This window comes from Paenibacillus sp. FSL E2-0151, assembly GCF_037993015.1.
Classification (GTDB): domain Bacteria; phylum Bacillota; class Bacilli; order Paenibacillales; family Paenibacillaceae; genus Paenibacillus; species Paenibacillus amylolyticus.
On sequence record NZ_CP150308.1, the window covers coordinates 3685986 to 3743656 of the forward strand.

The following is a 57671-nucleotide window of genomic DNA, read 5'->3' on the forward strand; positions in this document are numbered from 1 at the left end:
ATCTTTCCAGAGAACCCAGACGTGTTTGCATATACCCGAACGCTGAACGGTACGACAATTCTTGTGGTATGCAATTTCCAGGGATATACGACTGAACTTCCCCTTCAGGAGCAATTGACAGGGTCCCATCGGCTTTTGATAACTAACTATACAGGTGAACTCTCGGAGAGCGAATTACGTCCATATGAAGCCAAGATGTACCTTATCCATGATTAAAGCATAATACGTTATATAATGTTCAGTTCTCAAGAAAGAAGGATTGTATTCAATGAAAAGAGTATGGTGGAAAGAAGCAGTAGCTTATCAAATCTATCCGAGAAGTTTTATGGATTCCAACGGAGATGGGGTTGGTGACATCCAGGGGATCATATCTAAACTGGATTATATTCAAGATCTCGGTATTGATCTGATATGGATCTGTCCGATGTATAAGTCACCTAACGACGATAATGTTTATGACATCAGCGATTACTGTTCCATTATGGATGAATTCGGCACGATGGCGGAATTTGATCAATTACTGTATGAAGTTCATCTTCGCGGCATGAAACTCATTATGGACTTGGTGATCAATCATACAAGTGACGAACACCCGTGGTTTATTGAATCCAGAGCTTCGCTGGATAACCCCAAACGGGATTGGTACATCTGGAGAGATGGGAAGAATGGGGACGAACCGAACAACTGGGAGAGCATCTTTGGCGGTTCTGCTTGGGAATATGATGAAGTCTCCGGACAGTACTATCTCCATCTGTTCTCCAAAAAACAACCGGATTTGAATTGGGCAAATAAAGAAGTTCGGAAATCCATATATGAAATGATGAATTGGTGGCTGGATAAAGGGATTGATGGTTTCCGTGTGGATGCAATCAGCCATATTCACAAAGAAGAGGGCCTCTTGGATATGCCAATCCGAGAAGGCGTCAAATACATCTCCTCTTTTGAAAAGCATATGAATGTGAAGGGAATCCAGAGTTATCTGCAAGAAATGAAAGAGAACACATTATCCAGATATGACGTCGTGACTGTTGGGGAAGCAAATGGAGTTAAGGTAGAGGACCAAGAAGATCTGCTGGATTGGATCTGTGAAGTCAGAGGGAAATTTAATATGGTCTTTCAATTCGAACACCTGGACCTTTGGAAAAACAGTACAGACAGGCAACTGGATGTTCCCAAACTGAAAAACGTCTTGACCAAGTGGCAAAAATCACTGGAAGGCGTCGGCTGGAATGCTTTATTTATTGAAAATCACGATCAGCCTCGCAAAGTTTCATCTTGGGGAAATGATACGGAGTATTGGTATGAAAGTGCCACAGCACTTGGAGCCATGTACTTTTTCATGCAAGGCACACCTTTCATATATCAGGGGCAAGAGATAGGCATGACAAACGTGGCTTACCCATCCATAGCGGATTATAACGACATAGCCGATCGGAATTTATATCAGATCAAACGCGAAGAGGGGATGTCGCATGAGGAGATCATGAACATCATCTGGGCTTCGAGTCGCGATAACTCCAGAACACCGATGCAGTGGTCTTCGGCCAAAGAGGCCGGGTTTACCAGTGGAACACCATGGCTGAAGGTGAATGACAATTACATTAATATTAATGTAGAGAAACAACTCCAGGAACCACGTTCTATTCTTCAATTTTATAAAGAAATGATTCAGCTGCGAAAAGAGCACGATACGCTGACTTATGGGATCTATGAGCTTCATATGCCGGATCATCCGAGTGTATATGCATATACACGTACACTGGCAGATCAACAGGTGCTGGTAGTAATCAATCTTTCTGAACACATGGTGGAGCTTGAGGAAGATGAGCTTGGCCTCAACTTCTCAGAGATCTGGCTTACCAACTATGAGAATGGCTTGCTGCCACTGGTGTTGCGACCGTTTGAAACTATTGTTGGATTAAGCGATATAGTAAAGTAAAGTAGGATACGTAAAAAGAAAAAGGCGCCTATATCATTCAGAAAATGATATAGACGCCTTTTATTGTTGTATAACCACATGAAAATTAGCTGCGAATATTCGTTTTATTGATGGAGAACATCCGCGTATTCGGAAATACGTTCGAAACGTCCCTTGGCAAACGGACATAGAGGTAAAATCTTAATACCGTTTTCCCGCGCGTATTCCACCATAGCTTTGATAAGTTCATCGCCAAGCCCTTGTCCTCGGTAAGCATTTTCTACCAAAGTGTGATCAATTATGTATAGCTCTGGACTCGAGATTACATAGGTCATCACCGCAGCAATGTCACCGTTATCTTGAATAAGGAATCTTTTATTGGCAGGTTCATGTTCTACGTTATGCATGTTCATCCTCTTTCTTTGTTGAATATTCACCGTCCAGAAGCTTATACGTCAATGCTCCGCTTGGACATGTGTCAATATGCCGGGCAATGGCCTCCGAAGTGTCACCATCAGGATCAACCCAAGGACGCTTGCTTAAATCAAAAACAGCAGGAAGGCCCTTTACACAAATACCGGAATGAATGCAAACATCCGAGTTAAACATAACCTCGATATCTTTACCGTAATATAATTTCTCTTTAACCATAATGCATTCACATCTTTCACTGTTGAGTTTGAGTTTGTTTACAGATCGATATCCCAGGCATCCATGGTAAGTCATGTCTGGCAGGCTCTTAATGTTCGAATTATAAATGAGGAATCATTATTAAGTCAACGTGACGAATCTCCTAATTCGTTGGTGGAAGCTGCTGATCAGAACCCTGAGTCCTCCGAAAAATTAACGCTCCAAGAAAGTTACGTTTCCGGCGGCGATTCTAAATTGTCATCTAACAACACCCTTAATGAGATTGGGAAATTATTTAGTGACTTCGATCTGAAATTGATCGGAATATGATTTGAGGTTGCCTGCAAGACCAGCGAGTTCCCCGGAGATGTTCGACAGTTCGTTTGCCGATCGCTGCTGCTCCACAGCACTAGCCGTGACTTCTTCGGCCATGGCTGAAGTTTCCTCGGTTGCGGAAGCAATATAACTGAGATTCTGTTCCAACTCCTGACGAATAGAGTGCATGTCCATCGTCCGGCTGTCTAAACTCTGAGCCAACTCATGCACTTCGGTCGATAAGCGGCTAACCTGTCCAAATGCCTGGAGACAATCAGCGATCTGTTTCTCCTGTTCTTTAACAGCTACCATATTTGCATCAAAATGACTGCCCATCCGATGTATCTCTTGAACAAATGAACCCAGGATCTCATCAATCTCCTGGATCGAACGTTCGGATTGTTGAGCGAGCTGTCCCATTTCCCCAGCAACGACTGCAAAGCCTTTACCCGCTTCTCCAGCTCGGGCAGCTTCAATTGAAGCATTCAGGGATAGAATTTGAGTTTGTTTTAAAATGTTGTGAATTTGACCGCTAATAGAGGAAGCGAGTTCGGATTGAGTCGTCAGAGACCTGGAAATATCCTGTTGATGCTCAACACGCTTGGCATTCTCTCTGCCCTTCTCAAGTAGAACCTCATGTTCACGTGTAACTTGTACTTGAACAGAAGATAGCTGCTCTGAAGTATAAGTAAACTGTTTCACATATGAACCTACTTCATCCATTATTTTGCCCAGATTCTCTGAATGCTGGACGGAGTGTTCTGTCTCTTCAGCCTGTTTCATTGAACCTATGGCAATCTCCTCAATCGCTCTGGAAAGTTCTTCGCTCTGACGCTGGTTTGTCTGAGCGGTTTCCGAAATATCTTTTGATGACTGCTGTAATGTATTTGATCCTTGCTGTATTCCCATCAGAATGTTCGTCAATTGGGCAACCATGATGTTAATCAAATCACTAATGTCACCGAGTTGATCATTGGACATATGTGTGGATACGACTGTAAGATTCCCATCAGCAACCTGCTCGAGACTTGACTTAATATCGCGTACTTGTCTAAGAATACCTCGTACTACGAATAACATCATGACCAAAGAAAGAATCAGTACAACCACAAAAATCGGGATTATGGTCCGATAAGCATTATTCACAGATGTCGCGGAGACTTGACTCACTGCTTCAGCAGAAATATCAATGCCCAGATAGCCAATGACAGTACCTTGCGAATCCTTGATTGGTGTAAAGGAGGACAATAGCTGTCCCCAGGTTGGATCATCTACAATGCCTGTTGTGACGACTTCACCACGTAACAAGCGTTCTTGAATCTGGGGATTGAATTCCATTGCAGTGCCGTAAGGACTATACTCTGTATCATTCCAATCCGCTCCATCCACGGTGTAAATCCACCCGTCCGAAGTTTTGTTATACATATAAACATACAAGGCTCCCGATTGAAGCCTAACTTTAACGAGTTCGTCCCTAAGACTTTTATATTCGTTGCTCTCCTCTGAAGCAGTAGAAGATAATGTCTTAATTAATTCCGACTCCTGACCTAGTTGAGAGGCGGTATTCACAGCCAGCTGCTGATTGTTATGCTGCATGGTCATTAATGATGCATTTTCACTGGAGTCGATGGTGGCCCATATGATTAGACCGCCCATGGCCAGTAGCGGAACCAGAATAATCAAATACAGTTTGAACCTTAAATCCATCTTTTTTTTGCGAGTCTGTCTCACGTACGGTTCCCCCTTGGATGTAATAAAGTAAATATGGTTATTCGTATAACCCCATACTATTTATCGTAATATTGAAGGGGGAAATGAAGACTAACACTAAATTTGTATATACATATACGTAGGAGAATATGATCATTTGTAGTACCAGTGCACTCAACCCGAATGTAGAAGTTACGTCTTGCATCAAGAAACGTTGTCATTAACCAAAAAAAGCTCCACCAGCTTTATGCCAGTGGAACGCTTAATTTTTCTCTAAGACATTCTGTTCAATATACAAATATACTCATGGATGCTCATTGCAGAAACGGTCGATATAATCGGAACATTGCCCAGGTTCATCTTCCATAACGAAATGACCTGCTTTGGGAATGACATGCAGGCAGGCATGGGGAATATCCTGGACAAGCCTCTTTGCATAAGCGAGGGGCTGCCATTCATCTTCTTCCCCCCATAAAATTTGAACGGGAACCTTCAGCTTGGGTAAATCTGTTCCATAGGATTCAGTATATTTTGCATTATAGTGAGCTACCTGATGGGAGAAAAAAGAGGCTTTGCCCAATGAACCTGCATGAGGTTCCAGATATGCATCCAGTGTATCGCCAGTCATAAGCTCTTTATTATACACTGCCATGGGTAATTGTTTCTTTAGCATGGTATCAAAATCAGCACGGGGCATTTGTTCAACCTGTTCAAGCTGTTCTTCAATAATTTTCTTCCAGGTTGGTGAGGGCCACGAATCATAGCTGGGCATGTTGAGTAACGTAAGCGATTGTACACGCTCAGGTTGTTCCTGAGCCAGTTGGAGGCCAACAATTCCACCTAGATCGTGGGCTGCGACATGTAAACGATCCATTCCAAGTTCGTCTAAAAGCTGACTGAACAGCGTATATTGTGCTGCCACAGAAGTATCTGCTTCGAGTGGTCTTTCGGATGCTCCATATCCCAGAAGGTCATGAACGTAGACTTTGTATCCTTTTTGAACCAGAGCGGGTATTACTTTTCTCCATTCATAGCTATAAGAGGGTGTTCCGTGAAGGAGCCATATGGGAGAGCCTTCTCCGTATTGCTCATAAGCGATTCGATATCCATTAATCAAGATGGATGACGTTGCTGCTGTTTGCATAGTGATTACTCCCTTCCATAAACGATTGAGATTAAAAATGAAATGGGCTCTTAATGAGCTACATTGAATATAAACGATTGCTTTCCATTAGTTAAATTGATAGTTTATATGTAAACGATCAGTTTTAATGATGTTAAAAAGAAGGGAGCCAATGATGGAAATACGTCATTTGGTCACATTTATTACAATTGTGGAACACGAGGGATTTACCAAAGCTGCTGAACATCTTGGATACGCGCAATCTACAATTACATTGCATATTAAGGCGTTAGAAGAGGAGATTAACTACCCTTTATTTGATCGAATTGGTAAGCGGGTTATTTTAACGGAGACTGGGAAAAAATTGTTGCCACATGCCCAAAAAATGCTTGACCTGTATCACATGATTAAGGAAGTGACTGCTGCACAAGGGGAATTAACGGGTAATATCGTGATCAGTATTGGGGAAACGTTGTTGATTTATCGTTTTCCACCTATTATTGAGGAATTCAAAAAATTGCATCCTCATGTCAATATCGAGTGGCACCAATTAGATTCCGTATATTATAAAGAGAATTTGATGCAAGGTAAAAGTGATATTTCCTTCATGCTGGGGACAGAGGTGCATGACCCCAATCTGTACAGTGAGAAATTGGCTGAGGAGCCCATGATGCTGCTGTACCCCAATTCATTTGAGCTACAACGGGACATTGTACGAAGCAATTTACTTTTTACCGAAAGAGGTTGCGGTTATCGCACATTGTTTGAACAATGCATTGAAGAGTATCAGATTGGGATTACTTCCAATATTGAATTCTGGAGTATTGAAGCTGTGAAACAGTCGATATTGAGCGGCATGGGCATATCCTTGTTACCTCGAATTACGGTAGAGAAGGAGCTGAAGGAGGAAAAACTTTCAGGTCAGCAGTACAAACAAAATCTAGCTACACAGTTGCTGTATCCCAAAAACAAGTGGATCTCTCCCCAAGTAGAAGCATTTATTGAGATCGTTAGAAAGCATGCCTCCCTCTGGTGAGCTCATTTCAACTGTCCTTTATAGCCTACCACTGAACCGTTGGATTGCTTCCTCGGTCACCGGCGTGAAGAGATTAACCAGATTACCGTCAGGATCGCGAAACAGCACAGCACGATTCCCCCACGGCATTGTGGTAGGTTCCTTTACCCACTCATCGACAAACGGCTTCAAGCGCTCGTATTCGGCATCAACATCGTGGACGTGGAACTCAATAATGACAGTACGATTGTTGGCTGCCACAGCGGAACCAGCGCCAAATAGTTGCACCGTCTGGGAGTGGCCGATCGCTAGAGTGCACGATGGCATAACGAGTTCGGCAAAGACAGGTGCAGGGCGTTCCGCCGAAACACCCGTGATTTTCTCATAGAACTCGACGAGACGATCCACGTCATCAGTAATGATACGCAAAGAAGCAAAATTCACGAGATATCATCCTTCCTATAATAAGTAATACATTTTGGACCAAAAACACTTCGCATTTACTTCTACTCCTTTACAATTGCTTACTCCAACTATACAAATACACTACTGACAACAGTATGTCAGTAGTGTTTTACGAAGAAACCACCGTCCACTAGCCATCATTCTATAGAACGTATTAGAGTTTCAAAGTGAGGGTAAGTGCTAAAAATCGATTGTACTTGGTGGTAAACAGTGTTACTCTAAAAGTCTGTGTTCGACAATATATTTAATATTAGCCACCAATTTAGTTGTAAAGAAAGGTAACACTATGATAAAAGTTGAAAACCTATCCTTCTCATTTCCACAAAAGGAACTATATAAAAACATTTCATTTACGTTTGAAGAGGCACAACATTGTGCTTTTATCGGAACAAGCGGCAGTGGAAAAAGTACATTGATCGATATCCTGATGGATCCGGAACGATATTTGTTCGAGGGCAAGTTAGAGATAGACCCCGATTGCAGAATCGGGTATGTGAGTCAGTTTTTGCAAGTAGATAAAACAAAAGAAATGACCGTTTTTGAATATATCGCAGAAGAATTCATCAAGATACAAGATGAAATTACAGCAATTTATGCGGAGATGGCCACCACATCGGATATGGATTCCCTGATGGAAAAGCTTCAATTGGCTTTGGATGCCTTCGAAGCGATGGATGGGGATAATTTCGAAAAAAACATCAATAAACAATTAAACCTTGCCAACCTCATGAAGCTCAAAGATCTTAGTATATCAGCCGTAAGCGGCGGGGAATTCAAACTTATTCAAGTGATGAAGGAAATGCTGAATCGTCCCGACTTCATGATTATGGACGAACCCGATGTATTTTTAGACTTTGAAAACCTGAACGCGCTAAAAAAATTGATTAACACCCACAAGGGAATGCTGCTGGTCGTTACGCACAACCGGTATCTGTTGAACCATTGTTTCAACAAAATCATACACCTTGAAAACACAGAGCTCCAAGAGTTTGACGGGCGATATATCGATTATAACTTCTCACTGCTTCAGTCTAAGATCGAACTGCAAGAAATCGCAGTTGCTGAAGCTGAGGAGATTGAGAGATACGATCACATCATCGACAATCTTAGAGAGATCGCCACGTATAATTCGGAAGCCTCCAGAGGAAGAGCGTTAAAAGCCAGAGTCAAGTTTCAAGAGAGATTGGAAGCACGTCGAATAAAAGAACCCTTTGTCGATATCAAACAGCCGAATATCCGTTTTGGGATTGATAAGGAAATGGAAGATACCGTTGTGGTTAACGTCAATAACTATAACGTTTCCTTTGACGAGTTGCTTTTGGAAAATGTGAACTTTGAGATCAAATCAACAGATAAAGTAGCCCTGATCGGTCCTAACGGTACCGGGAAAACGACATTACTTCGAGAAATCTTTAAAAACAATCAGGATTCCATTGAAATAAATACCGATGTTAAAGTGGCCTATTTATCTCAGGTTCAAGGCGAAATGTTAAAAGATTCGAATACCATACTAAATGAATTCATTGATTCCGGCTTTCAAACGTATGATGAAATTAGATCATATCTTCCAAACTATGGCTTTGAAGGAGAAATCCTTGATCAAAAGATTGAATCTTTATCTGGTGGAGAAAAAAACATGCTTCAATTGGCTAAAGTTTCTGCCAGTCAAGCCAACGTATTGCTCCTAGATGAACCGACAAGCCATCTGGACATCTATACACAAATCGCATTGGAGAAAGCCATTGAAGACTACAAAGGTGCGATTATCATGATTTCTCATGATTTCTATTCGGTTGTAAATGGTATGGATTATGTTTTGATTATCGAGGACAAAACGATTAGTAAAATGAGTATAGAAGAATTCAGACAGATGATTTATACGAGTCATTTTAATGAAAACTATCTAGAAAATGAACAAAAGAAAAAGTCTGTTGAAATGAAAATTGAATTGGCTTTAAAAGATACTAATTTTGAACTTGCAAAGAGTTTGGTTGATGAGCTAGAAAAGCTGATTAAGTTGCTTTAGACAAGGTGAATATTCCATAAATCTAAATCCCCCTGTATGTGGATTAATCCGCATACAGGGGGATTTACTTCTAGAAACAGCTAAACGAGCTGATTCGCTGCAGATCAATGCCGGTGTATAGCCAGAAGAAGCCATTCCAACGGAAGCCAGCCACCGAATTTCTACCTACAAATACCGGGTACATCCAGAAGCCGGGACCACGATCCGGCCAAATATATGTGTAACGAAACAGGCAGCCGGATATGGCTCTTGGATCTACCGCATATAACGAAGCGGGTTGCTGTGGAATGAATGATGGTGGCGGCCCTGTAGGTGCCTGCACGCCTTGTGGTCCGCCGCCTCCACCCCCGGGGAACGATGGCGGACCAGGAAATCCGCCGGGTCCTCCTGGTCCTCCGGGACCCCCAGGTCCGCCAAACCCTCCACCAGGTCCAAAAGGAGGTAAAAATGTCATATCACATCACTCCTGTTCATTAGTCTAATGTATTGTATGTAGGCAATTGAGCAGGGGAATGGGTGAAAGCCTATAAAAGGCCGCTAATTTGGTCATAAGCTTGTCAGCTAGATAGTAAAAAAGACAACAGAATTTGCCCAAAAGATATTATGTTTTATTAAATCCAACAAGGAAAAGCAAGCGTACCACGTCCTGATTGTACATTGGATACATTTTCACCGTTTATAAATTGGATAAAGACAGAAAGAGACCGCACTATAATAGTTACGGTCTCTTTCTACTTATTTTAAGTATGTTTTTTTATGAAGTGAAGTAATGTTTGTCCTAATGTAGTTAGAATTACGCCCTTACCTTCACATTTTGGACAAGGCACCATTTGGTCCTCCTCATTAACTTGCTTTTCGCCATTACAATGAGGACAAGAAAGTTCTAAATCATCTGTTGATATAACGACCGACACCTTTTAGCACCATCCTGTCATTTAGATTTAATGTGGTGTAAATTCAATTCGCTTTTTTTATAGTAGCTAATGTAGGATTTTTTTCAATATGTGCTGATATAACATGGGTGTAAATATGTTGCAGAAAAATGTCGAATAAAGTGATTGCTAACTAATTTATTGTGTGATATTATGATCCAGTAAACGTTTACATCGATAACGAATTGAATATTAGCAGTGTTTGGCTGTTACTGGTAAAGCAGGCATGACCAAAATGATTTTGCATTTTCCTTATGTGAGTAGGGGAAGGCATATCGTTTTGGTCTTTTTTATATCCAAATTCAGAAATGAGGCATTGGTATGGATTATCGCAAGCTGGGACAAGAGATAACGGAATTGGTTGGGAAGAAGGATAATATCGCTCGGCTTACGCACTGCGCAACTCGACTTCGGTTCGAACTGCACGACATCTCCAAAGCGGAGACAGAAAAACTCAAAGCACTTCCAGGTGTCATTACTGTTGTGAACAATGGTGGACAATACCAGGTCGTTGTGGGCAATGAGGTGCAGCAGGTCTACCGAGTTATCACTCAGCAGATGGGTTCAGCTACCCGAAGTGCGGAATCCAAATCGGATTCTGGCAAAAATAACGGACCAAAACAAAAACAGAGCTGGATCTCCAGATTCATCAGCGTGATCTCAACAACATTTACTCCGGTAATTCCGGCAATCATTGGCGCGGGTATGATCAAAGCCATATTAGCCGTACTTGTGCTGACAGGCCTCGTAACGACGGAAAGCCAAAACTACTATATCCTTAATACCATTGCGGACGCGGCTTTTTATTTCATGCCTATTCTGCTGGCTTATGGAGCTTCCATTAAATTTGAAACTAGTCCCATTCTGGCGATGACAGTTGCCGGCGTGTTGTTACACCCGGGATGGAGCGCCCTGATGGCGGAAGGAAAAGACGTGTTTTTCATCGGTGTGCCAGTTCGACTAACCGATTACGCGGGCTCCGTGTTGCCGATTATTATCGTCGTTTGGCTCATGTCTTATATTGAACGTTTCGCGGATCGGGTATCGCCCTCAATGATCAAATTTTTCACGAAACCAATGATTGTACTATTGATTACAGCACCACTTGCATTGGTGGCGATTGGGCCTTTCGGAACGTACCTGAATGATCTGGTTGCGATGGGTGCAGAAGCGATTAATGCCAGAGCCAGTTGGCTGATCCCTTTGTTAATGGGAACTTTGCAACCATTCCTGATCGTAACAGGTACCGCATGGGCCATGACGCCGATTGCAACTAGCCAACTGACCAAAAATGGATATGAAATGATCAACGGTCCCGGAATGCTCGCGTCCAATATTGCTCAAGGTGGGGCCACCCTTGCTGTAGCATTGAAAACAAAAAACAAAAAACTGAAACAGCTCGCTGCTTCATCCGGTTTCACCGCTGTGCTGGGTATCACGGAACCATCCTTGTACGGTGTAACGCTGAAACTGAAGAAACCCTTAATTGCCGCAATGATCGGTGGTGGTGTAGCAGGGATATACGCTGGTCTGACCGGATTAGTACGTTATGCCTTCGTGTCTCCAGGGCTTGCCGCGTTACCTGCATTCATTGGCAGCAATCCGATGAACATCGTTCATGCCATTGTGACTTGTCTGATCGCTTTTATCGTTACCTTTGCTCTGACATGGATCATTGGTTTTGAAGATCCAGTGGACGATGAAGAAGAAGGAAATACCAACGTTAACGATGACAAGACACTTTCCGGGCAGCCTGTTCAAGACAACAGCCCAAGCACACAGTCTTCTACAATAACAAATGTTAATGTACCGAGCCAAAATGAATTACGCCCACTTACGATCGCCAGCCCGATGCAAGGGGAATTAGTCCATCTAGACCGTGTACCAGACGATGTCTTCTCTTTGGGATTACTGGGTAAGGGTGCTGCCATTATTCCTTCCAAAGGAGAACTGTATGCACCAATCGCAGGTGAAGTTACGGCTTTCATGGACTCCAAACATGCGGTCAAATTAAACGGTTATGATGGAGAAGAGGTGCTCATTCATATTGGAGTGGATACCGTCAACCTAAAGGGGAGACATTTTGACTCTTCCATTAAAGTAGGGGATCGCGTACAACGGGGGGACTTGTTGATCCGCTTTGATATCGATGCCATCAAGGCAGAAGGGTATGAAGTCATAACCCCGATCATTATCGCCAATTCGGAGCGTTTCTCGGATATTAAGCTGGAGAAGCAGAATCCTGTGGAGGTTGGAGCAACCATTATCCACCTTTCGTAACAACCGTAATATGGTCCCGTCATATATCATGATCAACTTTTAAAATGAAGGAGTGCTTGAGATGTTATATCAACAGATCAAACCATTCCCCAATGAATTTCTGTGGGGAGGGTCTACCTCGGCCTATCAAGTGGAGGGAGCCTGGAACAAAGATGGCAAAGGCCTGTCCGTCATCGATATGTGTGATCATCCGGCTGGAACCGCCGATTTCACGGTTGCGAGCGATCACTATCACCGATTCAGAGAAGACGTGAAGCTTTTTGCAGAGCTGGGCCTCAAAGCATATCGTTTTTCAATTGCATGGACTCGAATCTTGCCTTCAGGCACAGGGGCTGTTAATGAGAAGGGACTCGATTTTTATCACCAATTAATTGACGAATTGCTGCTCCATGGTATTGAACCCATTGTGACCATGTACCATTTCGACTTACCCTACGAGCTTGAGAAAACCGGAGGGTGGAACAACCGGGGGACGATCGATGCCTTCGTCGAGTATGGGCGTATCTTGTTTGAACATTACGGGCATAAAGTGAAATATTGGTTGACCATTAATGAGCAAAATACGATGATTCTCCATCCAGGTGCTATTGGTACACCAAAAGGCGGACGTCTGCCTTCCAGTAAGGAACTGTATCAGCAAAATCATCACATGTTTGTAGCTCAAGGCAGAACGATGCGACTATTTCATGATATGCTCCCGCAAGGCAAGATTGGTCCTGCATTAAACATGACTTCCATGTACCAGGCAACTTCCAAACCAGCAGATGCAATCGCTGCACATAACTGGGAGACGATTCGTGGATGGGGTTTTCTCGACTTATCGGTGTGGGGACAGTATAATCCATTATTCTGGAGTTATTTACAGGAACGCGGCATCGAGCCGGTTATTGAGCAGGGTGACATGGAAGATATCCGGTCTGGCCGCCCCGATCTGGTAGCAATCAACTACTACTCGACGGCAACCATTGCCGCCAGTATGGGCGATGCGTCGGATGTTACAGCTCGTGCAGGGGATCAGCAAATTATGCTTGGTGAGCAGGGAGTATACCGGGCGGCGGAGAATCCTTATACCGAAAAAACAAAATATGGTTGGGTCATCGACCCGGTTGGCCTAAGGCTGACATTGCGTAAGGTATGTGAACGGTATGGTCTCCCTATTCTAATTACGGAAAATGGCATTGGAGCCCCGGATGTACTTGAGGCAGATAACACCATTAACGATACGTACCGGATTGATTTTATCGAGAAACATCTGGAACAGATCAGACTGGCTCTAACAGATGGAGTAGATGTGATTGGTTATTGCCCTTGGTCCGTTATTGACGTGGTAAGCACACATCAGGGGTATGGGAAACGTTATGGAATGATCTATGTAAACCGCGGTGAACAGGATCTGAAAGACTTGAAGCGTTTGAAGAAGAAAAGCTTCTCGTGGTATCAAGAGGTCATTAAACAGAATGGCAGATGTATCGGAAATTCGGATCAGACGGTCACGAAAGAATAAAGGATCGTGATGAATGCATGAGAGTAATCAAAATATTAAATAACAGCTTGCTTCTGACCAAAGATGAACAGGGACAAGAGATGATTGTCATGGGAAAAGGGTTGGCATTCAAAGGCAAAGTCGGCGAGCGACTCGATGAAGAGCATATCCAGAAACGATTCATTCTGCAAAATAATCCGTCTGCCCAGGCTTACGTACGAACCATCGAAAACATGCCAGAAAAACATGTGAATGTCATAAACAAACTGATTACCAATGCAAAAGAAAAGCTGTCTCTTGACGATCAAATCTTCTTTACGCTTATGGATCACTTGTCATTTGCCATTGAACGATGGAAAAAAGGTGTAGCATTACAGAATCGCATGTTATGGGAGATCCAGAGGTTTCATCCTGTCGAGTTCGAACTGGGGGTTGAAGCTGTTCATATGTTGAATCTAGAATTGGATATTGAACTACCGGAAGAAGAAGCAGGGAATATCGCTTTTCATTTCGTGAATGCCCAAACACATGAGCAGAATATGGAGCGCACGATGCAATCCGTTAAGATGTTAAAAGATATTTTTAACCTGATACAATACACCTTTGATATGCAATTGAACAAAAACTCCATCCATTATGTGAGACTTGTCACACATTTGCAATTCTTCATCCAGCGTTTACAAGAAGGACGTCTGGGCAATTCGGCGAAAGATTTTATATTTCAGCACATGGTGAAGGAGCATCCGCTTGAATACAAATGCGCGGAGATGATTAAAACCTACGTGCAGAATATGCTGGATATCTCCATATCAAACGAGGAATTATTATATTTGATGATTCACATAGCTCGAATTGTGCAGGAGGATCAGGGTCACGAGGGACGATTATAAAACAAAGTTTATATGCCTGTTAGTGAACAGAAAAAAGATACTTTCTAACGATGACCGTTTTCTCGTATTTTATCGGGAAACGGTCTTTTATTTTTGCAAATATGTAGCGGTTTTTTGATATCCCTTGCGAACGAACTCCAGCTTCCTAAACCCACATAAGATTACCAAGTGATAACATTTTATTGTAATTATTGTAAATTTGTTATATGTAAGCGCTGTCTAAAGAGCTATAATCTATTTATCTGGATGTTAATCCGTTCAGAAATACTTAGACCAAATTAAGAGGAGGAATTGTATGAAACGGTTAGGCCAATGGAATATAACGGCCTTGGTTCTTGTGCTGGTACTCGCCATGCTTCCATTTACGAATGTCTCACATGCAGCCAAAGCAGTTACGGAAGTGGAGGGAGGTCATTTGAGCACAAACTTTGAAGACGGTACACTTCAGGGATGGACTCCACGTGTCGGTAGCGAAAGGCTGACAGTGACACAGCAGGAAGCACACGAAGGTCAGTCCAGCATGCTGGTCGCCAACCGTGAGCGTTCCTATCATGGACCGATGTTATCCATGAAGGATCTGCTTAAGCGTAACCAAGAGTACGAAATTGCGGCATATGTAAGACTTACTCAGGAGCCCACCACGGATCAAACACTACAGCTCACCACATATAAAAAAACAACTTCCGAAAGCTGGAACCCAATCGGTAGCGTGAAAATTGCCAAAACAGAATGGAATACATGGCACAAGATCACCGGAAAATTTCAGTATAGCGATGATCCCACTGAATTGAATTTGTTCATCGAAACACCCTACATCTCTGAAGATAGCGTAGATACGTTATCGTTCTATGTGGATGATGTATCATTTACTCTGGCCGAGCAACTGGAGATTGAAGAAGGTATTCTGTCTCTGAAGGACCTGTATCAAGATGATTTCCCCATTGGTGCAGCGGTGTATCGCTGGCAGTTGGAAGGCGCATACGGACAACTGCTCACAAAGCACTTTAACAGCTTGACCGCAACCTATGAGATGAAACCGAAGTACATGTCTCCTTCCGAAGGTGTTTATGAGTTCGAGGCAGCCGATCAATATGTTCAGTTCGCCGAGGAGCATGGTATGGGCGTACGCGCACATGCGTTGTTGTGGCATATTGATGCAGCAGAGTGGATGTTCAAGGATCCTCAGGGTAACCCTGCGAGTCGAGAATTACTACTTGCCCGGATTCAGGATTACGTTGAAACCGTCATGACCCGATACAAAGGTAAGATCTATGCCTGGGATGTGGTAAACGAGGCGATTGCGGATAGCAATGGTGATGCCAACGGTTTACGTAAAAGTCCCTTTTATGAACTAATTGGTCCGGATTATATTGAGAAAACCTATGAATTCGCTCGTGCAGCCGATCCGAATGCCAAATTATATTACAACGAATACTTCACGGAAATCCCTGAGAAAAGAGAGCATATGTATCAGTTGGTCAAACGACTGAAAGAGAAAGGGCTCATCGATGGTGTGGGTTTGCAATCCCACTATAACCTGGAATCCCCGCCCATCAAGGAAATTGAAAAAACGATCAGCATGTTCGCCGAACTTGGATTGGATATTCAGATCACGGAACTGGATGTGGATAGCGGAATTCCATTTGGTGAAGAGATGTCCGATGAAGTTGCAGTAAAGCAGGCGTATCGATATAAGGAACTGTTGGATTTGTACAAAAAACACAAAGACCACATTTCTTCAGTTACCTTATGGGGACTCCAAGATGAGAAGTCTTACAACAACCAGGCTATGCTGTTTGATTCAGCCCTTAAGGCCAAAAAAGCATACTGGGGACTTGTGGATGAATCCAGCTTGCCTGTGTTGACACAGAGAGCCGTCTCACTTTCGGGTAAACCGGATATCAAAAAACAGTCACAAGATCCGCTCTGGAACAAAGCGGTGTCTACTCCACTGAAGGGTGACTCTGCGGGATCAGCCAGTTTCCGCACCTTATGGGATCATAGTAACCTGTATATCCTCGTGGATGTTCAGGATGCGAAGGCAGATGTGAATGACAAAGTAGATATCTTTGTTGATCTCAATAATGGCAAGACCACTTCATATGAAGTAGATGACCGACATGTAATCATTAAGCGGTCGGGCAAAGCTGAGGGCGTGGAGAAGCGTTCATATCGTGTACGCGAGACCAAAGCCGGATATCAGGTTGAATTGTCCATTCCGTGGGGTGGTATCCAAGTCGGATCAGAATATGAAGCCGGATTGGATATCCGTGTGACTGATGGCGGTTCAAGTGGGACACAACCTTATAATCCACTGTACTGGAATGATCGAACACAATCTCAGGAACAGGATACAAGCAAATACGGCGTGATTCAGCTTGCCCCTATGCCCAAATCTGCACAAGCTGTACAAGGGATTGTTCAGATTGATGGGAAGAAAGACACATCATGGAATAAGGCTGCACCGATTGAAGTAAACCGGTTGAACCAAAGCGAAGGTGCAGAGGCAGTGGCTCGCGCAATGTGGTCAGGTGAATATCTATACCTGCTGATCGACGTCACTGATCCAAACATCATCACAGATAGCATCAACCCATGGGATCAGGATTCGGTTGAGATTTTCCTGGACGAGAATCACCAGCGCACACCGTATTTTCAATATGATGATGCCCAGTTCAGAATCAGTGCAGACAATGTAGGAACCTTTGCAGGGGGTGCCTCACCTGGACGCCTTGTAAGTGCTGTGAAGAAAACAAATAAAGGATATCTCGTAGAAGCCCGAATCCAGTTACATTCACTGACGCCCAAAACAGGAAATGTTCTCGGTTTCGAGCTTCAAATTAACGACAACCAGGGCGGAGGTAAGCAGAGCGTAGCCAAGTGGAATGATACGACCAATGAGAGCTGGAGAAACACTTCCCAGTACGGAATACTCACTTTTGTCGGAAAGAACAAACTCGGACATTAAACCATCGGCAGTAGTTGCAAGAATAGAAAACATCATAACAGTGGCTAAAACTCAACCATTGTTGTGATGGTTTTCATCGTTTACATACGTCACCAAAGGTGATGAGGGGCGATACAATCTGCCTTGACTATATTTAACAGCCCTTGATATACTAAATGGATGTTATTTTTTCTTTTATGGGAATAAGAAAGTAATCAACTACATACAACCGTTTGCGAGGGAGCCTTAACCGGCTGAGAGGGTGTTAAACCGACCTTACCTGACTTGGATAATGCCAACGTAGGGATGCAACGATGAAACACTGTACTTGGGTAGCTCATGCGAACCCCCTTGTTTTAGTGTATTTGTCTGCGAAACATCCTATGGATGTTTCGTTTTTTTGTTTTTAATACGTACATTATGAATTGGAGGAACACATGTTGACTATTTCAGAGAGACTATATCAGGCAGCACAGCCCGTGTGGAAGGAATGTCTCGAGCATCCCTTTGTTAAAGGAATCGGAGATGGTTCCTTACCGGTTGAACAATTTCGTTATTATTTGCTGCAAGACTACTTGTACCTGTTCGATTATGCCCGTGTATTTGCACTAGGTATCGTCAAGTCGCACGACCCCAAATTGATGCAGTTTTTTAGTAAAAACGTAGATAACATCCTGAATGGTGAAATGAAAATTCATCGTTCTTATATGGAGCGATTAGGAATTACAGAGGATCATGTGTTCCAGGTAAAACCTGCACTGAAAAATGCAGCCTATACTAACTATATGCTCTCTATTTCCCATGCGGGTGGCATAGCAGAAGTACTTGTATCCATTCTGGCCTGCTCATGGAGCTATGCGGAGATTGGTCAAGTCCTTGCTCAAAAGCCAGGTGCAGCTGATCATCCTTTTTATGGAGAGTGGATCACAGGATATGCTTCCTCTGAATACAACAGCAACAATCAATCCCTAGTGACGTTAACGGATAAGCTATTAGAAGGCTGTAGCGAGGGAACGTACCAACGGATGGAAGATATTTTCGTGATGTGCAGTCGCTTTGAGCTTGATTTTTGGGAGATGTCATGGAGGTTGGAGCCTTGAGTTCACTAATAGTTAATTCAATTAGCGAGCAGCGTCCATAAACAGTCTCAGGATGAAAAATAAGTAGATTTAAGTAAAGGAACGCTTGTATATGCGTGTTTCGTGACGATGCCAAAAAAAGGGCGGAGTGTATCCGCCTTTTTTATTGTTGAAATTCTTGACACAGGAACATTTTGTTCACTGAAGTCTCTAGCTAAAATCAAAAAGGGTGTCAGGACGGAATGTTCATAGCAGTCTGAATATTTTTCAGATCGAGCTGAATTTGCTCTGCAATATGGTAAGGGTGGTATAAGCCATGCTGCACCATGTAATTTGATATCTTTTCATGAGAGTCTATGGCTTCATCGAGCTGTTTCATCAAAATTTGTTTGATTTCGGGGGTGGCACATTCGGTCACAGCCATGGCGTAGTTTCTGACACCGCTCTTGGCGTTCATCAAAAAATCCATTGCGATCACGTCATCGGTCAGCGTATTAAGACCAGTCATGTGTTCTAATATTGGGTTCATTTTTTTATCTCCTATACAGTCGCTTTAGACAGCACTCCACCGAGCTCCTGAAGCTGCTGTTGTGATAATGTCGCATCTTGTTGCAAAATTTGCTTGAGCTCCGGGTCGGTTACCAGAGCTTGCATGGTCTTGGATTTTGTCATGCAAACCGTCTTGAACGCAGCTATTTCATGCACCTCGAGCATCTCATGCAAAGCGTATGTGGAATCCATTCAGATTGTCCTCCCATGTATCAATTCATATTTAAGGCTTTAAGATGACTTTAATGCAATCGTCCGTTTTTGTATCGAACACTTCATAGCCCCGCTTGGCCTCGCTGAGCGGAATGACGTGCGTAACAATGTCCCCAGGGTCCACTTTGCCAGACGTAACCAACTCGTACATGTATGGCATGTAGTGAATGACCGGAGCTTGTCCGGAACGGATATTCACGTTTCGCTGCATGATGTCACCGAGCGGGAATCCGTTATAACGTCCGCCGTATACACCAGTGACTTGAATGGTGCCACCTTTGCGGACAGCCTGAGATGCAATGATAAATGCACTCATGGTGCCGCCTTGCAGTTTCATACCGCTGGCTAGAAATTCAAGATCGCTCATCTTGCCGTCCATTCCTACCGCATCAATCACGACATCGGCGCCGCCTTTGGTCATTTCCTTGAGAGTGTTCCCAATATTCTTATCCTGTTCGAAGTTTACGATTTCCACATTGTTTGTTCGCTTTGCATGCTTTAAGCGGTAATCGACATAGTCGACGGCTATGACCCGCTTAGCTCCTTTCAGCCAGCAGAACTTCTGGGCCAGGAGTCCGACCGGACCGCAGCCGAGCACGATGACTGTATCACCATTCTTAACGCCGGCGTTATCTACGCTCCAGAATGCCGTCGTCATGGCATCGGCGATCAAGCTTAGCTTTTCGTCCGGTTGTTCGCAGTTTTCAGGGATCTTAAAGTGGGTAAAATTGGCAAATGGGACCCGTAAATATTCGGCTTGCCCGCCGGGATATCCGCCGGTCGTTCCGGAGTAGCCGAAATATGCGCCCATATCCCCGTGTTCGTTTGAATTGTCACATTGGCTTTCCAGCTGATTTTTGCAAAAAAAGCATTCTCCGCATGCGATGTTAAACGGAATGATCACACGGTCACCTTTTTTTACCTTGGTCACGCCAGGACCTACTTCTTCTACGATCCCCATCGGCTCATGCCCGATGACATAGTTTTCCTGAAGGTTAGGGATCATCCCGTGAATAAGATGAAGGTCAGAACCGCAAATGGCGGTACTGGTGATCTTTACGATCATATCGTCCGGTTTCACAATCTTCGCATCCGGCACCTCTTTGACCACGACATTTTTAACCCCTTGATACGTTACCGCCTTCATGCTTTATGTCCTCCAATATGTTCATCTGGGGTCCGATCAAACATCCCTTTACGTGACGTATCACCCGGGAACAGATTCATCTGCCCGATCATCACCGTATTTTTCGCCGAAAGCTGATCGAGTTGGTACTGTTCGTTCAACTCATAAGGATGAAACCATTTTTTGCGCATCATGAGCTCCGAGATTTCTTGGTGCATTGCAATCCCCTGCTTAAGATGAGTATGCAGCAGGGCTCTTACATCCGGTGAAGCCGTTTCCGTCAGGGCGATGGACAAATTACGTACACCCTCCTTGGCACGAAGAAGGAAGTCCATGGCAAAAGTCATATCTGCCATTTCCGGCATATTCAATGAATTAATCGGATCTAAATAATCGGTATTCATCTGAGTTCCCCTTAATGTGTTATAGGTGTCGGATTATTTGGAACGGGTGCTTGGAAAGGAGCTCTTGCGTAGATTGCTTGCAGCTCAGCGATCTGTTGTATGGATTGAGTTACGTCTTTCTGCATTAAGGCTTTTAGCTCTTGGTCAAAGACCAGGCCTTGCATAAGTTTCGACTTAGCGATGCAGAGCGTTTTGAAGTTTAACGCTTCATGCAGTTCCATCGATTCGTGCGGCGCTAGCGTTGGATTAGCCATTCAGAAATGATCCCCTCCTTTTTCATCAAGATTAGATTTTCCAATGCATCGGATCTTATACTAATATGGATCACCGGAGAGGTAAGATCCGAATATTCCCATACAGTCGCAGGGATATAAACAAAATCTCAATCCCATACTTATTTCTGTTTAAATGAATGATCTTACTCATGGAAGGAGGAGTCACGGTGCCCAATAAAAACAAAATTGATCTAGCAACCGAAAACGCAAGAAAACCAGCAGAAGATGCACTTAACTCGAGTGGTAGTAATACGCTGGAGCAGCATGCATCTAACGCGGTTTCTGAGGTGCAGACGGCTTTAAATCAGGCAATAAGCTCGTTAAGTGAATCTAATGTGGCAACAAATTCACAAGCGTTGGAGATTGCCAGGCAGCAATTGACCCGAGCAGAGGAATTTTTAGATCAAGCGATAACTTCAGCCAATGCATTAGGTTTACCGGACCAACAATAAAACCTTTTTGGTACTGATAAGCTTGGCAAAGTTTTGCGTTGACGATCGGAGGAAGCATTTTTCCTAGAGCACATATAGTTAACGTCAACATGCTTCGGCTTACGCCGAAGTTTTTTTGTATTTTTAAATGTATCGGACAATTTCAAAATCGAGGTAAAAAAAGAATGATTAAGGGCCAGGCATTAGAAAAAGTCTTGAACATAATTATAGGTAATATCTATTCAACTATGTTGAGGAGGACATCATACAGCCTATGTTACCTATGGAAGAATATTTTGGTAAGTTAGAACTCGTTCATTCCTTTTACGGGGCTATGCCTACAGGCGTTAGTGTATCCGAGACCGGGCGTACCTTTATTTGCTTTCCAAAATGGGGAGATGACGTTAGATTTACGGTAGCGGAAATTGTTGATGGTCAGATGCAACCTTATCCTAATGAAGAAACGAATTTGATCAACCCATTGAATATCGTTATGTCCTTCATCAGTGTCCAAAGTGTTGTTGCAGATGGAAGGGGAACCCTGTGGGTACTTGACACGGCTGCACCAAACTTTTCAGAGCCTATTAAAGGCGGCGCAAAATTAGTCGCGGTAGATTTAGAAACAAATACAATTAGAAAAGTATATACATTTGCAGATGATGTAGTCTTGCCGACAACGTATCTAAATGATGTCCGATTTGACTTTCGTGTAGGAAAAGCAGGTTTCGCATATATAACGGATTCTTCTTCCAATGGTCCAGGCGCTATTATCGTCGTAAATTTAGAAAACGGAAATGCGTATAGACGGTTGCATGGAGCAAGCTCGACCTCACCCGATCCATATTTTGTGCCAAAAGTGGAAGGTAAAATTTTGATGAATCGAAACGCGGATGGTTCGACATCTCCGTTTCGATTGGCCTCTGATGGTATAGCCATTTCCCCTGATGGAAAAATGTTATTCTATTGTCCATTAACCAGTCGCCAGCTATACTCGATCTCAACAGAATCGTTAAGAGACAGAACGATACCGGATTTTAAGTTAAGTGATCTTGTGCAGTATTGGGGAGAGAAGGGCGCATCTGATGGGATGATCACGGACGCTAAAGGAAACGTTTATGCTGGAGATTATGAAAACGATAGTATTCGAAAGATATTGCCGAATGGAATCATGGAAACCATCGCCCATGATCCCCGAATTTTATGGCCAGATACGTTTTCTATTGGTCCGGATCAATACTTATATGTGATTGTGAACCAATTACATAGGCAGGCGAGATTTCATTATGGAAGAGACCTGCGACAAAAACCGTACATTTTACTACGTTTGAAAATTGATGAATTACCTGCTCCTACCTTTTGATATACATCCCACTTTTCAAAGCAGATTTTAATAGCAGATTATTCAGTTCATTTTGCGGGACCGTAGGCCCTTTATCTAAGGGCAATATAGTAATTCTAATGAACTTAAGATAGGGACAGGTATCAGTTGATGCCTGTCTTTTTGTTTTTTGTCGCCCAAGAGGAAAGCCGGAGACAGATACAAAGGGTAGGGTACCATAATACACTCATTCGATTAAGATTAATCTGGTAGCATGTTGTTCCCGATATTGCTGTTAAACTACAAATTGCCGGTCGTATGATTTTTCGATTACAGGACAAGATATTAACCTTATCACCATTTTATTACTTTGATAAAGGAGACGACCATGGTTGAAAAACACGAGCCTCAAATGAAAAATCATCAAAAGTCTACATGGCTTGATGATTTAAAACAGATATTAAACCATATGGAAGATGCCGAAATCATTGAGCACAAAATAGGTACGAGTGCTTCAGTCCATCTTTTATTTATAAAAACGTTAATAGATCAAGAGCGTTTAAACGAGGCGATTATTCAGCCACTTCATCAATCAGGCGGAAATTCGCTTTCTTCATGCATAATCAATTCTGATGTTTCAGAAGTTATATCGATCGAAGATGCTGGGCAAAAAATAATGCAAGGATATATTCTTCTATACGATTCAGTCAACGATCAATGGCTAGGCATACAGTTGGAAAATCCTCTTGGCCGGGCAATTGAACCTTCCCAAACGGAAACGGTTATATATGGAGCGAAAGATAGCTTCAGCGAACAAATCGATAATAACATTACAATGTTGCGCAGACGTTTGCCTATAACGACATTAAAAACGGAAAGCTTCACTATAGGATCACTGAGTAAAACAAAAGTTGTGTTAATGTACATAGACGGAATAATTAATCCGGAATTTGTTTCCCTTGCAAGAGAGAAAATTGAAAGTGTGGATTTCGATCAGTTTTTAGACTCCGCACAGCTTGCAGCTTTTATTGAAGATCATAACCATACGGTCTTTCCCCAGTTTCTACAAACGGATCGGCCGGATGCCTGCGCCTTCGCCTTAGGTGAGGGTAAGCTGACTTTATTAGTCTCCAATTCACCGTTTGCTTTAATTTGTCCCATTACATTATTCCATCTATTCCAATCGCCAGAAGACTACTTCCTTCGTTGGCCGGTAGCCAGTTTTTTACGTTTAATGAGGTATGGAAGTTTTATTATTTCTTTGACGATGATTCCTTTTTATGTTGCGTTAACGACATTTCATTACCAAATGGTTCCGCTGCCGATTCTCTTCGTATTATTGGAATCGAGAAGCAAATTGCCCTTTACTCCGTTTGTGGAAGGAATTTTCATGATCGTAACGCTGGAAATCATCAAAGAAGCAAGTTTGCGAATGCCGACCAAAACCAGTCAAACTCTAGGGGTTATCGGTGGTATTGTCATTGGACAAGCGGCTGTAGAGGCAGGCTTTGCAAGTAAAGTATTAATTGTTTTGATGGGTATATCCGCTATTGCTTTCTTTTTAGTTCCCAATTATCAAATGACAAAATCCATGGTTCTGTTGCAATTGCTTCTTCTTATCCTTGCATCGTTTCTTGGGCTGCCAGGAATCGTGGTCGGGATAATCGGCATTCTTGCGCATCTCCATGCATTAACGTCATTAGGTCAACCTTATTTAGCGCCGCTTTCACCTTTTTATGGGAAGGATTGGATTGACCTCTTTATTCGCGGGCCTTTGATTTGGATGAAAACGCGTCCGCATAATCTAAAACCACTACAGAAATGGCGACAGGAGAAGATGAAGAAATGAAGACTTTATCCCTATTCAATCAAACTTCCACCCTTGGCGGCATCCATTTCCTTTTATTAGTTAATCGAACGCAAATGCATTATTTTATTTTAATCATGCCGGTTTATTTGGTTCATTCCTATATGGTTTGGGGAATTGTCGCCTTGGGGCTACTGTCCCAACTTAATTTGATGATGCTATCCAAATGGTTTACTTCCAGTTATGCATCGAAAGGCTATCAAGGATTTGTACAGCTTTTTGGGAAACGGGCGGTTCAAGTTTTCGCAATACTTGGTTTTGTAATAATACTGTTAAAAATTTCAATCATCACACTGGGTTACGTTGAAATGCTCCATAATTTTATATATCCATCAATGAATAAAAAGTGGCTGATCCTAGTTATTCTTTCGATCAGTTTATTTGTGGCTTCACATGGCATGGAAAAAACATTGCGTTTTGTCGTTATCGCCTTTCTTTGCGGGGCGTGGATCTTAATCATGTTTATTCCCTTTTTCTTTCCAACGATTGCAAATTACCGCGATTTGTATCCTCTAATCCCCACCGAATGGTCAGGACATTCATGGCAGGGCTTGTTGTTTATTTGGTCGGCATTTTCCGGTCCAGTATATTTGGCCTTTATGGTTCCATGGTTAAGCTCCAATAAAAAAATATCAAAATATCTTGTCATTGGAAACATGCTGACGATTATGGAATATTCATTATTGTTCATTGCTTCGGTATTGTTTTACGGTTCAAACTTTTTAAGCAAGATCAACTTTCCGGTAGTATATATGGGAAGTTACATTCAAATGAGTGGTTTAGAACGAATCGATTACATCCTTATCTCTTTCCATATGTTTAATTATGTATTTGACATTTCAATTCTTTTGTTGTGTTTATATGGAGCTGGAAGAGTCTTTATGAAGAAAATGAACAAAAGCACAACTCGGATCGGATTATTGTCGAGTTGGTTTGTCATTTTGATAAGTATTATCATAATGGATCAATGGTTATGGCAAACGGTTCCGGGTCAAAAGATGTTACTGAACATTCAAATCTGGCTTGGTGCATTCATTTATTTACTTGTTCCTACGATCCTTTTCACTATGGTTAAACGAAAGGAGAGTGTGTAGGCATGATACCATACAAGCATTATGGTTTATTGGCGATTGTAAGCCTTATGTGGATGACCGGTTGCTCTTCTCCATATGCCGAGAACAATATGATCGAAGAGATCGCTCCGGTAGTTTTCTGGTCGGTTGACAAGGGAACGGAGGGAAAGTTTAAAATCAGCACTTTAGTACCACCACTCATCAAAGAAAAAAAACGATTTCTCTCCAAGGAAGTTGATCTGTTAAAGCAGGGAGGCAAGGAGTTTAATTTAATTTATTATCGGGAATTAAAACAGGGGCAGCTGCGAATGTTATTAATCAATGAGGAACTGGCCAAAAAAGAAGGCATTGAAAAGCTGATCAATACGATATTGGTTGATCCCGATATTTCAATGCGTGTCTATTTATTGATTGTCAGAGGAGATTTTGATGAATACATAAAAAATCAATTGACGAAGCAAGAAAACCAAGATTATTTTCTTTATCGGATGTTAAAGCATTACGAGGAACATAACCAAGGTGAAATGAGCATTGTCAATATTCATCAATTCATGAAGATGTTATATTCCCCTCTTAAGGATCCGATCCTGCCGGTATTTCATGCGGATAAGAACAATTTCAATTACGTAGGAACGGCCTTCTTCCGAAATGATAAAGAAGTAATGGTTACTCAAGACGTAAGTGATGAAATTTTTCAACTTCTGGATAACGATCATTTCTTAAAAGTCTTGGCCATTCCAAAGTTATCTATCAGTTTAGGACGTGTTCGATCCAATATTCGCATGAATCTATCGAGTGATTATTCATCCTTGTCTTTACGTGTGGGATTGAAAGGAAGAATTGAGGAATACCAGGGAGAAAAGAATATTCAAAGCGAGGAACAATTGGAACATTTAATTCATGAGATTGAGGTATACCTTGAGGAACAAACATCAGAATTATTAAAAAGTATGCAACGGTTGAAAGTGGATCCCTTAGAGGTCGGAACACATTCACTTAAGCCGTTTTCTAAAGAACTAACGGAAGAGCAATGGTTAAAATATTGGGACAATATGAAAATTAATGTTGACTTCGATATCAAAATACAGCCTTTGATTAATGTTGAACGGCTGTCGTGATTTAAAAGATGCCCCCTACATGATCAAATACATCATTGTGGGGGCATCTTTTTGTTCAAATCATGTACAAAGAGAGCTTATTACTGCAGCCCGTGGCGGACAAGCCATTTGGATATCTTTAGAAAATGGAAAGTCTAATGATCTTATCGTCAACAATAACAAAATGATAATCCAATAATAGCGGATCGGGTAGACCCGTCTTATCGTAGGTACCATCCAGCTTGCATGTTAACACAATTTCATCACCTATTTTTTTGGCTTTTGTTGGCTCTAACGTTACATTCGCCGCGAAATGGTTTTGATCACTCCATTTCCGAATCGCCTGTTTGCCATTTCGCTTTTTTCCTTCATCCATCACAACGGCATTTTCTGAAAAACAATCTACAAATACTACTGGGTCTGGCTTGTTAGATGCAGTAATGTATTTGGCAATTACAGACGGTAAATGATTGAGATCCATATTGTTCTCTCCCTTTATTAATTAATTATTAGACGGTAGGGATAGTTCCCCCATCTATGACATATTCACTACCTGTAATAGATGCTGCTCGGTCTGAGACCAGAAATGCGACCAGCTCAGCGACTTCTTCAGGAAATCCTGGCCGACCAATTGGAATACCTCCGAGTGAAGTCATAAGTTGTTCAAGGGCACTTTCTCGACTTCCGGTTTCAGTTGCGATCCGATCAATTAATGCGTCAGCTGCTTCTGTCTGAATAAACCCAGGAGACAACGTATTTATGCGAATTCCTTGTGGGGAAAATTCATTTGATAATCCCTTGCTATAATTAGCCAGCGCGGCTTTGGCAGACGCATAAGCCAATGTAGTTTCATATAAAGGCAAACGTCTCTGGATGGAAGTGAAATGAAGAATAACGCCTGAATTATTTTCTAACATAAGTGGAATTAAGCCACGATCAAGTCGAACTGCTGCGAGTAAATTCCAATTTAATGTATGAAGCCAATCCTCATCACTCAATGCAAGTGCGCCTCCTGGTGGTGTCGTTGATCCACCTACGCAATGGACGATAATATCGATACCTCCAAGTTGCTCTTTTACTGCTGTAATTATTTGCTCTACACCTTCAGGTGTGGCGACATCTGCTTGCACAAATTTGACCGAATTTGGCAAGTCAGCAGATAGGGAACGGGCAGTAGTAAGAACTGTAGCTCCGCCGTTTGCAAGTCTTTTCACAACTGCTTGCCCCATTCCCTTTGTTCCTCCGGTTACAAGCACCCTTTTACCTTTAAATTCTGATACAGAGAACTCAAATTCTTTATGCATAACTATTCCTCCTAGTGATGGTATTCGATGATTAATTTGAAATTGCTCTGTCTCTAAACCTTAATGTGTTGTTCGAGAGGAGCTAGAACTAATACTACACTTGCTACTTTCATAACGTCCAATTTATTATAATAATAGAAATGATGAATATTATTAATATATGGAGGGTTGTTTTAATGGAACTTACACAATTGGAATACTTTATGACCGTTGCACAGCTTGAACATATGACCTTAGCCTCCAAAAAACTCGGTATTACTCAGCCAGCGTTAAGTCATGCAATTGCCAAGCTTGAAAACGAGATAGGAGCTCCTTTATTTGAGCGAAATGGACGAAATATTAAGCTGAACCGAAACGGTACTATGTTCTCTAAATGGATTGGTAGAGCCCTACATAATATTGAAAATGGTCTAAGAGAAATCGAAGAGTGGTCCAATCCGGATACTGGTGTGATTACGTTGTCTTATCTAAATATTCTCGGTGTTGAATTGATCCCTAGCCTAATTCGAAGTTATCAATTGAAGTATCCCAAAGTTCGGTTCGAATTGACACAAGGGAACTTAGGAGATATTGATGAACATCTGGAGCAAGGATTCTCGGATATTATGATTACATCGAGGGAATCTACTTTGAATAATCATCACTGGAAGACGATTAAAAATGTTCCTTTATACATTGTTGTTCCCTCCCAACATCGTTATGCAGCTTGTAGCGCTCTTAGTTTGGCAGAGCTGTCTGGCGAGCCATTTATTGGATTGAAAAACAATTGTGGATTAAAAGCAACGATCATATCCCGGTTCCGACATACCGGATTTTTTCTTGCTTCGGCTTATGAAGCGGAGGACCTGATCACTGTAGCCGGTTTTATAAAGTCGGGTCTAGGTGTATCAGTACTACCTAAGACGTTGGGGTTGATGTTAGATGAATTGGTCTGGATCCCTATTATTGATGAAGGATGGTACTGGGAAATAGGATTAAAGTGGAGAGATGATCATAATATTTCCCCAGCAGCGAAAAGGTTTATTGAATATGTGGATACTTTACATCAAGGAGAATGACCGTCAAATTTTTTAGTTTTGAAAAGAAATTCTGAGAAAACAATCATACTTTATTGTATTTGAACACAAGGAAAAAATCCTTTTACAATCATTGGCAGTACGTTATAATACAATCACCAGGTAGATTGCCCAACAAAAAAGTGAAATATTGTAATATCTAGTCACACCCGGCTCATCATAGTTCTTTGAGCCGCATAACACAACATAATAGATATCGGAGGAATGGTTATGGTCAAGAAGAAAATTTCCACAGCCCTCAGCGCAGCTTTAATTGTTTCTATGCTGGCTACTGGCCTAATAGTCACTATCCAAGGTAACACAACGTTAGAGGTAGCGAAGTCAGCAGGGGATAAAAAGGTTGAAGTTGTTAAAGCATAAGCGAGCCGTTAATTTATTTAGAACATGTTAAGAGACAAGAGCATATTCCTATTGAAGTCGCTATTTTAGCGGCTTTTTTTGTTTTATCGGTAATATTAGGTTTAATACTAACGATATTTTGCTGAACAAGTAAAGAGAAGTTTAGATACAACCTTTTTTTACATTTGTAAACCAATGGGTTTGAAATAATAAAGAAATGATTAGATTAACTTAACTAAAAAATTGTTATTTTCTATAATCAGCCATAAATTGTGCAAATGTAAACCAAAACATATATATACATAAAAAATAATGTTCATTTATACAAAAATACTTTGACAAATGAAAACAGGTGGCTTATTTTGTTAATAAGGAATGCATATTACTTCTTTGAGATTTTAAATAGCCTTAAGGGAGCGTGAATAAAATTAAAAAAGTACATCTATCAGGTGAAAATAATATCAGCAAAGGTCCAGAAAACTTTATTTATAAAAATGAATATAGACCGCAAATACATTATTCCCCTAAGGAAAATTGGATTAACGATCCTAACGGAATGGTTTATTACGAAGGAGAATATCACCTTTTCTACCAATATACTCCCCATGATACGCAGCCTGACTTCGGCAGAATGCATTGGGGGCATGCAGTAAGTAATGATTTAGTACATTGGGATGAACTTCCACCAGCCATCTCGCCCGGGGTAGATGGAGCGATCTTTTCGGGAAGTGCGGTAGTCGATAAGAACAATACAAGCGGATTCTTCAACGAAGCAGGATCAGGATTGGTTGCAATTTATACTAATAATGATAACAGCACTCAACCCGGTAAACCGCAGGTTCAAAGCATCGCTTACAGCAAGGACAAAGGTAGAACCTGGACAAAATATGAAGGTAACCCTGTTTTATTCCCCACGGAGACGCTAGACTTTCGAGACCCAAAGGTATTCTGGCATGAAGAATCTTCAAACTGGATAATGGTTCTTGCTGTTAGCGACCGTGTAGAATTTTACACATCTTCGAATCTTAAGGATTGGTCTTATGCAAGCGGTTTCGGTTCTGATATTCCGGGCATCCATCGTGGAATTTTTGAATGTCCTGATGTTTTTAAACTCCAAGTGGATGAGGACCCTAATACCACTAAATGGATTCTGACACTAAGTGTCGGAGATAGAAATGGCGTAAATCCAAACGATTCAGAACCACCCGCAGGCGGTTCTGGCATGATGTATTTTATAGGTCACTTTGATGGTAAGGCTTTTACACTAGATGAAACATTGGAATCATTCGATACAATCCAATGGATAGATTACGGATCTGACTTTTACGCGGCCGTGACCTGGGACGGTATCCCGAATGAGGATGGGCGAAAGATTTGGGTCGGCTGGATGAATAATTGGCGTTATGCTTCCACTCTTCCTTCTAAAGAATGGCGTGGTCATATGTCCATCCCACGTGAGATTCAGCTCAGGACGTATTCGGAAGGACTTCGCTTAATTCAAGCACCCATAACTGAGTTAAATCAACTCAGAAAATCAATTCTGTCTCTACAAGACATTACGATTAAACCAGATATGAACGTTTTGTCTGCTGTTTCTGCTGCAAAGATGGAAATTATTGCGGAATTCGAAATCGGTAATGCAATAGAATTTGGGTTCAAGGTGCGAAAGTCTTCCTCTTCCAACCAGGAGACAGTCATCGGATATAATGTCTTGGATGAGGAGTTGGTTGTCGATCGAACGAAGTCAAACGCTGTTGATTTCCATCCCGATTTTGCTGCAAAACACAAGGCCCCCATGAAGCCAGAGCATAAACGGATACAGTTGAGCATCTATGTTGATTGGTCAAGTGTAGAGATCTTTGGCAACAATGGGACAACTATCATTTCAGACACGATTTTCCCCGACTTGGGAAGTAGAGGGCTGGAACTCTATGCCATTGGCGGAGAACTAAAGGTCGTGTCGCTTCAAATCAATGATCTCGTAAGCATTTGGGAAAATCAGAGTGTTTAGAATTTAGTAATGGCTTGATTCCCCTTAATGGTTACTGCGCGGTTTTGGGCAACCAAACTGAACTGGTTGTCCAAAACCAATTAAATTTGAACCAACTTCACAATATTATTAGAAAAGAGGGTATGGAATGAAAGATAAATCTAAATTCGCAATATGTCTTCTGATGGCAACGGGATTAACTCTGACTTCAAACGGTATTTTTACATCTAAATCAATTGCGGCTAGTGCTGTACTTGCTGATCAGGAAACAAATAAACAGGCAAAGGAGGAGCTTGATATTTTTGAAAGCGCATCCAAATCGAATACCAATCTGATAGGCTGGCAAGTGAAAGGAAAAGGTGGATTAGAGGATACTTCAGAAGGAATCTTGCTGACTTCACAGCCTAAAGAAAATGTAATGGCCATCTCAGAGACAGTGTCCGATGATTTTATCTATGAAGCTGATGTCATGATCAGGGATACGAAGGCGGATGCAACATTGTTGTTTCGATCTAATGAGGATGGATTTAGCTCGTACATGCTACAAATCGTTCCGGAAGCAGGTCTGATTCGGTTAAGAGATGCAAAAAATGGAGATGGGAAATTAAAGGAGGAGCGTAAAGTTTCTGTTGAAATGGGGCAAATCTATCATCTCAAAGTGAAGGCAGTGGGTTCCTCGCTAAAAGTATATTGGGGCAATCAATATAAACCATTAATTGATGTTCAGGACATTTCGTATCAAAGCGGACAGCTTGGACTCCATGTATGGGATGGATCCGCCTTGTTTTCGAACATCGTGGTGAGCGATCTGAAAGGTAATTTGGGGACGGTGATTTCTAACAAGGGAAAATGGCAGCCTGATATCAACGGCAAAAGAGGGACGGTAGAACAGGGGAGTATAGCACAGCAAATCTATAACAAAGAGGCGACTGATATGGTTTATGAAGGGAACATTACCCTTCGTCCTGATTCTATTGCAGCTCTCGCATTTCGATCTTCAACCGATGGAGCTGAAGGATATGAAGCTACTCTTACGAAGGAAGGAGATCAGGTCCGTGTAAGTTTGACGAATACAAAAGGAACAGTAATTGCCAGTTCGCAACGTACTTATCCGAGTCAGATGGGAGCCAAACATCATGTGGAAATCAAGGCAAAAGGAGATCGAATTCAGGTCTTCCTGGACGGATACACTACGGCCGCGATTGACGTGAAAGATTCAACCTACAGGAGTGGAAGTACCGGAATCGTCGTAAAAAAGGGGACGGCTTACTTCCAGGATACTTATGTGACGGAACTGAGCCAATATTACAATGAGATATATCGTCCACAATATCATTACACGCCAATACGTGGTTCAGCGAGTGATCCGAATGGACTTGTCTACTTCGAAGGAGAATATCATCTCTTCCATCAGGATGGAGGAACATGGGCGCATGCGGTAAGTAAAGATATGCTGAACTGGAAACGGCTTCCGATTGCACTTCCCTGGAATGATCACGGACATGTCTGGTCTGGGTCGGCTGTTGCGGATATGACAAATGCATCTGGTTTATTCGGAGATTCAGGAGGCAAGGGCCTTATTGCATATTATACTTCCTTTAATCCAGATAGCCCGAATGGGAACCAGCGTATAGGTCTGGCTTACAGTAAAGACCAAGGTCGTACTTGGGAGTATTCGAAGGAACGCCCGATTGTGATCGAGAACCCGGGTAAGAGCGGAAATGAAGCTGGGAATTGGGATTTCCGCGATCCGAAAGTGATCCGTGATGATGAGAATAACCGCTGGGTTATGGTTGTGTCCGGAGGAGATCATATTCGTTTCTACACGTCAGCGAATTTACTTGACTGGACATTGACAGATAATTGGGGATATGGGGATTACGTACGCGGAGGCGTATGGGAATGCCCGGTTTTGTTCCAACTTCCGGTAGACGGAACGTCACAGAAGAAGTGGGTTATGATGATCAGTACAGGAGCGAATCCCAAAACAGGTGGATCAGATGCCGAGTATTTTATCGGTCATTTAACAGCTGATGGTAAATTCGTGAACGATAATCCGGCGGGTAAGGTGTTAAGAACAGATTTTGGTAAAGAATTTTACGCTTCGATGTCTTTCGCTAACATGCCTGATCATCGCACAGTGATGATGGCGTGGATGACGAATTGGGACTATCCGTTCGCTTTCCCAACGTCCAATTGGAAAGGTGAACTAACCATTCCGAGAGAAGTATCATTGGTAACAACCAAAGATGGAATTCGGATGGTGCAAAGTCCAATCGAAGAATTGGAATCACTGCGTAAACCTTTGTATTCTGCTTCTAACAAGTCGGTGAGTCCTTCTTCCGGGAATCTGTTAAAAGGTATTATTTCAGGTGCTTACGAAATTGAAGCTGAAATTGAAATCCCTAAAACCAGCACAGTGACCGAGTTTGGCTTTAACATTCGTGAAGGTGCAAATCAGAAGACGGTCGTGGGTTATAAGGCAAGTGATAGTCGTATGTTTGTGGACCGAACTGCATCCGGTGAAACGGATTTTTCTAATCTTTTCAGTAAGAAACATGAAGCGCCTACGCAAATGGAGAATAATCGGATCAAGATGCGTATTCTTGTGGATGAATCTTCTGTTGAAGCCTTTGGTAACAACGGCAAAGTCGTCTTTTCAGATGTAATATTTCCGGATCCTGCTAGTAGAGCGATGAGTTTTTACGTGAAAGGTGGGAATGTGAACGTTGTTTCCTTGAAAGTGCATCAGCTTCAATCTGTCTGGAATGAGGACATTCCTTCAAAAGCTCAAATAAAGATGGATACGAGCGTTCGGGAACTGGGGGTAGGCGAGTCGGATACACTGGAGGCGATGGTCGAGTACGGACCAGGTCTAGGCGTTCAACCGCTTAAGTGGAATTCCAGTAATAACGAAGTAATAACCATAGATTTGGTAGACAATTCACATGCAGTTATTAAGGCAAAAAAAGAAGGGGAATCCACAGTCACTGTATCTACTCCGAATGGTAAAGCTTCCAGTAGTGTGCTCGTTAAAGTCTCAGGTGGCGAGTTCCGGACAAACCTGAGTGGATGGACTAAAGATCTGTCTGCTGCTTCATGGTTAGTTAGTGAATATGGGATTCGTGGTAAATATTTTAGCGATGCGAATTATATTGCCAAAGAGAAGGCTGGGAATTTTACGTATGAAGCAGACATGTTGCTCGGTGAAACAGGAGGGGCAGGTTCTATTTTGTTCAGGGCTAGCGAAGATGGTCGCAGTGGTTATTATCTGAATCTAGACCCTAACATGAAGGCCATTCGTCTGTTCTATAAAATCAATGGAGGATTTGAAGAACGTCAGGTTCTTGCAAAAGTACCAACGTTCATTCAGCCAAATCATACGTATAAGGTGAAAATAGAAGCGAATGGTCCGCATATTGTCGTTCACGTGGACAGTCAAAAAGTGATAGATATCATGGATGGTACTTTTGCAGAAGGCCACTTTGGACTGAATGTATTTGGCGGCTCCGCATCTTATCAGAACGTCAATGTGAGCAACGGTGAACCTGCAAACATCACCAAGTCCAGTCTTATAAATGCCGCAACACAGAAATCCATTTATACCGTGAACCTTGTCAACGGGGAGCCGGTTACCTTGCATGATGCAAGTGCAGCTTCCATCCAGAAGTGGGTATTTGTTCCGACAGGTGACGAAGCAGGTTCGTATTCAATTCGTACTACGGCCGGTCAGACACTTGATCTGGATATAGGGCAAAACAAACTTCAGCTGTATCATTACTTAGGGTACAACAACCAGCGTTGGGTCCTTCACGAGAACAAAGACGGATCCGTTCATATTACTTCAGCTCATCATCAAAAAGCATTAGAAGTATCGGAAGATGGGACCGAACTCTTCCTAAGTGAACTGAATCCATCACTTGATCGACAAAAGTGGATATTAACGAAATAATAAATTTATTCCATGATGGCGTATCTCATAGATATTCCAATAAAGAAATGTCGTGGGACGGGAACATGTTCAATTCAAGTCGCTATTATAGCGGCTTTTTTCTTTTAACGAAACGAGAGGGATCAATCATATATTATATTTTTTCCTTCTTCACTTAGTTTTCTCAAAGATGTAATCATGTGATTAATCTCTTCTTCAGAGTGTCTTTCCCATGAAGCTAATTCAGCTATTATTTTAAGTGGCGATTTAGATCGATATGAACGTGTTGGGTTTCCAGGAAACTTTTTATCAGTTACGTTTGGATCACTTTCAAAATCTCCTAAAGGTTCTACAATGTAGATTCTTTCTTTTGCATTAGATCTTGCCAATTCAGCACCCCATTTGGCAGCATTTAATGTTGCAGTAAAGTATATATGGTTAGAATTTTTTTCTTGGTAATTTGATAAGAACTGTGGTTCTAATAAATCACCAATTTGCAGTTCTGCTTTTGTACCATGAAAAAAAGGACCTTGGTCTATGATCACTTTTTTGTCATCCATAATGATCCACCTCTTTTTTAGTTTTGTATTTAGCAGTATAGTGTAGGAATTTCAAAAAAAACAGTCTATAAAAACATAAAAAATAACGGTATAATTTAAGTAGAGAGAACGATACTGAGTCCAATAACCCAAGTTTAAGAAAGCAGCCGATCAGCGTGATCGGCTGTTTTTGTTTAACTAACGAGCAGGTTAAAAGATAATCCGTTCAAGGCAGGTCTCTGTCCTGGATTATAGAGTAATGTTGTAATGTCAGAGAATATAGTTGATAAGCATTATCATTCATGATATATTGTTAACCAATAAACTAAATATAAGAATTTATTTAGAATAACTCTATTTTTAAAAGAATATTTTTGTTTACAAGTAAATAAGGAGCGATCAAAGAATGATCTCAAAAGATCGAACAAAACAGTTGCTTTATGACCAATTTATCCGTTTTTTACATGTGTATGAGAACCACAAGGATACAGAAATCGAGCATTTCCTAAGTATCGCCCAGCGTGAAAGCATCGAGAAAATCCCTCAGCATTTGACCGCGGTTCATATGATAGATTGCATAGGCAAGCATGAGCCAATTAACAACACGGGTATTGCCGAGGCAATGAATTTGTCCAAAGCAAGTATCACCAAAATTGGCAACAAACTGCTCGAGGAAGGATTCGTCAAACGTACGAAAATGAACGACAACAAAAAGGAGAGCTATTTCCGGTTGTCACCGCAAGGCAAAAAGATCTTTGAACTGCATGAACGTCTGCATATACATGAGGCTGAGCGCTTCTATCGTACTCTCGACAAATATTCGGAAACGGAGCTAAAAGTAATCCATCAATTTCTTCAAGACAGCAGTATAAATATTGAATCCAGATAGAACAAAGGAGAGTGAAGCATATGAGTCTGGCGGAATTGATCAGGGAGCGCAGGAGTATTCGTAAATGTAACTCTACGCCGGTGGACCAGGAGTTGGTTGTTGAACTACTGCGTAAGGCTATACGGCTTCAACCATTTGTTGAGTCTGGCTCATGGCGTGTAGTATATGCCGGAACTCCAGAAGCACGCAAACGGTTGGTGGACTGCATGCTGGAACAGATGTCACAAAGCAAGCTCGGCAAGTTGATTCCAGGGAAACTTCTGGATGTTTTTAAAAAGAGATTTACCGATATTCCTGCCCACGTCATTGTTATGTCGACTGTAGGACCGAATCGTCTGACCAATGACCGCAATTATGCGGCTGCCTGCGGGGTGATGCAGAGCTTCCAACTGCTGGGCTGGGAACGAGGGTTAGGAATGTTGTGGGATACAGAGTCCATGATTCAGCATGAAGGGTTCTTCAATGGAATTGGCTTACGTGAGGATGAAAGATTTGTTGGTATTCTTCATATAGGGTATTACGACAAAGCGCCAAGAAGTCGGAAAAGAACACCAGCCGAGCAGAAGTGGACCGTATTGCGAGGACAGTTTACATAGAAGAGGAGGATATGAAAATGAAATTGTCAGATTTGGAAGGAGACATGGACGGTCCGAGTGCGTTTTTGGATCAACCGGTATCGCAGGATCTAATCCTTGAGTTGCTCAATCATGCCGTATGGGCGCCAAATGATGGCCTCCGAGAGCCGTGGCGATTTATCTTTGCTGATAACCGGTATGGGGACATCATGCAGGGATTACAGGAGCCTGCCCCTGCATATCTTCTGGTGTTGGTGAAGGAAGAGGCGGATCAATATAAGCGGGAAGAGGACTTTGCAGCTGTCTGCTGCCTAATTCAGAATTTCCGCTTGCTGGCTCATGAGCAAAGTCTGGGTGTGCGCTGTACCTTGCATGACTGGATGTACGACCCGAGCCGTACTGAAATGTTTGGTGTACTAAGTAACGAGCGCATTGCTGCGGTTCTGGAATTGGGATACGGTGCAAATCAGTGGAAAGGAAATACGAAGTTACCTGAGACTCAACTTCATTTTGAACTGCTGTAAGGTGGGAACGATGGGATGAGACTCCAAATGGAAAAAATTGTTTTACAATCATTGTCAGTACGTTATACTACAATCATTAGGTGAATTACTCAATAAAAAAGTGAAATATTGTAATTTATTAGTCACCCACGGCTCGTCATCGTCTTGAGCCACTTATTACATAATAAATATAGGAGGTATGATTATGGTCAAGAAGAAAATGTCCACAGCACTCAGTGCAGCTTTAATCGTTTCTATGCTGGCTACTGGCGTGATAGTCGCTATTCAGGGTACAACAACGTTAGAAGTAGCGAAGTCAGCAGGGGATAAAAAGGTTGAAGTCATTAAATAAAGCATACGTGAGACCTGCTAGAAAGTTAAAAGAACCTCATCTCGGTTAACCCGGCTGAGGTTTTTTTCTGTATCATTAGGCATTGAAAAAATGCAGACCTAAGTCCGTGAACGCTTGACCACCATTTACCTTGACGCAAAGTCCAATCTAATGTATACGGAACTGGAAATGACCAACCAGGAAAAACGGCAATCCAAGCAGTCACAATTAGTTACTTACTACAAAACACCAGATAACGAGTATTAACAGCTCAACATTACGAGAGGTGAGGGAACGCTTAACGCAGGGAAAGATATTAACACTTGGTACCGATTTAACCGTTGGCAATAAAAGATCATACTTCATGAACTTGAATACCAACTTAAGCAAAATCATAAATAGTGGGACAGTTCGAATCAATCTGTATATTGGACCTCTGTCAAGAAAGTGGACACTTACGCTACGGATCTTGCGGTAAATTGCTGTGCAAAACGGGCAGGGGAAAGGTACCCCTACACCAAAACATCATAATTGATTGAGCTTGCTTTCAGGCTCCTCACCATTTTCTACACGTCTTATATTCTTTATAAAGAACTCATATCTTGTTTTATGAAATTTCCGACCATCAGGCATTCCTGCTGTATGGGGAGTAAGTATCACATTACCCAGATTCCGGAGCTCGCTGTCAATCGGAAGCGGTTCAGATTCAAACACATCCAGGCATGCGCCTGAAATATCCCCGTTTTTTAATGCATCAATCAAGTCTCTTTCGTTGACAATGCCTCCGCGGGCTGTATTGATAAAAAGAGTGGTATTTTTCATTTTTTTGAATGCCGCTTTGTTGATCAGCTGTTTGGTTTGCTCATTCAAGGGTACATGTACACTGACTATGTCCGATGTACTTACAAGAGTATCGAAATCCGTCATTTTCACAAAACCATCAGATTGTACAATGGCATTTCTCGCATACGCCAGCACATTCATGTCAAAAACCCTGGAAAACGCAGCTACTTTTTTTCCAATAGCACCCAAACCGATAATCCCAATCGTTTTGCCCTTTAATTCACTCCCTGTATAGTCCAATTGATTTTCATCCATCTTGTTTTTCATGAAAGTATCAAGAAACGGTATGTTTTTATAATAAGACAATATCAGTGCCATGACGTGCTCGGCCACTGCCTGTGCATTCACTCCTCCAGCATTGGCCACCCAAATGCCGCGCTGTGTACAGGCAGGGACATCCACATTATCAAATCCTGCACCTGTCTGTACCAATTTTAATTTTTTTGCGTTAGAAAGCAGACTGTGATCCACTTTAATATGTTCAGGAATGATTACTTGGCAATCTTCAATATGATGCAGCATTTCTTTTCCGGGCGGAACAATTACAACGTTCCAGTCTTGCGGAAAACACCTTGCAATATTTGATTTTGAGGTCTCGCTAAAATAGCCAACGATGAGAATTTTCATTGCTAAACCACCTTTCATAAGCTATACCATTCTTCAAATAAAATCGTTGATGCTCGTCATTTTATCCTTTTAATACAATTTTATCAATAAAATCTCATCACGTTCTATTGAACGGGAATGGAAAAGAATCTAGATAAACAATATACTAGCTATATAGTTTTTTTTGTTGAGGTGAATAGTTCTAATGTCATTCTGTTGTGGATCGTCATACTCGGAATTGGTGGAGGTTTCGCCTTTAGTTTGGCCATGATGTTTTTCGGGTTGCGTACTGAAAATGCGCATCAAGCAGCGGAACTATCTGGCATGGCCCAATCGATCGGATATCTTCTTGCCGCAATCGGTCCAGCCCTTATAGGATATCTGCACGATGCAACAAATAGTTGGAACCTGCCACTTTTCATTCTTCTTGGGGCTTCGGTGTTACTCTTTGTAGTTGGTATAGGAGCAGCAAGTAATCAAAAAATCAATACCATGAAATAATAAAAAGCCCGCAATGACGCGGGCTTTTGTTAGTTTTAACATCAAGTATACATTACCTGCCGGAAATTTCATTCAACGAGATTTCTTGTTCCTCCAGCAGTCGTTTCAGCTTTTGGCGCTGCCGTTTTTCCTTCTGACGGCGCTCTTTGTCCTCAGCCTTTAGAGCCTTGAGCAGGGAGAAACACATACCGATAAGGACAATAGCGAACGGCAATGCGGTTACAATGGATGCCGTCTGGAGGCCAGTTAACCCCCCGCTGATTAGCAGTACTACCGCGATGGAGGACTGCATAATTCCCCAGGTTAATTTCACTCTTGTACTTGGGTCCAGTTTGCCATCTGAAGTGAGCATGCCCAGTACAAAGGTAGCTGAATCAGCCGACGTAATAAAGAAGATCATGATCAGCATTGTGGCGATGAATGCCACGATCGTGCCCAAAGGCAGCTGCTCCAGCATAAGGAATAAAGCGGTTGTCGTATCTTCCTTGACAGCCTCCGCCAGATGAGCGGCATTGAACAATTCCATGTGAAGTCCTGTTCCGCCAAAGACGGAGAACCAGATAAATCCGAAAAGACTTGGAATAACCATGACGTAAATTACAAATTCCTTTATGGTTCTTCCTCTGGATACCCTTGCGATAAAAGTGCCGACAAAAGGAGCCCACGAGATCCACCATGCCCAGTAAAATAACGTCCATGCTCCAATCCAGGTTTCTCTTGAGAACGGCGTCAGTCTCAAACTCATGTTAATAATATTCTGCATGTAACTGCCCAAGGTTGTTGTGAATGTGTCAAATATAAAAGAAGTCGGTCCAGTCACCAATACAAACAACATCAATAACAAAGCTATAACGAGGTTGACGTTGCTCAGAATCTTAATACCTTTATCCAGACCGGAGGTTGCCGAGATTAAAAACAGTACGGTTACAACGATGATAATGACAACCTGAGACAGAGTCGAGTTAGGAATACCGAATAAGTGATTCAGACCCCCGCCGATCTGAAGAGCACCCAATCCAAGCGAGGTCGCAACACCAAAGATGGTGGATATGACCGCCAGAATATCAATAACCTTACCAAGCCAGCCAGCAGCAAGACGCTCACCGATCAGAGGAATAAAGGTGGAACTGATCAGCCCTTTGTATCCTTTCCGGAACTGGAAGTAAGCAAGTGCTAAGCCGATGACGGTATAGATAGCCCAAGGATGCAGCCCCCAGTGGAAAAAGGAATAACGCATTGAAAGTATGGCTGCTTGCGTTGTTTCGGGTACCGCCCCCTCAGGTGCAGATAAATAGTGGGACAGCGGTTCAGCAACTCCCCAGAAAACCAGCCCAATGCCCATACCTGCGCTAAACAGCATGGACAGCCAGGAAACCGTAGAATACTCCGGCTCATCATCGTCATCCCCAAGCCTAATACCGCCAAATCGGCTGAACGCCAGATAAAAAGCAAAGATCAGGAAGAACAGTGTCGCTAGCAAATAAAACCAGCCAAAATTCTGAATAGAGAAGTTGTAGGCAACATTAGCCACATCCGCTAGCTGATCAGGAGCGACGGCTCCCCATATTGCAAACAGTGCAACGATGATAATTGTGATTGTAAATACCATGATGAGACCTCCATTATGTAAGCTTCAGCCAACTGTTTCCTTAGTATGTGCTAGTCTAACTTGTAATATTTCGAAAAGCTAGCTGTTGATAAATTAAAACAAACCGCCATGTAATGAAACACTCAGCGGTTTGTTTTGATCTTGCCTGAATAATATATGGCCTATAATCTCTTGTTAATCTGAGATATTGTATCATCTCATCTAACTAGTTTTATTCATTTATGAAAAGAAATCTGAAGAAGGCTGACTGTCATTGTAAATTTACAGATCCTTCAGATTAAATTGCATGCGTGTAAGCATGTCGGTCATCATTGCAACTTCTTCTTCACTGAAATCCAGTATCATCTGATGAAGAAACTGGTTTCGATCCTGCTTGAAATTGGCGATATGCGTTAGCCCTTGTTCTGTTAACCGGACGAAGGTTTCCCGATGATCGTCAGGGTTTCTTCTTCGTGACACCAAACCGTCTGCTTCCAGTTGCTTCAAATGGCGTGTAACAGCAGCACTGTCAATATGAATGGCCTTCTGCAAATGGCTTTGTGTAACTTCTTCATGAAGATAGAGATGATACAGCAGAACGTATCGTGAGGAACTGATCCCCGTACAACGTTCAAATTTAGGTTTCAACTGATTGCTTATATTTTTAAGTAATATTAATAAGGTTTCTTGTTCCAGCGAACAATTCATGTTTGCCCCTCCTTGAATGGTGCAGAATGTCTTGAAAAGTTTCATGTAACAAGGGCAGATTGCTTCCAAGACATTCAGCAACTAAAGGCAACTATATCACAATGTGGAGAATACTCGCACTATCGCTTTGAATCATGCCCAAAACGTGGTCTCTTCGGCTGGCATACGGTAGGAGGTGTATCCCTCGCTTGCAGCTTTTCCAATTGTCAGTAGCATGACTGGTACATAGCGTTCTTTATCCAAGCCAAACACTTCAGCAATTTGATCTTTTTCATAACCACCGACTGGATTGGTGTCATACCCATGTGCACGGGCAACCAGCATCAATTGCATGGAAACCAGACCGGCGTCAAGCATAATGACATCGTTCATTTCAGCATCGGACATGTTGTTATAGATCGGTTTGAATGCCTTCAACTGAAAGTCCTTAACATCTTGTGGCATTAAGCCATGCTCAACAGCTTTTCCATAGATGTTTTCTGCATAATCGAAGTTGTTTTTGTCCGCAAACACGGCAATGACAGCAGAAGCTTGAGCGACTTTTTCTTTGTTAAAGCGAGACAGTGGGACGAGTTTTTCTTTTCCCTCTGGAGTATCCACCACAAGGAAGCGCCAAGGCTGCATGTTGATGGAGGAAGGGGCAGTGCTAGCTTCATTGATGATTTGAGTCATTTCTTCCCTGCTGATTTTTACGGATGAATCGTATGTCTTAATGGAGCGGCGTCCATAAATAATTTCGTTAAAATCGTTTGTTTGTTGGTATGGTTTCATAATAGTTACTCTCCCTTTATATTTTGTTGAGCTATCAATGTTTGACTAGTCAATTGTTGATAAGTCAAATATAAACGAAAACTAAGTCCATCTCAATAGTTTTTTTTATGTAAAATCATAACAATAAAAGCAACATTTCCAACGATTCTAACTTAACTTTTGCATAATTTTATCCTGGTTGTTTAAAAATGAGTAAGGGTAATATGCATGAACCCCAGTGACTAGATACAAATAAATAATCGGGAATAACATGTAAAAGGATATTAGCTTAGAGGAGTGATACAAAAATGAAAGCAGTTGTGATTAATCAATATGGAAGTAAAGAAGAGTTAGTTGAGCAGGAAGTGAATAAACCGAGGGCAGAAGCCAATCAAGTGGTTGTAAAATTAGAGGCTACATCCATTAATCCAATCGATTGGAAATTAAGAGAGGGTTACTTAAAAGAAATGTATGATTGGGAATTTCCTATTATCTTAGGCTGGGATGTAGCTGGGGTCATAACTGAAATTGGTTCAAACGTTACCAAATGGAAAGTTGGGGATCGAGTATTCAGTCGTCCTGATACAACACGTTTCGGTTCGTATGCTGAATATACAGCAGTTGATGAGCACCTTCTGGCAAAACTACCTGATTCAATCTCATATGAGGAGGCTGCGGCTGTACCTTTGGCTGGTTTAACAGCATGGCAGGTACTGTTTACTCATGGCGATCTAAAAGAAGGTGAAACTGTACTTATTCACGCTGGAGCTGGTGGTGTAGGTATGTATGCCATTCAATTAGCAAAACATGCCGGCGCTCATGTTATTACAACAGCAAGTGAAAAAAATCATGAACTTCTTTACTCGTTAGGTGCTGATCAGGTCATTGATTACAAAAAGGAAAACTTTGAAGAGATTCTAAAAGATATAGATTTAGTGTTTGACACGATGGGTGGAGAAGTAGCTGAGAATAGCTATAAGGTGCTTAAGCCAAATACCGGAAGACTAATTACCATTGTTGGTGAACCCAATCATGATACTGCTAAGTCTCACAATGTATTAGCAAAGGGGATTTGGCTACAGCCAGATGGTGATCAATTGCAGAGAATGGCAGAGCTGATGGAAGAGAACAAGATAAAGTCAATTGTAGGGGCAACATTCCCGTTTAGTAGACAGGGGATTTATGATGCACATGCTTTGAGTGAAACTCACCACGCTGTAGGTAAGATTGTCATTACATTTTAAAAAAGAAGACTGGGAAAAACCGCTAAACATTAAAATTGGCATCTGTCGAGGGACAAAAACATATTCCTATTAAGTCGCTATCTTAGCGGCTTTTTTATATTATCAGTACAAGTTCGTGTCCCGAGCCAAGGACAAGAACTTGTACTGATTGTGATTTAAAAGATTTATGTAAGCAAACTTTGCGTCTCTTTAATAAAAGCGGCGATAGCAGGAGAGATCGCTTCCAAGGAGGGGACTGCTAATCCTATGACACGGTTAATGGAACGGGTAACGGTTTTACCAGGATATTAGCTGGCACAGCCGGTAGTATCATCGAAGGCAATCGTATGGCTAACGCCCGATTGGCTGGTATTTTTCATTTTACACTCGAAGGGCAATTCATTATCATGGATTCAATAGAGCAGATGGAGGTGGGTCACGACGATGATAAATTTGCGAGTCGTTCATTTTATACTGACAGGTTTCTCCATTCAAGTTGGAGAATTCGCGCATGTAACCCTTGAAGATTATTTGCGCCTGACCGAGAATTGGGGGGATGTTCATGATTGAACTGATCAGACACGTTATGGAAGACATGAACAAGCAGCTTGACCGTATCGAGAAGAGTTTGAACTTGCTGAATGATGAACTCATTTGGATAAGAATAAAGGGCTCCATGAATAGCGTCGGTAATCTTTGTTTGCATTTGGCAGGTAACGAATATCAGAATTTCGTTAGCGCGATCGGCAACAGACCGTTCATCCGGACGCGAACCCGTGAATTCACGAAGGACGGGGGAATATCGAGAGAAAAGCTGATTCTTCTTCTTCGGGAAACCAGAAAGGAATCGGAAAATGTTGTAGCTGCGTTATCGAACGACGATTTGTCCCGAGAGGTTATCATTCGCTATGACCGTGAGGATTGGAACCGAATGCATCGAACGAATAGGTGTACTGAAGAAACCTACGATACAAGAGTAATCGGTCGTCTGCTTATCCAGGTATCGGCACACTACGGGTATCACGCAGGACAGATCGTTGTGCTTGCCAAGATGCTGCAAGATACGCAAGAACATGTCACGGGTCAGTACCATTGAGGAGGGCATAGATGGTCATGATCAGACTTGAACCGTTCAAACATCCCGATTCGACAAGAATGGTTCTAACGAACTGGAAGTCGAGAAAACGGAGGATAAGCTTCTGACGAAAGTCCACGCCAACGTGAATCCAATGCTGATGTCCCATGCGATCGCCAACCTTGTGGACAATGCCATCAAATATTCAGGCAGTCCATCGCTAATCGAATTGAAGTTGGAACATACGACAAGCGAGATAGTTATACGGATACGTGATCAAGGTATCGGCATCGAGGGCGATGAGCTGGAGAGAGTGCAGGAACGTTTTTACCGGGCGAAAAATGCAAGCACATCGAACGGTTCAGGTCGATGTAAAAGAACGAATACCCTTTAAAGTCGCTATTTTAGCGGCTTTTTTTGTTGTGAAGAAAAGGCACAAGTGCTTTCGTGGCACAGAGAAGTGGATGACCAAACCGTTGAAATTGTCGGTCTATAGGAGTGAGAGAAGGATTAGGATATAAGGAATGCAATTCTCTCCTGTTCCTAAAACGTAAAGAAAGCGGGGTGAAATAAATGGCCATTTTATCAACTGGACCGATTGAGAATAATCCGGTCAGTGGTGTAAGACCAACACAACAGCTGACCATTAATATTGATAATAGAAATTTGGTTACGAATGCAATTGTTTTGATTCAGGGTTATTACCTAAACGGAACCAGAACGGAATATATACTCGAATTAATTAGCGTAAATCCAAATCAAGCCATAAAAAAAGATTATTTTGCAAACCTAGACGTATTTGAATTTGTCTTTACAACGAGTGGTTTAGCAGAACAACAAGTAGAAATTTCAGTTTGGGGAAAAAACTCCATGGGACAGCTCGTAACGCCTCACCGTATTGTATCTTCAGAATTGTTAGAAGACAATGGAGCCACGGGAATCACAGGCTCAACCGGCGCAACTGGGGCCACGGGCGTAACTGGAGCTACGGGGAACACAGGTTCAACCGGTGCGACTGGGGCAACGGGCGTAACTGGATTAACTGGAGCTACAGGGAATACAGGCCCCGATGGAGGTGCAACTGGAGCAACGGGCGTAACCGGAGCCTCAGGCATCTCAGGCGCAACCGGCGAGACAGGAGCCACGGGCGTAACCGGAGCCTCAGGCATCACGGGCGTAACCGGCGAGACTGGTGCAACGGGGGCAACCGGAGCCACAGGCATCACGGGTGCAACCGGGGAGACTGGTGCAACGGGGGTAACGGGAGCCACAGGTATCTCAGGCGCAACCGGCGAGACAGGGGCAACGGGGGCAACCGGCGTAACGGGAGCCACGGGCATCACTGGCGTAACCGGGGAAACAGGGGCAACGGGCGTAACCGGAGCCACGGGCATCACGGGCGCAACCGGGGAAACAGGGGCAACGGGCATCACTGGCGTAACCGGGGAAACAGGGGCAACGGGCGTAACCGGAGCCACGGGCATCACGGGCGCAACCGGGGAAACAGGGGCAACGGGCGTAACCGGAGCCACAGGCATCACGGGCGTAACCGGGATCACAGGTGCTACTGGGGAAACTGGTGCAACCGGCGTAACGGGAGCCACGGGCATCACGGGCGCAACCGGGGAAACGGGTGCAACGGGGGGAACTGGAGCCACAGGCATCACGGGCGCAACCGGGGAAACAGGGGCAACGGGGGGAACTGGAGCCACGGGCATCACTGGCGTAACTGGGGAAACGGGTGCAACGGGTGCAACCGGAGCCACGGGCATCACTGGCGTAACCGGCGAGACTGGTGCAACGGGTGCAACCGGAGCCACGGGCATCACGGGCGCAACCGGGGAAACAGGGGCAACGGGCGTAACCGGAGCCACAGGCATCACGGGCGTAACCGGGATCACAGGTGCTACTGGGGAAACTGGTGCAACCGGCGTAACGGGAGCCACGGGCATCACGGGCGCAACCGGGGAAACAGGGGCAACGGGCGTATCTGGGGCCACGGGGATCTCAGGTACGACTGGGCAAACAGGCACAAGTGGGGCAACAGGTGCAACGGGCTCAACTGGGGCCACAGGGAGCACAGGTGCAACCGGGGCAAATGCCACAATACAAAATGGATTATTTAATGTTAGCGTACCTTCTGTTGCAAATGCGACAGCTATTTCGTATACGACTGTATTTATTAATGGCACTAACATATTACACCCAACAAGTACTACCTTTGTACTGGCATCAGGGCACATTTATTTGGTTTCGTATACGTTTAGAGGAACGAGTTCTGTAATTGGGAACGTTACGGTTACACCAAGAATTAATCTCGTATTTCAAAGTCGGTTTTCAGGGAGAGCAGTTACAGGAACTTTAGATGCGAATGTAAGTGTATCGGGTACGTTTTTAGCTGATGCTACTTCAACTGCGCTTACAATCGATTTTCTTTATAATGGGTCAGCAACAGCTACATCTACAGATGGTTCTGTTTCAATTATTCAGGTTCAGTAACTGGGTGGAAAATGAGAGCATAAATTTTGTTAGTTTAAAACCAAAGGAGTGGAGGTGGATGAATATTTCTGCCTCTAATCATTTGGAAAAAAGGAGAATAAAATTTTATGGCTATTTTATCAACCGGACCGATTGAGAATAATCCGGTCAGTGGTGTAAGGCCAACGCAGCAACTGACAATTAAAATGGATAATCGAGATTTAATCAATAGTGCCGATGTTTTGATTCAAGGATACTATCTAGACGGAGCTCGAAACTTATACGTAAACGAACTCATTAATGTGAATCCAAATGAAGTAATAACGAAGAATTATGATGGGAACTTTAATGCTTTTGAATTTGTCTTTACAACGAGCGGTTTAGCAGAAGATCAGACGGGAATCTCGGTTTGGGGAAAAAATGTAGAAGGGCAACTTGTAATTCCCCATCGTATTGTATCTTCAGAATTGCTAGGTGCAAATGAAGTAACAGGACCCCCAGGAACAACGGGAGCTACAGGAGCCATAGGAGCCACTGGGGCTACAGGGGCTACAGGAGTCACAGGAGCGACGGGAGCCCCAGGTACGATTGAGCCTAATGCGACCATCGTGGGAGTAGGACCAAATGTCAGCTCTCAATTTAACGAATTAAGAACCAGTGAAAAAACGCCGATTATTGAGTTGACTTCTGTATATGGCTTATCCAACCTAAGAGACATTGTTTTAACATTGGGCGATGCTACAGTGGGAAGTAATAATACGGAATTTCAATTAACTACAACTATATCCGGATCTGACATTGCTATTCTTCAAAGCTCGGAGAGAGGAAGGTATGAATCAGGTTTAGCGGGAGAAATAGGAATAGGAGTTCGATTGCCGGCTCCACCGACAGGGGCCCAAGTGGTCAGATGGGGCGCTTTTGACGATCAGAACGGCTTATTCTTTGGACAGAGCGTAGTGAATGGAATATTTGTAGCGATCAGAAGAGCAGGTGTTGACACTATTATTCCTCAAGCATCTTGGAATGTGGATAAATTAGATGGAACAGGTCCGAGTGGCGCAACGCTTAGTTTATCTACAGGGAATATATTTCAAATCGTATTTACATGGTACGGGTATGGAGTAATCGAATTTAGAGTTGTCATCCCTGATCCTGCAACTTTAGCACAAGAAGTAATTATCGTTCATCGCTTTTCCCCCAATGGGCAAACCAGTCTGGCCGATCCTAATCTTCCGCTACGTGCGGAAATCTTTAATAATGGCACAGAATCAGAACTCAATTTATTCGTTGGAGGAAGACAATACAGTATATTGGGTAAATATAATCCCGTTTTCAGGGTTACTTCCGAAAGGAGAACTGTAACTGCAACAGGGTCACTCACACCAATTTTGTCTTTCCAAAGAAAGACATCCTTCCCGCCAGGTTCAGGTAGGGCAAATTCAGTGAGTGTCAAATTAGAAAGTATTGATCTTATAACTACAGATGATATTTATTATCAGATCATATTAGGCGGAACGATTAATGGAGGCTTCGTAAACTTTCCAACAGCAACGACTAATATTCCAACTTCGGAAACAGCTCTTCTAATTAACAACACACTAACGACAATTGCGGATGGTCAAGTCCTATTACAAGGCTTAGTAGCCGGAGTTGCGGGAAGTGTCAGAATAGCAGCTTCTTCTTCATTATTGGATTTCCAATTACCTGACTCTGAAATTGTGACTTTAGCCGTAGCGAATTTAAGCGGGGGGACTAATCCTGTTACGGCCACCTTCAGTCTTACTGAAGAATGGTAAAAAGTAATAGGAGAAGGAGGGGATTCACTTTTCCCTTCCTGCTAAGGAGGAACTATCTTGTCGGATATTATAATCTCAAATATGGGTCCAAATATAAGTTCGCAATTCGATGAGCTGATTGTATCGGAAAAAACCCCAATTGTGGAGTTAACATCTGCATATGGTCTATCCATTCTAAGAGATTCCGTTACAACCGCTGGGGATGGTACGGTTACCAATGATGCAACGGAATTTAATCTAAGCAATACCACTAACGGAACAGATTCGGCCATTCTAGAAAGTGTATTACGAGGTAGATACGAGCCAGGATTCGCAGGAGAAGCCGGAATCGGCGTTCGAATACCTATACTGCCGATAGGCAATCAGATTGGAAGATGGGGATTCTTTGACGATCAGAACGGGGCCTTTTTTGGAGTGGATAGCACAAATGTATTCGTGGTCATACGGCGAGGAGGCTCCGATACAACTTTTCCTCAAAGTTCATGGAATGTAGACCGATTGGATGGTACTGGATCAAGCGGAGCGACACTTAATCTATCTAAAGGGAATATATTTCAAATCGTATTTACTTGGTATGGATATGGAGTAGTCGAATTTAGAGTGGTCATCCCTAATCCGGCGACTTTAGCGCAAGAGGTAATTACCGTCCACCGATTCTCCCCAACTGGTCAAACGAGTTTTATTGACCCCAATCTTCCATTAAGAGCACAAATCGATAATAACGGAACTGCTACATCCTACACCCTTTTTGTTGGAGGAAGACAATATAGCATTATCGGAAAATATGATCCTACCTTTAGAGTCACTTCGGAAAGGAGGAGGGTTACCAATCTCACATCAACACTAACACCCGTCCTATCATTTACAAGAAAAGCAATCTTTCCTTCGGGATCAGCTAGAACGAACTCTGTTCAAGTGGATCTAGAAGAAATAAACATTATCTCATCCGTAGATCTTAGTTATCAAGTACTTGTGGGTGGAACTCTCGACGGAGCATTTATTAATTATCCAACAGCTACAACGATCATTCCCGATAGCGAAACAGCTCTGTTGGTAAACAACTCTTCTACGACGATTACTGGGGGGGAAGTCGTTTTTCAAGGAATTACAGGAGGCGGAACAGGAGGAAACAGGATATTAGCTTCTTCAGAACTATTCGATTTCACGCTTCCTGAAAATCAGGTCGTAACATTAGCTGTATCAAATATTGGTGGGGCAGGCTCAAATATAGTTGATGTGGTATTTAGTGTTGCTGAGAGCTGGTAAAACCTCAGGTCATAGTGAAATACATTAAATGTTGGAAAGGGGTAAGAGAGAATGATTTTATCCACCGGTCCGATAGAAAATAATCCTGTTAATAGTGTAAGGCCGACACAACAGTTGACGATCAAAATAGATAATCGCAACTTAGTCGATGGCTCAAATATCTTGATTCAGGGTTATTATTTGAATGGAACAAGAACACTATATGTACTTGAGTTAATTTCTATCAATCCTAATCAAGTCCTAACCAAAAATTATTATGCAGACTTTAATTCTTTTGAATTCGTCTTTACAACAAGCGGTTTAGCAGAACAACAAGTTCAAATTTCAGTTTGGGGTAAGGATGCTGCCGGACAGCTTGTCTCGGCGCATCGCTTAGTAGCTTCTGAACAACTTGACGAAGCATAAGAAGCAAGATAAACGGCGGGCTGAGTTAGATAAAACAAACTCGTCAAAGCACTTTAGAGAAGAAATGAAGAGGATGGTGGATCTGTCTTTTGGCTCAATGGATGAAATCAGTACAAAAATAAAAAAAGGACCGTAAGTGTTCATCTTCCATCGATGAATGCTTTCGGTCCTTCTATGTTTATCCTGCACTAATGAATGACGGGATCGGTTTTCGCCTCTCTATGTTAACGTCTTCGGAAGGCTCCGCCGCGTGCCAGAGCGAAAAAGATGAGCAGGGCAATAATCGAGCCAACAATGGCGGGAATAATATGAAATCCGCCAATCACCGGCCCCCTTGGTCCCAGCAATTCCGTTCCTAACCAGGAACCGATAAAACCCGCGATAATGTTCCCAAGTACACCGCCCGGTACGTCCCGCCCAATTAAGTTGCCGCTTAACCAGCCAATAAGTCCACCAACAATGAGTACCCAGAGCAGATCCATGGATTGTTCTCCTTTCTTCGGGTTTATTACAAGTTATGTTGGGTTCGTTGGAATATACCTTATCTTCCTGTTGGTGGAGGAATCTAAAGCGCCTGTGCTAAGATGGGTTAATAATTGATTAAAGCTGGTGAAAACAAGGCTAGATAGGGGTGTACAGTTGAAGAAAATCCTAGTCATTGATGATGAAATTGCAATTCGAGATTTAATTGAGCTTGTACTGAGAAGAGAAAACTACGTCGTTCAAACGGCTGAGAACGGTAAAATAGCCTTGCAGCTGCTGGATACTTTTCAGCCGGATCTGGTGGTGCTTGATTTAATGCTGCCTGACTGCTCTGGATATGACCTGTGCAAGGAAATCACCGGGAAACGTGCCGTTCCTGTGATCATGCTCTCTGCCAAAAATGAGGTAATCGACAAGGTGTTGGGACTAGAGCTAGGGGCGGAAGATTACATGACCAAACCTTTTGACAATCGTGAATTGCTCGCTCGGATCAAGGTCATTCTGAGAAGAAACGAGAGCAAGGAGGAATCAAGTGAAGGAACAGAAGTGAAATCTACACGCATCATTCATGAAGAGCTGACATTTGATCTGGAAAGCCGCAGGGTGCTAAAAAACGGTGTACCCGTGTCTTTAACGGCCAAAGAGTTTAAAATTCTGGAAACGTTACTCAAAAGGCCAGACAAAATCTTTACCCGGGATGAGCTGCTGCAGATCGGATGGGGATATGATTTTATGGGAGACAGTCGCAGTGTGGATATGACCATCATGCGATTACGGAAGAAGCTGGAGGATAACGCGGACGAACCGAAGTATGTCAGGACGATCTATGGATTTGGCTATCAACTTGGAGGTGGCGAGGCCTGAAGTATGCAACCCGGTTACTGCTGAATTATTTATTTTTCTCCGTGCTGTCCTTTGGCATCATCATTTTTGCGGTGAATAAAGCCATCGATTACTACAGCTTCATTACCATTGAGAAACAGATGATGGAGAAGGCGGATCTGTCCGAGTTGTCCTTCCGTGAGGTGTTATCTCAGCATAGGTCATCTTCAGGAGAGCCCCAGACCAAGGAAATTGTCAGACTCGCTCTGGAGAAGCTGAAAGCTTCAGGCAAGGAAGTACGTATCTATGACAGCTCCAAGCAGTTGCTGGGCTTGGCTGTGGATGGCATCATCATTAATGATGGCAAACCTCTTATTTTCGAAAAGAATATTGAGAAAGCCCTGAGCGGCAGTTATGCCTACACCGTAACGGAAGATCATCTGCTTTATTTCGCGACGCCCATTCAGGATCAATTCTACGAGAACGCTTATGTGTATGAGTTCGTGGAGGACATTTCCTACTTTTATGCGATTATGGATCAAATCCGTTATATCCTGTTTGCGGGTGCAGGCGGATTTATTGTACTGATTACGTTATCCAGTCTGTGGATTGCCCGCAACACAACCAAGCCGATTAAACTGTTGCTTGACGCTGCGCAAAGTTTCTCTAGGCAGGAGTTTCGGAGAGTTCATCTAAACCGTAAGGATGAGCTGGGCATGCTGGCAGATGGACTGGATTCCATGGGGCGGCAGCTTCATGATTACATTCAGTACCAGAGGCAATTCGTCTCCAACGTATCTCACGAGTTAAAAACACCCTTGGCAGCCATTCGTGGTTTCTCTCAATACTTGGTTGAAGGGGAGAACGAGGACAAGGAGTTACAAAAAATCTATGCTCATCTGTTGCAGGAATCAGATCGGCTGACGCGCTTGATTAATGAACTGTTGTTGTTATCCCGATTCGACAAGGCTGGTTCTAACGAACTGGAAGTCGAGAAAACGGAAATAAACGAACTGATTCAGCAAGTCGCAACGAGTATGGGTGCCAAGGCCAAAGATAAAGGAATTGAGATTATGGTTAGTAAAGTGGAGGGAGGATCAACAGATGGAGGTCTGACAAAAGTCTACTCCGATGTCAATCCCATGTTGATGTCCCATGCCATCGCCAATCTTGTGGACAATGCCATCAAATACTCAGGAAGTCACTCACAGATTAAAGTAGAGATGGAGCATACGCCAAGTGAGGTGGTTATACGGATACGTGATCAAGGTATTGGTATCGCGGGCGATGAGCTGGAGAGAGTACAGGAACGTTTTTACCGGGCGAAAAATGCTAGCACAGCGAACGGTTCAGGTCTTGGGCTTTCTATTTGCAAGGAGATTGTCGAGCGGTTTAATGGTTATATTGACATGGAAAGTCAAATCGGGGAAGGAACAACCGTTACGATTGTGTTGCCCCGTGCGGAAACACAATCGTAAATAATTAACGTTACAAGATTGGTACATTTCTGTTATGAGACTAACAAATGTTTTATTTATAATCACTTCATAAGAACAAATCACACATTTATGGAGGGATCATGATGAAATTGATAAACAAAGCAACAGGTGTTATCGTACTAGGTGCTCTACTAACGGTGGCATTAGCGGGCTGTCAGTCCAATGATGCTACGCCCCCAGCAACCGGACAGAACACAGCGAATGAACAAAGCAAAGGCGAAGGAGCAACAAATGCTAATGCTCCTGCTTCCGAAAGTTCTGAAGAAAAGGGGACTGAAGCTATTAAGGAAGGTTCGATGGAGAAGGAAGGCAATGTGGTGCTGAAGGAGCTTGCTTTTGTCTATAATGAGCACACCATTGCGATTTCGGATACAGCGAATGAAGATCAGATGGAACAGATGCTGGGCAAACCGGATAACCTGAAATCTCATACGTACAGTGCCGACGATGGAACAAACATGGATACGTTAATCGGTTTTACAGAAAAGGTCTATACGTATCCTGGTCTGGAGATTAAAACAATCAGTATACCAGAGGGAAAACAAGACTCCATCTTTCATATCGAAATCACAGATCCCAAGTACGCGACAGTGCGAAACATTAAAGCAGGAGATAGCCTGGATACACTCAAAAACGCCTACCCTGAGGGGAAACTGCTTGGTGATGGAGCCCCTAATGAGGAGGATGACTTCCGTTACGAGCCATCCAATTATGTGGATGTGATGTCGTTCCATATCAAGGATGCCAAGGTGGAGAGCATTCAGATCTACAGCCTTCTGGACTAATATTTAGGAATCGATGTTGGTAAGCCATTCATACGATTCACCTTTTATACCTGAATAAAAATGAAAAGTTAACCCTCATACTCCTGAAAAGGAGCATTGAGGGTTAACGTAGTTTTAGGACTTTTAAATTAAGCGCTGCTTGGGCAAATGCAGAATAACGTTGAATTGATCACCATGAATTTCGATTTTGATCTCCCCGCCGTGCAGCTCAACGATACTTTTCACAATGGACAGCCCTAGGCCGGAGCCTTCTGTCTGGCGGGATTCATCTGCTCTTTTGAAACGTTCGAACAACTCTTCCGCAGCAAAATCAATCTCATAAGCAGCAGTATTTTGAATTTTGAATAGCACCAGATCATCAGACTCATCCAAATAAATATAGATTCTGGTTCCCGGAAGCGAATATTTCTGCGCGTTGCCAATTAAATTTTCGAATACACGCCAAATTTTATTGCCGTCCAAATGTGCATGGATCGGGAATTTCGCAATCCTCTCCCGAATCACAGGCGACGCTTGTCCCATACTGGTGTTGGACTCGGCAATTGCCTGTGTCAACAATGTCGCGACATCGACGTACTCAATATCCAGCTCTACTGTACCACTGGCCATCTTTGAGATTTCGAACAGGTCTTCAATCAACAGCTTCATCCGTAGCGCCTTCCGGTCCAGGGTTTCAATATAGGATCGGGTGGTCTCTGTAGACAGATTTTCTTTTTTTAATAAATCAACATAGTTGATAATAGAAGTAAGTGGGGTCTTCAAATCATGTGATACGTTGGTAATCAGCTCTGTTTTTAACCGTTCGCTCTTCATTTGATTCTCCAGCGCGCTTTGATACCCGGCTTTCATATTGTTAATATAACCAGCAAGCTTGGATAGATCATCCTTGCCGGTATCCTGAATTGTGTTTTGAATATTTCCTTCGGCAATCTCTTTGCTCCCGTTGATAATGGCGATGAATCTTCTAAGCTTGGAAAGTATATATGGAACCAAGAACAACACGTAGAGCAACAAATAAAGTAGAAGCCACCCCTGTCCGTAATATGTGACTGCCTGCCAAATACAAATGCCGGCTATCGCGGTTAGCAAAAGCATCATGATGAGGCCAAACGTTAGTCTCCCGTTTTGTAAACTGGCTCTAAGACCGGTTCTCCAAATATGAAAGTAATCCATCAGCAGACTGCCATGCCAGAAGGAACGCCTACTATGGGGTGCCTTAAAATAAAGAAACAGTCTGCTTGCCAGCAGGCAAAGAATAATTAAGGCAAGCAGTGTCTGGATATAACTTGAAGTTGAATAGCTCAGACTCAACCCCGTGTATGAATACCTGTTTATGAGTACGAGGCTCCATAGAATCGCGGCGACAATGATGACAATAAGGTCGATTGGAACCTTCCGATCGGCTTTATTTTTTCTCGATTTTGTATCCAATTCCCCATACCACCTTTAAATATTTTGGGTCTTTGGGATTGATTTCAATTTTTTCACGAATGTTTCTCACATGTACGGCAACCGTATTCTCTGAAGTGAAGATCAGTTCATTCCACACGCGCTCATAAATCTCTTCGATTGAGAAAACCCTACCCTTGTTCTCCATCAGCAGCTCCAAAATTTTGTATTCTTTCGGGGTCAATCTGACGTCCTCTCCATCTATCTCAACAGTCTTCGAGCTTTTGTTCAGCACGAGTCCTCTTACTTGAATGAGCTCATCCCCGTTTGACTGGAAGGAACCTAAATTCGTAAACCGGCGCAGCTGAGATCTGACTCTAGCGATCAGCTCTAGAGGATTGAACGGCTTCGTAATATAGTCATCAGCCCCAACGTTGAGTCCCAAAATCTTGTCGCTATCTTCTGACTTGGCGGAAAGCATAATGATCGGTATATTTTTGTTTTCACGAATTTTAAATGTCGTTTTAATTCCATCGAGCTGTGGCATCATGTTGTCCATGATAATAAGATGAATGGTTTCTTGTTCAAGAATTTCCAGCGCCTCCAATCCGTTAGAGGCAGTTAATACATCCACATCTTCGCTTTTCAAATAAATAACAAGCGCTTCTCGAATTTCCGGTTCATCGTCTACAACAAGAATGTTATTTATAGCCATTAATTCTCACCTTCATCACGATATTTCTTATATTTACTAATCCGGAACTCATGTATCCCGAAAATTCAACATGGCCGGGGGGAGCGTCTGCAAGCA

At 42.7% G+C, this 57671-nt stretch carries 56 protein-coding genes, 1 pseudogene and 1 riboswitch (2 of these 58 cut by a window edge); of the genes and pseudogenes, 34 read left to right on the forward strand and 23 right to left on the reverse strand.

Annotation, left to right across the window (positions count from 1 at the left end; translation table 11 throughout):
• Nucleotides 1-216, forward strand: partial view of an alpha-glucosidase gene (locus MHI55_RS16635; RefSeq protein ID WP_076253176.1) — the end only. The gene continues 1413 nt to the left of window position 1, outside the view; the window shows 216 of its 1629 coding nt (coding positions 1414-1629); the start codon falls outside the window, past its left edge; its stop codon occupies nt 214-216.
• 52 nt (nt 217-268) lie between these two features.
• Nucleotides 269-1939, forward strand: a complete 1671-nt coding sequence (locus MHI55_RS16640) for an alpha-glucosidase (RefSeq protein WP_076253177.1) — start codon at nt 269-271, stop codon at nt 1937-1939.
• A gap of 104 nt (nt 1940-2043) precedes the next feature.
• On the opposite strand, the gene MHI55_RS16645 is transcribed toward MHI55_RS16640, so the two are convergent.
• From MHI55_RS16645 to MHI55_RS16660, 4 genes are all read right to left on the reverse strand, one after another.
• Nucleotides 2044-2325: a GNAT family N-acetyltransferase gene (locus tag MHI55_RS16645; RefSeq protein ID WP_036615433.1), complete on the reverse strand. Its 282-nt coding sequence runs from the start codon at nt 2323-2325 to the stop codon at nt 2044-2046.
• Nucleotides 2318-2569, reverse strand: coding sequence for a (4Fe-4S)-binding protein (locus MHI55_RS16650; RefSeq protein ID WP_036616061.1), 252 nt, complete (start codon nt 2567-2569; stop codon nt 2318-2320). Before MHI55_RS16650 ends, MHI55_RS16645 begins: the two co-directional genes overlap by 8 nt.
• 270 nt (nt 2570-2839) lie before the next feature.
• Complete coding sequence (locus tag MHI55_RS16655) at nt 2840-4594, reverse strand: methyl-accepting chemotaxis protein (protein ID WP_076253178.1); 1755 nt, start codon at nt 4592-4594, stop codon at nt 2840-2842.
• A gap of 283 nt (nt 4595-4877) precedes the next feature.
• Entirely contained in the window at nt 4878-5717 is an 840-nt protein-coding gene (locus MHI55_RS16660) for an alpha/beta hydrolase (protein ID WP_076253179.1), read from the reverse strand.
• Nucleotides 5718-5868: 151 nt separating this feature from the next.
• Between MHI55_RS16660 and MHI55_RS16665 the strand changes: the two genes are divergently transcribed.
• Entirely contained in the window at nt 5869-6732 is an 864-nt protein-coding gene (locus tag MHI55_RS16665) for a LysR family transcriptional regulator (RefSeq protein ID WP_083684771.1), read from the forward strand.
• Nucleotides 6733-6750: 18 nt separating this feature from the next.
• Here MHI55_RS16665 and MHI55_RS16670 read toward each other — a convergent pair whose 3' ends face one another.
• The gene (locus tag MHI55_RS16670; RefSeq protein ID WP_076253181.1) at nt 6751-7155 is read right to left on the reverse strand and encodes a VOC family protein; all 405 of its coding nucleotides are present in this window, start codon (nt 7153-7155) and stop codon (nt 6751-6753) included.
• 307 nt (nt 7156-7462) lie between these two features.
• On the opposite strand from MHI55_RS16670, the gene MHI55_RS16675 reads away from it, so the two are divergent.
• Nucleotides 7463-9202: an ATP-binding cassette domain-containing protein gene (locus MHI55_RS16675; protein WP_076253182.1), complete on the forward strand. Its 1740-nt coding sequence runs from the start codon at nt 7463-7465 to the stop codon at nt 9200-9202.
• A gap of 70 nt (nt 9203-9272) precedes the next feature.
• Here MHI55_RS16675 and MHI55_RS16680 read toward each other — a convergent pair whose 3' ends face one another.
• Both MHI55_RS16680 and MHI55_RS16685 read right to left on the reverse strand, forming a co-directional pair.
• The gene (locus MHI55_RS16680; RefSeq protein ID WP_047843165.1) at nt 9273-9656 is read right to left on the reverse strand and encodes a hypothetical protein; all 384 of its coding nucleotides are present in this window, start codon (nt 9654-9656) and stop codon (nt 9273-9275) included.
• A gap of 286 nt (nt 9657-9942) precedes the next feature.
• Nucleotides 9943-10116, reverse strand: a complete 174-nt coding sequence (locus tag MHI55_RS16685) for a tryptophan RNA-binding attenuation protein (protein ID WP_076253183.1) — start codon at nt 10114-10116, stop codon at nt 9943-9945.
• Between the two features lie 339 nt (nt 10117-10455).
• On the opposite strand from MHI55_RS16685, the gene MHI55_RS16690 reads away from it, so the two are divergent.
• The 5 genes from MHI55_RS16690 to tenA all read left to right on the forward strand — a co-directional run bounded on the left by MHI55_RS16690 (nt 10456) and on the right by tenA (nt 18834).
• A complete protein-coding gene (locus MHI55_RS16690) occupies nt 10456-12414 on the forward strand; it encodes a beta-glucoside-specific PTS transporter subunit IIABC (RefSeq protein ID WP_076253184.1) in 1959 nt (652 codons plus the stop codon).
• 61 nt (nt 12415-12475) lie between these two features.
• Complete coding sequence (locus tag MHI55_RS16695) at nt 12476-13918, forward strand: glycoside hydrolase family 1 protein (protein WP_076253185.1); 1443 nt, start codon at nt 12476-12478, stop codon at nt 13916-13918.
• A 17-nt stretch (nt 13919-13935) separates the two neighbouring features.
• Complete coding sequence (locus MHI55_RS16700) at nt 13936-14787, forward strand: PRD domain-containing protein (RefSeq protein ID WP_076253218.1); 852 nt, start codon at nt 13936-13938, stop codon at nt 14785-14787.
• 295 nt (nt 14788-15082) lie between these two features.
• Nucleotides 15083-17755 (forward strand): endo-1,4-beta-xylanase, encoded by a 2673-nt coding sequence (locus MHI55_RS16705; RefSeq protein WP_076253186.1) that lies wholly within the window; start codon nt 15083-15085, stop codon nt 17753-17755.
• 206 nt (nt 17756-17961) lie between these two features.
• Nucleotides 17962-18059: riboswitch (TPP riboswitch) on the forward strand.
• 112 nt (nt 18060-18171) lie between these two features.
• Nucleotides 18172-18834 (forward strand): thiaminase II, encoded by a 663-nt coding sequence (gene tenA / locus MHI55_RS16710; RefSeq protein WP_076253187.1) that lies wholly within the window; start codon nt 18172-18174, stop codon nt 18832-18834.
• Between the two features lie 211 nt (nt 18835-19045).
• Here tenA and MHI55_RS16715 read toward each other — a convergent pair whose 3' ends face one another.
• The 5 genes from MHI55_RS16715 to MHI55_RS16735 are packed head-to-tail and all read right to left on the reverse strand — an operon-like array spanning nt 19046 to nt 21359.
• A complete protein-coding gene (locus MHI55_RS16715) occupies nt 19046-19342 on the reverse strand; it encodes a spore coat protein (RefSeq protein ID WP_036615415.1) in 297 nt (98 codons plus the stop codon).
• Between the two features lie 11 nt (nt 19343-19353).
• The gene (locus MHI55_RS16720) at nt 19354-19554 is read right to left on the reverse strand and encodes a hypothetical protein (protein ID WP_076253188.1); all 201 of its coding nucleotides are present in this window, start codon (nt 19552-19554) and stop codon (nt 19354-19356) included.
• Nucleotides 19555-19585: 31 nt separating this feature from the next.
• A complete protein-coding gene (locus tag MHI55_RS16725; RefSeq protein WP_036615410.1) occupies nt 19586-20722 on the reverse strand; it encodes a zinc-dependent alcohol dehydrogenase in 1137 nt (378 codons plus the stop codon).
• On the reverse strand, nt 20719-21105 hold the full coding sequence (locus MHI55_RS16730; protein WP_076253189.1) for a spore coat protein: 387 nt from the start codon (nt 21103-21105) through the stop codon (nt 20719-20721). Before MHI55_RS16730 ends, MHI55_RS16725 begins: the two co-directional genes overlap by 4 nt.
• Nucleotides 21106-21116: 11 nt before the next feature.
• Nucleotides 21117-21359, reverse strand: coding sequence for a spore gernimation protein GerQ (locus MHI55_RS16735; RefSeq protein WP_076253190.1), 243 nt, complete (start codon nt 21357-21359; stop codon nt 21117-21119).
• 188 nt (nt 21360-21547) lie between these two features.
• Here MHI55_RS16735 and MHI55_RS16740 point away from each other — a divergent pair, with 188 nt between their 5' ends.
• From MHI55_RS16740 to MHI55_RS16760, 5 genes are all read left to right on the forward strand, one after another.
• Entirely contained in the window at nt 21548-21832 is a 285-nt protein-coding gene (locus MHI55_RS16740; protein WP_076253191.1) for a hypothetical protein, read from the forward strand.
• A 253-nt stretch (nt 21833-22085) separates the two neighbouring features.
• Nucleotides 22086-23171, forward strand: coding sequence for an L-dopachrome tautomerase-related protein (locus MHI55_RS16745; RefSeq protein ID WP_179087922.1), 1086 nt, complete (start codon nt 22086-22088; stop codon nt 23169-23171).
• A 346-nt stretch (nt 23172-23517) separates the two neighbouring features.
• Complete coding sequence (locus tag MHI55_RS16750; RefSeq protein ID WP_076253193.1) at nt 23518-24978, forward strand: spore germination protein; 1461 nt, start codon at nt 23518-23520, stop codon at nt 24976-24978.
• On the forward strand, nt 24975-26090 hold the full coding sequence (locus MHI55_RS16755; RefSeq protein ID WP_076253194.1) for a GerAB/ArcD/ProY family transporter: 1116 nt from the start codon (nt 24975-24977) through the stop codon (nt 26088-26090). Before MHI55_RS16750 ends, MHI55_RS16755 begins: the two co-directional genes overlap by 4 nt.
• A 2-nt stretch (nt 26091-26092) precedes the next feature.
• Nucleotides 26093-27187, forward strand: a complete 1095-nt coding sequence (locus tag MHI55_RS16760) for a Ger(x)C family spore germination C-terminal domain-containing protein (protein ID WP_076253195.1) — start codon at nt 26093-26095, stop codon at nt 27185-27187.
• 118 nt (nt 27188-27305) lie between these two features.
• On the opposite strand, the gene MHI55_RS16765 is transcribed toward MHI55_RS16760, so the two are convergent.
• Nucleotides 27306-27647, reverse strand: coding sequence for a nuclear transport factor 2 family protein (locus tag MHI55_RS16765; RefSeq protein ID WP_036615388.1), 342 nt, complete (start codon nt 27645-27647; stop codon nt 27306-27308).
• A gap of 28 nt (nt 27648-27675) precedes the next feature.
• Nucleotides 27676-28470, reverse strand: coding sequence for an SDR family oxidoreductase (locus MHI55_RS16770; protein ID WP_036615385.1), 795 nt, complete (start codon nt 28468-28470; stop codon nt 27676-27678).
• A 176-nt stretch (nt 28471-28646) separates the two neighbouring features.
• Here MHI55_RS16770 and MHI55_RS16775 point away from each other — a divergent pair, with 176 nt between their 5' ends.
• From MHI55_RS16775 to MHI55_RS16790, 4 genes are all read left to right on the forward strand, one after another.
• Nucleotides 28647-29528, forward strand: a complete 882-nt coding sequence (locus tag MHI55_RS16775; RefSeq protein WP_076253196.1) for a LysR family transcriptional regulator — start codon at nt 28647-28649, stop codon at nt 29526-29528.
• Between the two features lie 228 nt (nt 29529-29756).
• Nucleotides 29757-29906, forward strand: coding sequence for a hypothetical protein (locus tag MHI55_RS16780; protein ID WP_164783315.1), 150 nt, complete (start codon nt 29757-29759; stop codon nt 29904-29906).
• Nucleotides 29907-30303: 397 nt separating this feature from the next.
• Nucleotides 30304-31896 carry a glycoside hydrolase family 32 protein gene (locus tag MHI55_RS16785; protein ID WP_076253197.1) on the forward strand — a complete coding sequence of 531 codons (1593 nt, stop codon included), beginning with the start codon at nt 30304-30306 and terminating at the stop codon, nt 31894-31896.
• A 127-nt stretch (nt 31897-32023) separates the two neighbouring features.
• Nucleotides 32024-35827, forward strand: a complete 3804-nt coding sequence (locus tag MHI55_RS16790; protein WP_076253198.1) for a GH32 C-terminal domain-containing protein — start codon at nt 32024-32026, stop codon at nt 35825-35827.
• A gap of 122 nt (nt 35828-35949) precedes the next feature.
• Here MHI55_RS16790 and arr read toward each other — a convergent pair whose 3' ends face one another.
• Nucleotides 35950-36366 (reverse strand): NAD(+)--rifampin ADP-ribosyltransferase, encoded by a 417-nt coding sequence (gene arr, locus MHI55_RS16795; RefSeq protein WP_047843187.1) that lies wholly within the window; start codon nt 36364-36366, stop codon nt 35950-35952.
• Nucleotides 36367-36751: 385 nt separating this feature from the next.
• On the opposite strand from arr, the gene MHI55_RS16800 reads away from it, so the two are divergent.
• From MHI55_RS16800 to MHI55_RS16815, 4 genes are all read left to right on the forward strand, one after another.
• Complete coding sequence (locus MHI55_RS16800; protein WP_017688279.1) at nt 36752-37234, forward strand: MarR family transcriptional regulator; 483 nt, start codon at nt 36752-36754, stop codon at nt 37232-37234.
• 20 nt (nt 37235-37254) lie between these two features.
• Nucleotides 37255-37830 (forward strand): nitroreductase, encoded by a 576-nt coding sequence (locus tag MHI55_RS16805; RefSeq protein ID WP_076253199.1) that lies wholly within the window; start codon nt 37255-37257, stop codon nt 37828-37830.
• A 17-nt stretch (nt 37831-37847) separates the two neighbouring features.
• Nucleotides 37848-38333 (forward strand): nitroreductase family protein, encoded by a 486-nt coding sequence (locus MHI55_RS16810; RefSeq protein WP_076253200.1) that lies wholly within the window; start codon nt 37848-37850, stop codon nt 38331-38333.
• A 184-nt stretch (nt 38334-38517) separates the two neighbouring features.
• Nucleotides 38518-38664 carry a hypothetical protein gene (locus MHI55_RS16815; RefSeq protein ID WP_179087923.1) on the forward strand — a complete coding sequence of 49 codons (147 nt, stop codon included), beginning with the start codon at nt 38518-38520 and terminating at the stop codon, nt 38662-38664.
• Nucleotides 38665-39168: 504 nt separating this feature from the next.
• On the opposite strand, the gene MHI55_RS16820 is transcribed toward MHI55_RS16815, so the two are convergent.
• On the reverse strand, nt 39169-40131 hold the full coding sequence (locus MHI55_RS16820) for an NAD(P)-dependent oxidoreductase (protein ID WP_340386372.1): 963 nt from the start codon (nt 40129-40131) through the stop codon (nt 39169-39171).
• A gap of 159 nt (nt 40132-40290) precedes the next feature.
• On the opposite strand from MHI55_RS16820, the pseudogene MHI55_RS16825 reads away from it, so the two are divergent.
• Nucleotides 40291-40593 (forward strand): annotated as a pseudogene (locus MHI55_RS16825) (MFS transporter); the annotation flags it as partial.
• Between the two features lie 52 nt (nt 40594-40645).
• On the opposite strand, the gene MHI55_RS16830 reads toward MHI55_RS16825, so the two are convergent.
• From MHI55_RS16830 to MHI55_RS16840, 3 genes are all read right to left on the reverse strand, one after another.
• Nucleotides 40646-42202, reverse strand: a complete 1557-nt coding sequence (locus tag MHI55_RS16830; RefSeq protein ID WP_036671491.1) for a BCCT family transporter — start codon at nt 42200-42202, stop codon at nt 40646-40648.
• A gap of 261 nt (nt 42203-42463) precedes the next feature.
• Nucleotides 42464-42889 (reverse strand): MarR family transcriptional regulator, encoded by a 426-nt coding sequence (locus tag MHI55_RS16835; protein ID WP_036671493.1) that lies wholly within the window; start codon nt 42887-42889, stop codon nt 42464-42466.
• 132 nt (nt 42890-43021) lie between these two features.
• Entirely contained in the window at nt 43022-43660 is a 639-nt protein-coding gene (locus MHI55_RS16840; protein WP_036615355.1) for a nitroreductase family protein, read from the reverse strand.
• A 287-nt stretch (nt 43661-43947) separates the two neighbouring features.
• On the opposite strand from MHI55_RS16840, the gene MHI55_RS16845 reads away from it, so the two are divergent.
• The 8 genes from MHI55_RS16845 (at nt 43948) to MHI55_RS16880 (ending at nt 51882) form a co-directional block, all read left to right on the forward strand.
• Complete coding sequence (locus MHI55_RS16845) at nt 43948-44883, forward strand: NADP-dependent oxidoreductase (RefSeq protein WP_047843194.1); 936 nt, start codon at nt 43948-43950, stop codon at nt 44881-44883.
• A gap of 423 nt (nt 44884-45306) precedes the next feature.
• Nucleotides 45307-45432, forward strand: coding sequence for a hypothetical protein (locus MHI55_RS16850; protein ID WP_257467838.1), 126 nt, complete (start codon nt 45307-45309; stop codon nt 45430-45432).
• A complete protein-coding gene (locus MHI55_RS16855) occupies nt 45425-45958 on the forward strand; it encodes a DUF1572 family protein (RefSeq protein ID WP_101313845.1) in 534 nt (177 codons plus the stop codon). The genes MHI55_RS16850 and MHI55_RS16855 overlap by 8 nt, the downstream gene beginning before the upstream one ends.
• Nucleotides 45959-46091: 133 nt before the next feature.
• Complete coding sequence (locus tag MHI55_RS16860; protein WP_257467845.1) at nt 46092-46331, forward strand: ATP-binding protein; 240 nt, start codon at nt 46092-46094, stop codon at nt 46329-46331.
• A gap of 179 nt (nt 46332-46510) precedes the next feature.
• Entirely contained in the window at nt 46511-48436 is a 1926-nt protein-coding gene (locus tag MHI55_RS16865) for a collagen-like protein (RefSeq protein WP_340386374.1), read from the forward strand.
• 107 nt (nt 48437-48543) lie between these two features.
• The gene (locus MHI55_RS16870) at nt 48544-50211 is read left to right on the forward strand and encodes a hypothetical protein (protein WP_180361743.1); all 1668 of its coding nucleotides are present in this window, start codon (nt 48544-48546) and stop codon (nt 50209-50211) included.
• 57 nt (nt 50212-50268) lie between these two features.
• The gene (locus MHI55_RS16875) at nt 50269-51477 is read left to right on the forward strand and encodes a hypothetical protein (protein WP_101313847.1); all 1209 of its coding nucleotides are present in this window, start codon (nt 50269-50271) and stop codon (nt 51475-51477) included.
• 51 nt (nt 51478-51528) lie between these two features.
• Nucleotides 51529-51882: a hypothetical protein gene (locus MHI55_RS16880; RefSeq protein ID WP_036671514.1), complete on the forward strand. Its 354-nt coding sequence runs from the start codon at nt 51529-51531 to the stop codon at nt 51880-51882.
• 224 nt (nt 51883-52106) lie between these two features.
• Here the strand turns inward: MHI55_RS16880 and MHI55_RS16885 are convergent, their stop codons facing one another.
• Nucleotides 52107-52364 carry a GlsB/YeaQ/YmgE family stress response membrane protein gene (locus tag MHI55_RS16885; RefSeq protein WP_024630063.1) on the reverse strand — a complete coding sequence of 86 codons (258 nt, stop codon included), beginning with the start codon at nt 52362-52364 and terminating at the stop codon, nt 52107-52109.
• A gap of 157 nt (nt 52365-52521) precedes the next feature.
• On the opposite strand from MHI55_RS16885, the gene MHI55_RS16890 reads away from it, so the two are divergent.
• From MHI55_RS16890 to MHI55_RS16900, 3 genes are all read left to right on the forward strand, one after another.
• The gene (locus tag MHI55_RS16890; protein ID WP_076250590.1) at nt 52522-53229 is read left to right on the forward strand and encodes a response regulator transcription factor; all 708 of its coding nucleotides are present in this window, start codon (nt 52522-52524) and stop codon (nt 53227-53229) included.
• 71 nt (nt 53230-53300) lie between these two features.
• Nucleotides 53301-54665 (forward strand): HAMP domain-containing sensor histidine kinase, encoded by a 1365-nt coding sequence (locus MHI55_RS16895; RefSeq protein ID WP_257467839.1) that lies wholly within the window; start codon nt 53301-53303, stop codon nt 54663-54665.
• Nucleotides 54666-54766: 101 nt separating this feature from the next.
• Nucleotides 54767-55471 (forward strand): hypothetical protein, encoded by a 705-nt coding sequence (locus MHI55_RS16900; protein ID WP_340386376.1) that lies wholly within the window; start codon nt 54767-54769, stop codon nt 55469-55471.
• Between the two features lie 123 nt (nt 55472-55594).
• Here the strand turns inward: MHI55_RS16900 and MHI55_RS16905 are convergent, their stop codons facing one another.
• From MHI55_RS16905 to MHI55_RS16915, 3 genes are all read right to left on the reverse strand, one after another.
• Nucleotides 55595-56569 (reverse strand): HAMP domain-containing sensor histidine kinase, encoded by a 975-nt coding sequence (locus MHI55_RS16905; RefSeq protein WP_101313850.1) that lies wholly within the window; start codon nt 56567-56569, stop codon nt 55595-55597.
• 307 nt (nt 56570-56876) lie between these two features.
• Nucleotides 56877-57575 carry a response regulator transcription factor gene (locus MHI55_RS16910; protein ID WP_036613934.1) on the reverse strand — a complete coding sequence of 233 codons (699 nt, stop codon included), beginning with the start codon at nt 57573-57575 and terminating at the stop codon, nt 56877-56879.
• On the reverse strand, nt 57562-57671 hold the 3' portion of the coding sequence (locus MHI55_RS16915) for a phosphatidylinositol-specific phospholipase C/glycerophosphodiester phosphodiesterase family protein (RefSeq protein ID WP_340386378.1). It continues 853 nt past the right edge of the window; only the last 110 of its 963 coding nucleotides appear in the window; the start codon falls outside the window, past its right edge; its stop codon occupies nt 57562-57564. The genes MHI55_RS16910 and MHI55_RS16915 overlap by 14 nt, the downstream gene beginning before the upstream one ends.

Bases quoted from the DNA above. Each gene is read 5' to 3' on its own strand.
- MHI55_RS16855 (WP_101313845.1), top strand. From the start codon at position 45,425: ATGATTGAACTGATCAGACACGTTATGGAAGACATGAACAAGCAGCTT.
- MHI55_RS16830 (WP_036671491.1), bottom strand. From the start codon at position 42,202: ATGGTATTTACAATCACAATTATCATCGTTGCACTGTTTGCAATATGG.
- MHI55_RS16680 (WP_047843165.1), bottom strand. From the start codon at position 9,656: ATGACATTTTTACCTCCTTTTGGACCTGGTGGAGGGTTTGGCGGACCT.
- MHI55_RS16660 (WP_076253179.1), bottom strand. From the start codon at position 5,717: ATGCAAACAGCAGCAACGTCATCCATCTTGATTAATGGATATCGAATC.
- MHI55_RS16870 (WP_180361743.1), top strand. From the start codon at position 48,544: ATGGCTATTTTATCAACCGGACCGATTGAGAATAATCCGGTCAGTGGT.
- MHI55_RS16665 (WP_083684771.1), top strand. From the start codon at position 5,869: ATGATGGAAATACGTCATTTGGTCACATTTATTACAATTGTGGAACAC.
- MHI55_RS16770 (WP_036615385.1), bottom strand. From the start codon at position 28,470: ATGCATAAAGAATTTGAGTTCTCTGTATCAGAATTTAAAGGTAAAAGG.
- MHI55_RS16790 (WP_076253198.1), top strand. From the start codon at position 32,024: ATGAAAGATAAATCTAAATTCGCAATATGTCTTCTGATGGCAACGGGA.
- MHI55_RS16800 (WP_017688279.1), top strand. From the start codon at position 36,752: ATGATCTCAAAAGATCGAACAAAACAGTTGCTTTATGACCAATTTATC.
- MHI55_RS16840 (WP_036615355.1), bottom strand. From the start codon at position 43,660: ATGAAACCATACCAACAAACAAACGATTTTAACGAAATTATTTATGGA.
- MHI55_RS16735 (WP_076253190.1), bottom strand. From the start codon at position 21,359: ATGGCTAATCCAACGCTAGCGCCGCACGAATCGATGGAACTGCATGAA.
- MHI55_RS16810 (WP_076253200.1), top strand. From the start codon at position 37,848: ATGAAATTGTCAGATTTGGAAGGAGACATGGACGGTCCGAGTGCGTTT.
- MHI55_RS16780 (WP_164783315.1), top strand. From the start codon at position 29,757: ATGGTCAAGAAGAAAATTTCCACAGCCCTCAGCGCAGCTTTAATTGTT.
- MHI55_RS16815 (WP_179087923.1), top strand. From the start codon at position 38,518: ATGGTCAAGAAGAAAATGTCCACAGCACTCAGTGCAGCTTTAATCGTT.
- MHI55_RS16905 (WP_101313850.1), bottom strand. From the start codon at position 56,569: ATGATGCTTTTGCTAACCGCGATAGCCGGCATTTGTATTTGGCAGGCA.
- MHI55_RS16705 (WP_076253186.1), top strand. From the start codon at position 15,083: ATGAAACGGTTAGGCCAATGGAATATAACGGCCTTGGTTCTTGTGCTG.
- MHI55_RS16900 (WP_340386376.1), top strand. From the start codon at position 54,767: ATGATGAAATTGATAAACAAAGCAACAGGTGTTATCGTACTAGGTGCT.
- MHI55_RS16745 (WP_179087922.1), top strand. From the start codon at position 22,086: ATGTTACCTATGGAAGAATATTTTGGTAAGTTAGAACTCGTTCATTCC.
- MHI55_RS16885 (WP_024630063.1), bottom strand. From the start codon at position 52,364: ATGGATCTGCTCTGGGTACTCATTGTTGGTGGACTTATTGGCTGGTTA.
- MHI55_RS16645 (WP_036615433.1), bottom strand. From the start codon at position 2,325: ATGCATAACGTAGAACATGAACCTGCCAATAAAAGATTCCTTATTCAA.
- MHI55_RS16765 (WP_036615388.1), bottom strand. From the start codon at position 27,647: ATGGATCTCAATCATTTACCGTCTGTAATTGCCAAATACATTACTGCA.
- MHI55_RS16640 (WP_076253177.1), top strand. From the start codon at position 269: ATGAAAAGAGTATGGTGGAAAGAAGCAGTAGCTTATCAAATCTATCCG.
- MHI55_RS16730 (WP_076253189.1), bottom strand. From the start codon at position 21,105: ATGAATACCGATTATTTAGATCCGATTAATTCATTGAATATGCCGGAA.
- MHI55_RS16695 (WP_076253185.1), top strand. From the start codon at position 12,476: ATGTTATATCAACAGATCAAACCATTCCCCAATGAATTTCTGTGGGGA.
- MHI55_RS16690 (WP_076253184.1), top strand. From the start codon at position 10,456: ATGGATTATCGCAAGCTGGGACAAGAGATAACGGAATTGGTTGGGAAG.
- MHI55_RS16720 (WP_076253188.1), bottom strand. From the start codon at position 19,554: ATGGATTCCACATACGCTTTGCATGAGATGCTCGAGGTGCATGAAATA.
- MHI55_RS16820 (WP_340386372.1), bottom strand. From the start codon at position 40,131: ATGAAAGGTGGTTTAGCAATGAAAATTCTCATCGTTGGCTATTTTAGC.
- MHI55_RS16865 (WP_340386374.1), top strand. From the start codon at position 46,511: ATGGCCATTTTATCAACTGGACCGATTGAGAATAATCCGGTCAGTGGT.
- MHI55_RS16845 (WP_047843194.1), top strand. From the start codon at position 43,948: ATGAAAGCAGTTGTGATTAATCAATATGGAAGTAAAGAAGAGTTAGTT.
- MHI55_RS16760 (WP_076253195.1), top strand. From the start codon at position 26,093: ATGATACCATACAAGCATTATGGTTTATTGGCGATTGTAAGCCTTATG.
- MHI55_RS16910 (WP_036613934.1), bottom strand. From the start codon at position 57,575: ATGGCTATAAATAACATTCTTGTTGTAGACGATGAACCGGAAATTCGA.
- MHI55_RS16675 (WP_076253182.1), top strand. From the start codon at position 7,463: ATGATAAAAGTTGAAAACCTATCCTTCTCATTTCCACAAAAGGAACTA.
- MHI55_RS16850 (WP_257467838.1), top strand. From the start codon at position 45,307: ATGATAAATTTGCGAGTCGTTCATTTTATACTGACAGGTTTCTCCATT.
- MHI55_RS16715 (WP_036615415.1), bottom strand. From the start codon at position 19,342: ATGAACCCAATATTAGAACACATGACTGGTCTTAATACGCTGACCGAT.
- MHI55_RS16750 (WP_076253193.1), top strand. From the start codon at position 23,518: ATGGTTGAAAAACACGAGCCTCAAATGAAAAATCATCAAAAGTCTACA.
- MHI55_RS16755 (WP_076253194.1), top strand. From the start codon at position 24,975: ATGAAGACTTTATCCCTATTCAATCAAACTTCCACCCTTGGCGGCATC.
- tenA (WP_076253187.1), top strand. From the start codon at position 18,172: ATGTTGACTATTTCAGAGAGACTATATCAGGCAGCACAGCCCGTGTGG.
- MHI55_RS16805 (WP_076253199.1), top strand. From the start codon at position 37,255: ATGAGTCTGGCGGAATTGATCAGGGAGCGCAGGAGTATTCGTAAATGT.
- MHI55_RS16700 (WP_076253218.1), top strand. From the start codon at position 13,936: ATGAGAGTAATCAAAATATTAAATAACAGCTTGCTTCTGACCAAAGAT.
- MHI55_RS16725 (WP_036615410.1), bottom strand. From the start codon at position 20,722: ATGAAGGCGGTAACGTATCAAGGGGTTAAAAATGTCGTGGTCAAAGAG.
- MHI55_RS16775 (WP_076253196.1), top strand. From the start codon at position 28,647: ATGGAACTTACACAATTGGAATACTTTATGACCGTTGCACAGCTTGAA.
- MHI55_RS16835 (WP_036671493.1), bottom strand. From the start codon at position 42,889: ATGAATTGTTCGCTGGAACAAGAAACCTTATTAATATTACTTAAAAAT.
- MHI55_RS16860 (WP_257467845.1), top strand. From the start codon at position 46,092: ATGCTGATGTCCCATGCGATCGCCAACCTTGTGGACAATGCCATCAAA.
- MHI55_RS16650 (WP_036616061.1), bottom strand. From the start codon at position 2,569: ATGGTTAAAGAGAAATTATATTACGGTAAAGATATCGAGGTTATGTTT.
- MHI55_RS16880 (WP_036671514.1), top strand. From the start codon at position 51,529: ATGATTTTATCCACCGGTCCGATAGAAAATAATCCTGTTAATAGTGTA.
- arr (WP_047843187.1), bottom strand. From the start codon at position 36,366: ATGGATGACAAAAAAGTGATCATAGACCAAGGTCCTTTTTTTCATGGT.